Origin of the sequence: Steroidobacter gossypii, from assembly GCF_016801985.1 — a bacterium.
GTDB classification, from domain to species: domain Bacteria; phylum Pseudomonadota; class Gammaproteobacteria; order Steroidobacterales; family Steroidobacteraceae; genus Steroidobacter; species Steroidobacter gossypii.
On sequence record NZ_JAEVLS010000006.1, the window covers coordinates 343665 to 401335 of the forward strand.

Annotated in this window: 52 protein-coding genes, 1 tRNA gene and 1 pseudogene (2 of these 54 cut by a window edge); 32 read left to right on the top strand and 22 right to left on the bottom strand. The window is 62.7% G+C overall.

Annotated elements, in window-relative coordinates:
- On the bottom strand, nt 1-796 hold the 5' portion of the coding sequence (locus JM946_RS25255) for a sensor histidine kinase (RefSeq protein ID WP_203170155.1). The gene continues 323 nt to the left of window position 1, outside the view; 796 of the gene's 1119 nt are visible here — the first part of the coding sequence; the start codon lies at nt 794-796; its stop codon lies beyond the left edge, outside the window.
- 200 nt (nt 797-996) lie between these two features.
- On the opposite strand from JM946_RS25255, the gene JM946_RS25260 reads away from it, so the two are divergent.
- The 3 genes from JM946_RS25260 (at nt 997) to JM946_RS25270 (ending at nt 4835) form a co-directional block, all read left to right on the top strand.
- Nucleotides 997-2763, top strand: coding sequence for a YbhB/YbcL family Raf kinase inhibitor-like protein (locus tag JM946_RS25260; protein WP_203170156.1), 1767 nt, complete (start codon nt 997-999; stop codon nt 2761-2763).
- A 99-nt stretch (nt 2764-2862) separates the two neighbouring features.
- Nucleotides 2863-4221: a cytochrome B6 gene (locus JM946_RS25265; protein WP_407700602.1), complete on the top strand. Its 1359-nt coding sequence runs from the start codon at nt 2863-2865 to the stop codon at nt 4219-4221.
- A gap of 14 nt (nt 4222-4235) precedes the next feature.
- Entirely contained in the window at nt 4236-4835 is a 600-nt protein-coding gene (locus JM946_RS25270) for a DUF4142 domain-containing protein (protein WP_203170158.1), read from the top strand.
- A 43-nt stretch (nt 4836-4878) separates the two neighbouring features.
- Here JM946_RS25270 and JM946_RS31385 read toward each other — a convergent pair whose 3' ends face one another.
- The 8 genes from JM946_RS31385 to JM946_RS25310 form a co-directional block, all read right to left on the bottom strand.
- Nucleotides 4879-5067 carry a DUF2934 domain-containing protein gene (locus JM946_RS31385; protein ID WP_203170159.1) on the bottom strand — a complete coding sequence of 63 codons (189 nt, stop codon included), beginning with the start codon at nt 5065-5067 and terminating at the stop codon, nt 4879-4881.
- 65 nt (nt 5068-5132) lie between these two features.
- On the bottom strand, nt 5133-6158 hold the full coding sequence (locus tag JM946_RS25280; protein ID WP_203170160.1) for a cytochrome c oxidase assembly protein: 1026 nt from the start codon (nt 6156-6158) through the stop codon (nt 5133-5135).
- The gene (locus JM946_RS25285) at nt 6146-6517 is read right to left on the bottom strand and encodes a hypothetical protein (protein ID WP_203170161.1); all 372 of its coding nucleotides are present in this window, start codon (nt 6515-6517) and stop codon (nt 6146-6148) included. Before JM946_RS25285 ends, JM946_RS25280 begins: the two co-directional genes overlap by 13 nt.
- A complete protein-coding gene (locus JM946_RS25290; RefSeq protein WP_203170162.1) occupies nt 6514-7119 on the bottom strand; it encodes a cytochrome c oxidase subunit 3 in 606 nt (201 codons plus the stop codon). The genes JM946_RS25285 and JM946_RS25290 overlap by 4 nt, the downstream gene beginning before the upstream one ends.
- Nucleotides 7116-9029, bottom strand: coding sequence for a cytochrome c oxidase subunit I (gene ctaD / locus JM946_RS25295; RefSeq protein ID WP_203170163.1), 1914 nt, complete (start codon nt 9027-9029; stop codon nt 7116-7118). Before ctaD ends, JM946_RS25290 begins: the two co-directional genes overlap by 4 nt.
- Nucleotides 9026-10042, bottom strand: coding sequence for a cytochrome c oxidase subunit II (gene coxB, locus JM946_RS25300; protein ID WP_203170164.1), 1017 nt, complete (start codon nt 10040-10042; stop codon nt 9026-9028). The genes ctaD and coxB overlap by 4 nt, the downstream gene beginning before the upstream one ends.
- The gene (locus JM946_RS25305) at nt 10039-10584 is read right to left on the bottom strand and encodes a c-type cytochrome (RefSeq protein ID WP_203170165.1); all 546 of its coding nucleotides are present in this window, start codon (nt 10582-10584) and stop codon (nt 10039-10041) included. Before JM946_RS25305 ends, coxB begins: the two co-directional genes overlap by 4 nt.
- On the bottom strand, nt 10562-12475 hold the full coding sequence (locus JM946_RS25310; protein WP_269141105.1) for a PQQ-dependent dehydrogenase, methanol/ethanol family: 1914 nt from the start codon (nt 12473-12475) through the stop codon (nt 10562-10564). The genes JM946_RS25305 and JM946_RS25310 overlap by 23 nt, the downstream gene beginning before the upstream one ends.
- Nucleotides 12476-12586: 111 nt before the next feature.
- Here JM946_RS25310 and JM946_RS25315 point away from each other — a divergent pair, with 111 nt between their 5' ends.
- Together JM946_RS25315 and JM946_RS25320 are read left to right on the top strand one after the other, a co-directional pair.
- Nucleotides 12587-13342, top strand: coding sequence for an OBAP family protein (locus tag JM946_RS25315; protein ID WP_203170167.1), 756 nt, complete (start codon nt 12587-12589; stop codon nt 13340-13342).
- Between the two features lie 52 nt (nt 13343-13394).
- Nucleotides 13395-13667 (top strand): hypothetical protein, encoded by a 273-nt coding sequence (locus JM946_RS25320; RefSeq protein WP_203170168.1) that lies wholly within the window; start codon nt 13395-13397, stop codon nt 13665-13667.
- Nucleotides 13668-13728: 61 nt separating this feature from the next.
- On the opposite strand, the gene JM946_RS25325 is transcribed toward JM946_RS25320, so the two are convergent.
- The 3 genes from JM946_RS25325 to JM946_RS25335 form a co-directional block, all read right to left on the bottom strand.
- Nucleotides 13729-14244: a DUF4142 domain-containing protein gene (locus JM946_RS25325; protein ID WP_203170169.1), complete on the bottom strand. Its 516-nt coding sequence runs from the start codon at nt 14242-14244 to the stop codon at nt 13729-13731.
- A 140-nt stretch (nt 14245-14384) separates the two neighbouring features.
- Complete coding sequence (locus JM946_RS25330; RefSeq protein WP_203170170.1) at nt 14385-14849, bottom strand: SRPBCC family protein; 465 nt, start codon at nt 14847-14849, stop codon at nt 14385-14387.
- A gap of 56 nt (nt 14850-14905) precedes the next feature.
- Complete coding sequence (locus JM946_RS25335) at nt 14906-15328, bottom strand: hypothetical protein (protein WP_203170171.1); 423 nt, start codon at nt 15326-15328, stop codon at nt 14906-14908.
- A gap of 151 nt (nt 15329-15479) precedes the next feature.
- Between JM946_RS25335 and JM946_RS25340 the strand changes: the two genes are divergently transcribed.
- The 7 genes and pseudogenes from JM946_RS25340 (at nt 15480) to JM946_RS31810 (ending at nt 23757) form a co-directional block, all read left to right on the top strand.
- On the top strand, nt 15480-15869 hold the full coding sequence (locus tag JM946_RS25340; RefSeq protein WP_203170172.1) for a hypothetical protein: 390 nt from the start codon (nt 15480-15482) through the stop codon (nt 15867-15869).
- A 204-nt stretch (nt 15870-16073) separates the two neighbouring features.
- Entirely contained in the window at nt 16074-18320 is a 2247-nt protein-coding gene (locus JM946_RS25345) for a TonB-dependent siderophore receptor (RefSeq protein ID WP_203170173.1), read from the top strand.
- A gap of 59 nt (nt 18321-18379) precedes the next feature.
- Nucleotides 18380-19447 (top strand): MBL fold metallo-hydrolase, encoded by a 1068-nt coding sequence (locus tag JM946_RS25350; protein ID WP_203170174.1) that lies wholly within the window; start codon nt 18380-18382, stop codon nt 19445-19447.
- Between the two features lie 182 nt (nt 19448-19629).
- Nucleotides 19630-22413, top strand: a complete 2784-nt coding sequence (locus tag JM946_RS25355; protein ID WP_203170175.1) for a S8 family serine peptidase — start codon at nt 19630-19632, stop codon at nt 22411-22413.
- 11 nt (nt 22414-22424) lie between these two features.
- Complete coding sequence (locus tag JM946_RS25360) at nt 22425-23057, top strand: YybH family protein (protein WP_203170176.1); 633 nt, start codon at nt 22425-22427, stop codon at nt 23055-23057.
- 243 nt (nt 23058-23300) lie between these two features.
- A pseudogene (locus JM946_RS25365) lies at nt 23301-23459 on the top strand (type II toxin-antitoxin system RelE/ParE family toxin); the annotation flags it as partial.
- 16 nt (nt 23460-23475) lie between these two features.
- On the top strand, nt 23476-23757 hold the full coding sequence (locus JM946_RS31810; RefSeq protein WP_269141117.1) for a HigA family addiction module antitoxin: 282 nt from the start codon (nt 23476-23478) through the stop codon (nt 23755-23757).
- A gap of 102 nt (nt 23758-23859) precedes the next feature.
- Here JM946_RS31810 and JM946_RS25375 read toward each other — a convergent pair.
- From JM946_RS25375 to JM946_RS25385, 3 genes are all read right to left on the bottom strand, one after another.
- A tRNA-Thr gene (locus tag JM946_RS25375) sits at nt 23860-23935 on the bottom strand.
- Between the two features lie 73 nt (nt 23936-24008).
- A complete protein-coding gene (locus JM946_RS25380) occupies nt 24009-24932 on the bottom strand; it encodes a TolB family protein (protein WP_203170179.1) in 924 nt (307 codons plus the stop codon).
- Entirely contained in the window at nt 24929-26014 is a 1086-nt protein-coding gene (locus JM946_RS25385; RefSeq protein WP_203170180.1) for a hypothetical protein, read from the bottom strand. The genes JM946_RS25380 and JM946_RS25385 overlap by 4 nt, the downstream gene beginning before the upstream one ends.
- A gap of 96 nt (nt 26015-26110) precedes the next feature.
- Between JM946_RS25385 and JM946_RS25390 the strand changes: the two genes are divergently transcribed.
- The 5 genes from JM946_RS25390 to JM946_RS25410 all read left to right on the top strand — a co-directional run bounded on the left by JM946_RS25390 (nt 26111) and on the right by JM946_RS25410 (nt 33393).
- A complete protein-coding gene (locus JM946_RS25390; protein WP_203170181.1) occupies nt 26111-27043 on the top strand; it encodes a LysR substrate-binding domain-containing protein in 933 nt (310 codons plus the stop codon).
- A 74-nt stretch (nt 27044-27117) separates the two neighbouring features.
- Nucleotides 27118-28437 carry a sugar MFS transporter gene (locus JM946_RS25395; protein ID WP_407700595.1) on the top strand — a complete coding sequence of 440 codons (1320 nt, stop codon included), beginning with the start codon at nt 27118-27120 and terminating at the stop codon, nt 28435-28437.
- Nucleotides 28438-28531: 94 nt separating this feature from the next.
- Nucleotides 28532-29455 (top strand): class I SAM-dependent methyltransferase, encoded by a 924-nt coding sequence (locus JM946_RS25400; RefSeq protein WP_203170183.1) that lies wholly within the window; start codon nt 28532-28534, stop codon nt 29453-29455.
- 119 nt (nt 29456-29574) lie between these two features.
- Complete coding sequence (locus JM946_RS25405) at nt 29575-32832, top strand: LpqB family beta-propeller domain-containing protein (protein WP_203170184.1); 3258 nt, start codon at nt 29575-29577, stop codon at nt 32830-32832.
- Between the two features lie 234 nt (nt 32833-33066).
- A complete protein-coding gene (locus tag JM946_RS25410) occupies nt 33067-33393 on the top strand; it encodes a hypothetical protein (protein WP_203170185.1) in 327 nt (108 codons plus the stop codon).
- A 109-nt stretch (nt 33394-33502) separates the two neighbouring features.
- Here the strand turns inward: JM946_RS25410 and JM946_RS25415 are convergent, their stop codons facing one another.
- Nucleotides 33503-34675, bottom strand: a complete 1173-nt coding sequence (locus JM946_RS25415; RefSeq protein ID WP_203170186.1) for an MFS transporter — start codon at nt 34673-34675, stop codon at nt 33503-33505.
- A gap of 11 nt (nt 34676-34686) precedes the next feature.
- On the bottom strand, nt 34687-35658 hold the full coding sequence (gene ftrA / locus JM946_RS25420) for a transcriptional regulator FtrA (protein WP_203170187.1): 972 nt from the start codon (nt 35656-35658) through the stop codon (nt 34687-34689).
- A gap of 91 nt (nt 35659-35749) precedes the next feature.
- Between ftrA and JM946_RS25425 the strand changes: the two genes are divergently transcribed.
- From JM946_RS25425 to JM946_RS25435, 3 genes are all read left to right on the top strand, one after another.
- Entirely contained in the window at nt 35750-36151 is a 402-nt protein-coding gene (locus JM946_RS25425) for a rhodanese-like domain-containing protein (RefSeq protein WP_203170188.1), read from the top strand.
- Nucleotides 36148-36603: a GNAT family N-acetyltransferase gene (locus JM946_RS25430; protein ID WP_203170189.1), complete on the top strand. Its 456-nt coding sequence runs from the start codon at nt 36148-36150 to the stop codon at nt 36601-36603. The genes JM946_RS25425 and JM946_RS25430 overlap by 4 nt, the downstream gene beginning before the upstream one ends.
- A gap of 61 nt (nt 36604-36664) precedes the next feature.
- The gene (locus JM946_RS25435; protein WP_203170190.1) at nt 36665-37084 is read left to right on the top strand and encodes a hypothetical protein; all 420 of its coding nucleotides are present in this window, start codon (nt 36665-36667) and stop codon (nt 37082-37084) included.
- A 3-nt stretch (nt 37085-37087) separates the two neighbouring features.
- Here JM946_RS25435 and JM946_RS25440 read toward each other — a convergent pair whose 3' ends face one another.
- Both JM946_RS25440 and JM946_RS25445 read right to left on the bottom strand, forming a co-directional pair.
- Complete coding sequence (locus tag JM946_RS25440; RefSeq protein WP_203170191.1) at nt 37088-37471, bottom strand: VOC family protein; 384 nt, start codon at nt 37469-37471, stop codon at nt 37088-37090.
- Nucleotides 37472-37506: 35 nt separating this feature from the next.
- Nucleotides 37507-38427, bottom strand: coding sequence for an alpha/beta hydrolase (locus JM946_RS25445; protein WP_203170192.1), 921 nt, complete (start codon nt 38425-38427; stop codon nt 37507-37509).
- Between the two features lie 134 nt (nt 38428-38561).
- On the opposite strand from JM946_RS25445, the gene JM946_RS25450 reads away from it, so the two are divergent.
- The 12 genes from JM946_RS25450 (at nt 38562) to JM946_RS25505 (ending at nt 55398) form a co-directional block, all read left to right on the top strand.
- On the top strand, nt 38562-40802 hold the full coding sequence (locus JM946_RS25450) for a chondroitinase-B domain-containing protein (protein WP_203170193.1): 2241 nt from the start codon (nt 38562-38564) through the stop codon (nt 40800-40802).
- Nucleotides 40799-42973: an alginate lyase family protein gene (locus tag JM946_RS25455; protein WP_203170194.1), complete on the top strand. Its 2175-nt coding sequence runs from the start codon at nt 40799-40801 to the stop codon at nt 42971-42973. Before JM946_RS25450 ends, JM946_RS25455 begins: the two co-directional genes overlap by 4 nt.
- 11 nt (nt 42974-42984) lie before the next feature.
- Entirely contained in the window at nt 42985-44283 is a 1299-nt protein-coding gene (locus JM946_RS25460) for an MFS transporter (protein WP_203170195.1), read from the top strand.
- Nucleotides 44280-45038: an SDR family NAD(P)-dependent oxidoreductase gene (locus JM946_RS25465; protein WP_203170196.1), complete on the top strand. Its 759-nt coding sequence runs from the start codon at nt 44280-44282 to the stop codon at nt 45036-45038. Before JM946_RS25460 ends, JM946_RS25465 begins: the two co-directional genes overlap by 4 nt.
- A gap of 131 nt (nt 45039-45169) precedes the next feature.
- Nucleotides 45170-48046: a TonB-dependent receptor gene (locus JM946_RS25470; RefSeq protein ID WP_203170197.1), complete on the top strand. Its 2877-nt coding sequence runs from the start codon at nt 45170-45172 to the stop codon at nt 48044-48046.
- A gap of 69 nt (nt 48047-48115) precedes the next feature.
- Nucleotides 48116-48865, top strand: coding sequence for a FadR/GntR family transcriptional regulator (locus tag JM946_RS25475; protein WP_203170198.1), 750 nt, complete (start codon nt 48116-48118; stop codon nt 48863-48865).
- A gap of 121 nt (nt 48866-48986) precedes the next feature.
- Nucleotides 48987-49259, top strand: a complete 273-nt coding sequence (locus JM946_RS25480) for a DUF4242 domain-containing protein (protein ID WP_203170199.1) — start codon at nt 48987-48989, stop codon at nt 49257-49259.
- 120 nt (nt 49260-49379) lie between these two features.
- A complete protein-coding gene (locus JM946_RS25485) occupies nt 49380-51983 on the top strand; it encodes an ATP-binding protein (RefSeq protein ID WP_203170200.1) in 2604 nt (867 codons plus the stop codon).
- A gap of 846 nt (nt 51984-52829) precedes the next feature.
- Complete coding sequence (locus JM946_RS25490) at nt 52830-53045, top strand: hypothetical protein (protein ID WP_203170201.1); 216 nt, start codon at nt 52830-52832, stop codon at nt 53043-53045.
- Complete coding sequence (locus tag JM946_RS25495) at nt 53042-53233, top strand: twin transmembrane helix small protein (RefSeq protein WP_203170202.1); 192 nt, start codon at nt 53042-53044, stop codon at nt 53231-53233. The genes JM946_RS25490 and JM946_RS25495 overlap by 4 nt, the downstream gene beginning before the upstream one ends.
- Before the next feature lie 9 nt (nt 53234-53242).
- The gene (locus JM946_RS25500) at nt 53243-54655 is read left to right on the top strand and encodes an aminotransferase-like domain-containing protein (protein WP_203170203.1); all 1413 of its coding nucleotides are present in this window, start codon (nt 53243-53245) and stop codon (nt 54653-54655) included.
- A gap of 44 nt (nt 54656-54699) precedes the next feature.
- Complete coding sequence (locus JM946_RS25505) at nt 54700-55398, top strand: extensin-like domain-containing protein (protein WP_203170204.1); 699 nt, start codon at nt 54700-54702, stop codon at nt 55396-55398.
- Here the strand turns inward: JM946_RS25505 and JM946_RS25510 are convergent.
- The 3 genes in view from JM946_RS25510 to JM946_RS25520 are tightly spaced (at most 36 nt apart) and all read right to left on the bottom strand, a layout consistent with a single transcriptional unit that may run on beyond the window.
- The gene (locus tag JM946_RS25510; RefSeq protein WP_203170205.1) at nt 55395-55808 is read right to left on the bottom strand and encodes a VOC family protein; all 414 of its coding nucleotides are present in this window, start codon (nt 55806-55808) and stop codon (nt 55395-55397) included. The genes JM946_RS25505 and JM946_RS25510 overlap by 4 nt on opposite strands.
- Nucleotides 55809-55844: 36 nt before the next feature.
- Nucleotides 55845-56612: a helix-turn-helix domain-containing protein gene (locus JM946_RS25515; RefSeq protein WP_203170206.1), complete on the bottom strand. Its 768-nt coding sequence runs from the start codon at nt 56610-56612 to the stop codon at nt 55845-55847.
- A gap of 9 nt (nt 56613-56621) precedes the next feature.
- Nucleotides 56622-57671, bottom strand: partial view of an ATP-dependent DNA helicase gene (locus tag JM946_RS25520; RefSeq protein WP_203170207.1) — the 3' end only. It continues 1182 nt past the right edge of the window; 1050 of the gene's 2232 nt are visible here — the last part of the coding sequence; its start codon lies beyond the right edge, outside the window — the gene reads right to left on this strand; it ends in the stop codon at nt 56622-56624.

Genomic DNA, 57671 nt, shown 5'->3' on the forward strand with positions numbered 1-57671 from the left:
CGGCGGCGCGCGGCGCCAAGCGCAGCGACGGACCGGCGATGACGACTTGATCTTCGCGGACCGCGTTGGCGGCCAGCTCGGCGCGCACCAGATCTTCGAGCTCCGGGCCCTCTTGTTCATGGAACGTGAGCGCGCCTTGAGTGCGTGCCAGAGCGCTGATGCGCGCTTCCAGGTGAGATGCGAAATCTTCCTGCGACTCGGCGGTGTTGCCCGAGCGGCGAATGATGGAGCGAACCACCGCGAGGACGTTACGAGCCCGGTGTTGCAGCTCCGAGATGTGCGCACGATGCTCGGCGCGACATTCCCGCAGTTCGCCTGCATGCTGCTGGGTTCGCAAGGCGAGGCAACTGGTCCAGGCAAGCGCCGGTAACGAGGCCAACTGTTCGGTGCTCGGGTTCGCGCCGTCACGCCAGAAAAACGCCAGTCCCACGAAGCCCGACTCCTCGCCGATGGGCACTGTCAGCAGCGTCTCGGCCAACAGGCGGCGCCGGGAGGGCAGCTCCACTTCCAGATGCGGCCGGTGCTGCACGATGGCTTCACCGCCGTCGGCGGCCGATGCGATCAGGCGTTGCAGGGCTGTGTTGCCGCTAAGCGTGGCGACCCCGTCGGCGGTCGCAATCAGGCAATGAGTCTGATCGTTGGGTACGGCGCACAGTCCAGTTGCGTTGGCGAGTTCCTGCGCGGCCTCGGTGGTCGCGCGCAGAATCGCATCGATGCCGCTGGCAGACGCGATGCGTCGGAGGCCACGATTGAGTCGGCCGGAGGATTCGAGGTCGGGGGGCTCGACTGAGGTCATTAGAAAGAACTCGACCCATGCGCCTGACGTATTCGCCATACGATAGGCGCAGCGCGCGCGTTCCGCCAGTCAATGGCTGAAGTATTAACCCATGTTAATCACCCGGTTCATCGGTGAGCCGGGCGTCCCAGCGCGGCTGAGGAACTTTGTCGCGCTGATTTCACTTGCGTTGTCGCAACCGCAGAAGGATGAGGCGCGTCATGAAGAACACGGCTGGCATCGGTGTTTTGTTAGGAATATTTGCCAGCTCGCTGTCCCCGACCCTCTCGGCGCAACAGGGACAGCCCACCGACGTAGCGATTCAAGGCTTCATCTACGAGCCGCAACGTTTATCGCCCACCGAAGAGAGAATTCAGTCGCTCACCGTGCCGCAGGGATTTCGCGTACAGCGGTTCGCCGAAGGACTCGACAACCCCCGCATGCTGGCCGTCGCCGAGGACGGCACCGTGTACGTTACACAACGTACGCCCGGCAATCTGGTGATGTTACGAGACACGGACGGCGACGGCATTGCAGATATACAAAAGGTCGTGGTCCGCCAGCGGCAACTGCATGGCATCGCCATTCGCGGCCGTGAAATATTTCTAGCGGATATCAAAGCGATCTACGCCGGCGACATCCTTGCCGATGGCCGCATCGGCCCGCGGCGCATCGTGACCGCCGGTCTGCCGGACGGCGGCCAGCATCCGAATCGCACGCTGGCATTCAGTCCCGAGGGCGAGTTGTTCGTAAGTGTCGGCTCGACTTGTAACGAATGCCGGGAGCCGAATCCGCAGCATGCCACCTTGCAGCGAGTGTCGAGCGACGCCATGCGCCTGGCAGGAGCCGACCAAAGATTGCCGCGTGAAATCTTTGCCAGCGGACTGCGCAATGCGCTCGGGTTCGGCTGGCACCCCGAGTCGGGGCGCCTGTACGCCTTCGACAACGGCATCGACTGGCTCGGCAACGACGAGCAGAGCGAGGAGCTGAACGAAGTCCAAAAGGCCGGCCAGCGCTTCGGCTGGCCGTATGTCTATGACGACGACCAGATCAATCCGCATACCGAACCCGTCGAAACCTCTTCGGAGCAATGGGCGGAGATGAGTGAAGAACCCGTGGGCATGTACACCGCGCACGCGGCGCCGATGCAGATGATTTTTTACACGGGCGCGCAATTCCCGACCGAGTATCGCAACGACGCCTTCGTGCCCATGCGGGGCTCGTGGAATCGCAAGCCGCCGAGCGGCTATGAGGTTCTGCGCGTTCGGTTCGACGGCAGCGGCAATTTCACCGCGTTCGAGCCGTTCGTCAGCGGCTTCATCCGGCCGCTGCAGCAGGACCCGGACAACTTCGGATTCTTCGGTCGCCCGGTGGGAGCCAGCGTTGCAAAGGATGGCGCGCTGCTGTTCACCGACGACACCAACAACATGATCTATCGAGTGGCCGCCGGCGGCCCGACGCCGGCCGCCGATCCTCAGGTCCTGGCCAAAGAAATCTTCGACGCGCCCTCGACCATCGCCGTGTCCTCGCCGGCGATCCAGGCGGGCGGCGCGATCGATACCAGGTACAGCGACTACGGCAAGGGAATCTCGCCGCCGCTGCGCTGGTCGGGCCTGCCGGCCGGCACCAAGTCGGTGGTGCTGATGATGGAAGATCCCGATGCCGTATCTCCACTGCCGTTCGTGCACTGGACCATGATCAACCTGCCGCCCAGCTTGCGCGGTCTGCCTGAGAACATTCGCAAGGCGTTCGCTCCGCTACGTGGACAGCCGGCGCGACAGGGAAGCAACTCCAAGAGCGAACGCGGTTATTTCGGACCGCGTCCACCCGTCGGCGATCCGCCCCATCCCTATCACTTCCAGATCTTCGCGCTGGATACCCAGCTCGACCTGCCGGATGGCTTCAACCGCCACGCGCTGTTGCAAGCCATGCGTGGCCACGTGCTCGCCCAGGGCGAGCTCGTCGGAATGTTCCAAGCCCCTCAATAGATAAAAGGAAAACAGCCTATGAACTCGACTCTTGCAGGGAGCCAATGCTTGCATCAGCGAACTGGTCTCAATCGAAAGCTGCTGCTCGGCGTCGCCTTGATGGGATTCACCGCCGGCGGCGGGATCAGCGCCGATCCATTGCCGCCCGACGCCACTTATCGTCCGCTGCCGACGTTGCCGCTCGATGTGGTGCGGCGGAACGATGAGGGCGCCAAGCCCGCGGTCCAGCGCCGTCAACAGAATCTGCTGAACGAGCGTTACGATCTGGCCGATCGTCCCATGCAAGGGGTGAAGATGTCCGGCGGTCGCAAAGGCGTGCAGGAAGGCGTTCGCGTCAAGCTGCGGCCCGGCAGCAGTTGGGAATCGCTGGCCAACATGACGCCAGAGGAGATCAAGGAGCAGGGTTTGTTTCCGGCGGGGTTCATGCCTCTGCCGCATGTCAAGCAGCTGACCGGCGGCCAGGTGTTTCCGCAAAACCAGATCGATGCCATCGGCGACGCCGAGGATCGCAATCTGAAGCGCTTCGACGTGGACTTCGATCTGCCCGATCACCTGACGCCGGAATTTCCCGCACCGATCTTTCTGAGCAATCGTCCGGACCTTGGCGACATCTCGGGCGGCAAGCTGCTGACCATTCGCAACTACTATGCGATGACCGTCGGCATTCTGACCCCGGTGCAGATCGAAGGCTTGCGGCTGCTGCTCACGCCGTTTCCACAGGAAGAGTTCAATCAGACCGAAGATCGCAAGGTGGCCGAGCAAAGCCTGGGGGTTGCGTGCCTGGACTGCCATGCCAACTTCCACACCAATGCGGCGTTTCACCTGACGCCCGACGTGCGCCCGCAAGCGGCGCGCTTCCGTCTCGACACCACCAGCTTGCGCGGCATGTTCAATCAGCAGATCCATGGCTCGAAGCGCTCGTTGCGCTCGGTCGAGGACTTCACTGAATTCGAACAGCGCACCGCGTATTTCAACGGCGACCATGTCAGCGCCACACGCAAGGGCGTGCATCTGCCCGATCGGCCCAATCAAGTGGCGATGATGGCGCAGATGCAGAACATGATCGACTTCCCGCCGGCGCCCAAACTGCTGCCGACCGGCAAGCTCGATCCCACCAAGGCCAGCGCCAGGGAGCTCGCGGGCGAGCAAGTGTTCATGGGAAAGGGGCAGTGCGCCGGATGTCACATCCCGCAGACGTTCTTCCTCGATCACATGATGCACGACCTGAAGACCGAGCGGTTCTACAAGATGGGCCAGGTGTTCAACGATCAGGTGGCGCTGCCGGATGGCCCGATCAAGACGTTCACTCTGCGCGGCATCAAGGATTCGCCGCCGTACCTGCACGACGGCCGACTCATGACGCTGGCCGACACCGTCGAGTTCTTCAACCTGGTGCTGGGCCTGAAGCTCACCGCCGAGGAGAAGGATTCGCTGGTCGCTTACATGCTGACGCTCTGAGCGAGGAGGCATTCATGTCACGCTTCGTATCGACATTCATTCTGGCCGGCAGCTGCGCGCTGCTGGCGTCCACCGGCTTCGCGCAGGAAGGCGCCAATCCCGCGGGCATGTCGCCCGATACACCAGGCAAGGAAGCGGCGATGCCAGCGCCCGAAGGCTCGAACAATCAGGACAAGCTGTTCGTGCGTCAGGCGGCGCTGGGCGGTCGGGCGGAAGTGGAGCTGAGCAAGATCGCGCAGAAAAAGGCGAGCAATGCATCGGTGCGCGAGTTTGCCGACCGCATGGTCGAGGTGCATTCCAAATCCAATCAACAGTTGCTGCGCGCGGGCAAGGGCTTGAATCCGGATCTGCCCAGGGATCTGGATCCCGAGCATCAAAGAGTGCGCGACGAATTGCAGAAGGCCTCGGGTCAAAGCTTCGACATCGCGTATATCTCGGCGCAGATCCAGGATCATCAACGCACCGCCAACCTGCTGCAGTGGCATATCAGCATGGGGCAGAACGAGGCGTTGAGGAAATATTCCATGCAGACGCTGCCCGAGGTGATGGCTCACCTCGAGCACGCCAAACAAAACTACGCGATGCTGACTCAGGGCGCCGGTTCCGCTCGGTGACCCTGTCGACGGGGCAGCCAGGCTCTCTCGCTCGCGAGAGAGCCTAACCCGTGATCTGGTTCTCCGGCGCGCTCTGGCGTTGCTGCTCGGCCTGGTCGATCTCTTTCTCTGCCTGCAGCCAGTCGCTCAGCTCCGCGCCGGGAGCGAAGCCACGTTGCTGCGCCAATTCATACGCGCGGCGCGAGATGCGAGTCCAGCGATTTTGCGGAGCTTCCGGTTCTGTGGGTCGCACGTCCGTGCGGACGACATCCGGTACTAAAGCCTCCGGCACGCTCTCGTCCGCGTTGTCGGGCCGGTTCAGGACCGGATCGATTTTGACGATGTGTTCCGAAGATGATTGTCTTGCCGCGCGCATGGCGTTGCCCCCGAGAAGCGCTGTAGGACTGTCGTATCGAAACGCAGCAGAGCCGCGTCGGGTCCCTCCGATTGTAATGTTTCCGGTGCGCGATCGGCCGAGTCTCGCAACAGCGCACCCAGCAGTATCAGCGCGGCGACTGCGTGCACCAGGCCGCCTGGAATCCACATCAACAACCCAGCCAATTGCTGATCTTCAACGGGCGTCAAGCCAAACGGCGCGAGCCCCATCTGAGCGTAGCGCGGATACCAGGGACTTTGCGATAGCGCCATGAGGGCGCCGAGCGCACCGCTCACCACCGAAGTCGCGAACAGACAAAGCACCGCCAGCGCGCGGCCGCCGTGCGCCTGCTTGTTGTGGAACATCGCCGACCAGAACAGCAAAGCTGAGATCAGGAACGACAGGTGCTGTGTGATGTGCCAGCCATCGGTGGCCAACGCCAGTTCGAACAACGTCGGTGCGTGCCACAACCACAGCACAGCCGCCTGAAGCACCGTGGCGGTGATCCCGCCGCTTAGAAACTTCCATGTACCTCGCATGGGCGCGCTTTGCACCCAGCGCCCGATGATCTTCCGAGCCGGAGCGGGCCACGCCCACAGCATCGTTTCCAGCGGACGCGACAGCACCAGCAGCGGCGCGGCCAACAGCATCAGGAGCTCGTGTTCGACCATGTGCAGCGTGAAAGAGCTTTCGCCCGCTTCATGCAAGGGCGAAACAGCCGCAGCGGCCAGCGTGAACCAACCGACCGCGAACAGAATGCCACGACGGCGCACAGTCGACCGTCCCGAGTTTGAACGCCGAAACAGGCGCTGACCGCCGTACGCGTATAGAAACAACGACAGCGCGAGCGGAACGAGGATCTCGGCCGTAAGCGTCCAGCCCGGTTCCTCGTGCGGCACGGCGCTAGGGTGCGACCAGCACAGCGCCGGCGCGGCCAGGCATATCGCGAGGACGATCAGCCGAAACACGACGGTAGAATGATGTCGGCCAGCATTTGAACCAACACCGTCAATCCGAACAGTGTGGCGGACATTACGCTGAGCAGCGGAATGAAAACCTCCAGCGCATCGGCTTCCTCCGCAGCGAAGCCGCCCGCGCTCCGCCACGAGCGCCACCCGAGCCAGCCGGTGGCCACGATGACCGCCAGCGCGATTGCACCGGCAATCAGCGACACGGCGTTTGGCCCTCGATCGCAGGCGGCAAAACTGTAGTTGGAGCCGAACTGATGATGGAAGCCCCACGCCATGGGCGCGAGCACCAGTCCGGTCCAGGCGCGCCAGCCGGGCAGCCGCAGCCCGAAGCTCATGCGTTCTTTGAAACTGGTCATTTCATCATCCTCGGCACCCAGTACAGCAGCGCGTAGATCGGCAGCCACGCGATGGCGACGAAATGCCAGTACAGACAGTTGTCGGCCACATCGGAAAAGTGGGTGCGCTCCAGGTCGTGCATGTGCGCGAACACGGTGAGCACCAGGGTGTCGACCCAGTCGGTGACCAGGTGCACGGTATGCAGGAACAGCAACGCCCAGACGATGGAGCCGTAGGCATTGTCGTCCCAGCTCACGTTGAGGGTCTGAAACTCGAAGTAGCGGATCACCATCAACGCCAATCCGATGAGCGTCATCAAAGCCAGACCGATTCGAGTCTGCCGCAGGTGCTCGCCGTGCGCCGCCCGGTCGGCCCAGACGTTCGGAATCTCACTCAGCATCATCAGCACCGTGAAACAGGTACCCAGCAACAGCTCGGGAGGCACGCGGTGCGGCGGCCACGGCGTGCTGTGATTCATCAAAAAGAAATAGGCGCCGCCGGCCAGCACGAACACCGTGCCTTCGATCAGGATGAAGCCCAGCACGCCCCACCAGATCAGCGAGCGATGGCTGAACGCGGCGTCCGGCAGGGAAGAAACGTCGCCGACGATTCGAGGTTTCATGGCGCCGTCCTCTGCTGCAGCACACGAGGCGGCGTCGGCCACATCCAGGCGATTAGACACACCGCCACCGGCAGCGAGCCCCAGAGCACCGCGCGGGCATCGAAGATGGAGGCGATGAACCAGATCGCGGTTGCGATCGCTGTCCAGAAGGGCCAGATGGACGGTTCCGCCGAGTGCTGTCGTATGTCGGGCACGGCGGCAAGCGCCGAGGTGCAGAGCACTTCTCGATGGGCGGGCGACAAGCCTTCCAGCACTTGTCTCGGCTCGGGCTGCCACAGCGCCTCGCGCCCGGTGACCACCGGGATGTGCATGAAGTTATAAGGCGGTGGCGGCGAGCTCGTCGCCCATTCCAGAGTCGACGCGCCCCAAGGATTGTCGCCGGCGGGCTCGCCCTGTTTGAGCGAGCGTGCCGCATTCACAATGAACAGCAATACGCTCGCACCGATCATCAGCGCGCCGAGCGTGGACAGCAGATTCAACGATTCCCATCCCAGGCCGTCCGCATAGGTGTAAACGCGGCGGGGCATGCCGGCCAACCCCAGGATGTGCATGGGGAAGAAAGTGACATTGAAACCGATGAAGAACAGCCAGAAGTTCCAACGCCCGAGCCGCTCGCTGAGCTTGCGGCCGGTGAACTTGGGAAACCAGTAATAGAAGGCGGCGAACAGCGGAAACACCGCGCCGCCGATCAGAACGTAATGGAAGTGCGCCACCACGAAATAGGTGTCGTGCAGCTGCAGATCCAACGGCACCGACGCAAGCATGACGCCGGTCAGGCCGCCGAGCACGAAGATCACGATGAAGCCGATGACGAACAGCAGCGGCGTCATGAAGCGCGGCTTGCCGTCCCAGAGCGTGGCGATCCACGCGAAGATCTGCATGCCCGAAGGAATCGCGATCATCATGCTGGCCGCGGTGTAGAAACTGCTGCCGAGGTGGGGCAGGCCGGTGGCGAACATGTGATGCACCCACAGGCCGAAGGCCAGCAAGCCGGTGGTCACCAGCGCCAGCACCATGAGCGTATAAGCGAAGATGGTCCGGCGCGCGAAGGTGATCACGATGGACGACACCATGCCGAGCGCGGGCAGAAAGATGATGTACACCTCGGGATGACCGAAGAACCAGAACAGGTGCTGCCACAGCAGCGCGTCGCCACCTTCCACGGGATTGAAAAAGTGCGTGCCGATCAACCGGTCGGCGATCAGGAAGCTGGAGGCCAGCATGACTGCCGGCATGGCGATGATGACCATGAAAGACGTGACCAGCATGGCCCACAGGAACAGCGGCATGCGCGCCAGGGTCATGCCCGGCGCGCGTTGCTTGAGGATGGTGGCGATCAGCTCCACCGCCACGGCGAGCGCCGCCACTTCCGTGAAAGTGACCATCTGGGCCCAGAAATCGGTGCGCTTGCCCGGAGAATATTCCGGGCCCGCGAGCGGCACATACGAAAACCAGCCAGTCTCCGGGCCTGCGTTCATCAGGAAGGCGATCCAGATCATGACGCCGCCGAACAGAAACACCCAGTAGCTGAAGGCGTTGAGCCGTGGAAAAGAAATATTCCGAGTGCCGCACATCAGCGGCACCAGATACACGGCTATGGCCTCCATGATGGGCACGGCGAACAGAAACATCATGGTCGTGCCGTGCATGGTGAACAGCTGGTTGTAGCGATCCGGATCGATCAAGTGGCTGTCCGGCTGCGCCAGCTGGATGCGCATCAGCAGGGCCAGCACGCCGGCGAGCACGAAGAACACGAACGCCGTGATCACGTAGCGCCTGGCGACGATTTTGTGATCGACCGTCGCCAGGCGCTCGAACAGGCTCTGTCCCGTGCCCCAGGTGCGCGTCAGCTGCGCATGCTGTGCGGTGATCTCGGCGGGATCGGCTTCGCGTGGCAGCGCTGTGGTCATTTCAAGCTGTCCAGATAAGCCGTCAAAGCGTTCAGATCGCTGTCTGAAAGTTGCACCACCGGCATGTGATTGCCGGGCTTCACGGACTGCGGATCACGCAGCCAGTCGCGCAGATCCTCGAACGAATAGGGCCGGGCACCGGCGGCGATGGTGCGGCGACTCGCCAGATGCGTCAGGTTCGGACCGGTTTGGCCGGAGGCGGGTGTGCCTGCGATCTGGTGACATGCCGCGCATGGGCCGCTCATGAAGATTTCGTGACCTCGGATTTGCTCGGGAGTGCTCGGCGCCGGTGCTGGCGTCAACTGTTGCTGGCGCCAGCGGGTGAACGCGTCGGGGTTCATCACCGTCGCATCGAGCGCCATCTTGGCGTGTTGCAAGCCGCAGAACTCGGCGCACTGACCGCGATACTCGCCTTCGCGTCGCGGTGTGAGCAGCAGCGAGTTGATGCGCCCTGGGATCAGGTCTTCCTTGCCGCCGAGGTTGGGAATCCACAGGCTGTGAATCACATCTTCGGCATGCAGTTCGAGCAGCGCCGGCTGGCCGACTGGCAGGCGCAGTTCGTTTGCTGTCACGACGCGCTGATCGGGTGCCATGCCCTCGTATTCGACCTTCCACCACCACTGCGCGGCCGTGACCTTGATCTTCAGCGCGTCGTCCGTTCGCGCCTGCGCCAGGCTGCGATCGATGAAAAAGGTGGCCAGGCTGAGCACGAACAGACCGACGACGATCAGGCCGACCCAGCCACCCAGCGCCATGCGCAGCGGGTGTTCGGCGCGACTGCCACTGCCATGAGTCAGTGGCTCCGCATCGAGCGCATGGCGAGCACGCCAGATTGCGTGGGCCAGAAAGATCAGCACCAGCAGATACATGAATCCACAGACCCAGAGCATCAACGTCCATAGGTCGCCGATGGTCGCTGCTTGATCGCCGGCGGCGTCGAGTGCTGCCTGCTGGCCCGAGCAGCCTGCCAGCAACACGACCAGGGCCGCGCAGATGTGCTTACGGCCGCTCATCGGTTCGATCTCGGCGGCTCGCTGCGCTCCGGTGTCGGCGGAACCTGGGTCAGCGGCTTGGTGGTCTTGATTTCATCGCCACGCGAAGGCACCGCGTCCTTGGCGGCGTTGCCGCTCATCGAACGGACATAGGCGGCAATCTCCCAAACCTGCTGCTCCGGAATGCGCCCCGCGAACGAGGGCATGCCGTTCGGCCGACCTTCGACGATGCTGGAGAAGATCTGCTCGATCTCGCCGCCATAACGCCATTCGTCGTCCATCAAGGGCGGGCCGATGTCGCCGCCGCCGGCCGCGTGGCAGCTATAGCAGTTGTACCACTCGTAATAACGTTTGCCTTCGCTGATGTGAAAGGCGTTGCGCTCGTACTCGGCCGCTTGCGGATTCTTGGCCACCGGTCGCGGCGTGCCGCCGGCGCGAAAGTCGGTAGGCGAGACGTCGTTGATAGCGGGCGCTTCTTCGTGAAACGCGCGCGTCTCGCGTTCGCACCCCGCAAGCAGGGTGCAGCCGAGCAGCAGCAAACTAGCGAGGCAGCGCGAATACATAAAGCATTCCACCGATGCCGCTTTGTTTCTTCAGTTCGCCGACCATGTTGCCGAAGCCCTTGGCCGCGGTCGGATCGCGCTCATCGAGCTCGCCCGATACCATCGCGCCCGCCCAGCCGCCGATGCCTGAAAGGATCGCGACGTACTGGCGACCGTCCGGGCCACGAAACGTGGTCGGCTGACCGATGATTCCGGAGGCGGTCTTGAACTGCCAGAGCACTTCACCGGTTTGCGCGTGCACGGCTTTGAACCAGCCTTCCAGGTTGCCGTAGAACACCACGTCGCCCGCAGTGACCGCCGTGCCACTCCACACCGGCCAGCGTTCGGGCACACCCCACAACTTGCGCCGCGCGACCGGATCCCAGGCCATCAGTTCGCCCACGTTGCCGTCGCCGGGCCCAGGATAGAAACGGGCGTTGACGCCGATGTATCCGGTGCCGGCGATGTATGAAACCGGCTTGACCTCCCAGTCCATGCACATGTTGTTGTGGGGCATGTAGATGAGGCCGGTGCGTTTGCTGAAGGAAGACGGCGTCCAGTCCTTGGCGCCGGGCGAGTTGGGGCAGACCTCGCGCACGACTCTGCCCTGCGAGGGCGTCTTGTCCTCGTTGTAGATCAGTCGGCCGGTTTTCAGATCGACGCCCTTGGAGGCGGTTATGTATGTGTATGCGTCGGCCGCCAGCACCTCGCCGGTGACGCGGTCGATCACATACATGTAGCCATTGCGCTCGGGCCGCACGACGACTTTGCGCATTTGGCCTTGCCACTGCATGTCGAGGATGAGGTTCTCGTTCACCGCGGAGTGATCCCACAAGTCGTGCGGGCTGAATTGATAGAACCAGCGCGCTTTGCCGGTATCTGGATCGCGCGCGAAGATGCCGTTGGTCCAGTGGTTGTCGCCGGGCCGCACCTCGTGATTCCAAGGGCTCGGATTGGACGTGCCGTAATAAATGAGATCGAGTTCGGGATCGTAGGAAATCCAGCCCCACACCGTACCGCCGCCGATTTTCCAGTGCTCGGGCGGCCATTGTGAGACGCCCAGATCTTTGCCGCGGTATTGCGGATAGAAGGGTTTGAACTCGGCGTGATCGATCAGTACGTCACTATCGGGGCCCGTGGTGAACGCGCGCCAGGCGATCGAGCCATCCGAGGCGTCGAGTGCGGCCAACCAGCCTCGCGCGCCAAATTCCGCGCCCGAGTTGCCCACCAGCACTTTGTTCTTCACCACCAGCGGCGCCATGGTGAAGGTGTCGCCGTAGTTGAAATCTCCTACGCGCGTTTTCCATAGCAGCTGCCCGGTTTCAGCATCGAGCGCCACCGTGTGAGCGTCTAGAGTGTTATAAAAGATGCGACCGTTGTAGTACGTCGGACCTCGGTTGACCGGCTGGCAGCACGCCACGCCCTGCGATGCCGCTGCGGGCTTCGGATCGAATTTCCACTTCAGAGCGCCGCCGGGCTGCGTCAGATCCACCGCATATAGAATGTTCGGATAGGGTGTCACGAAGTACAACGTATCGCCGATGACGATGGGCGCCGATTCCTGGCCAAGCAGCGTGCCCGTGGCGAAGGTGAAGGCCACTTGCAGCTTGGCCACATTGTCCGTTGTTATCTCATCGAGCCCGCTGTATCGCGTGTTTGCATAGTCGCGGCTAGGCATGATCCATTGGCCGTCTTCCGGTGGCGAGGCGGCTGCCGGAGCGGTGACATCTGTTGACTCACCTGCCGCCGGAACTGGGACAGGCGCGGCCGCGCTGGCGCTGTTCGAAGGCGAATCAACATGCGCCAAGCCATTCTGATCGGGTTGTTGGCACCCCAGCAGGGCGCAACTCGCCAACGTGATCGTCCACCCGAAAGCACGTGCGAAGCTGGAGCGAGAAAACAACTCTTGCATGCTTCGTACAACAAAGCGGTGCAAGGTAAGTTCCGCACTACCTACGTTGCGTAGCGGAACTTTGCTGGGATGTCCGCATTGGACTCGCATCACGGCGGCCGGAGAGTTGACATGAGCGCGTCTGTGCGAGGACTGCCATTGCTGCTGACCTGCGCCTGTCTGATCGCCGGCTGCGGTGGAGAAAACACCAGTTCGAACGTCACAGCTCCCGGCGCGGAGCAAGCGCCGAAGACCAAGGTGCTGGAGTCGGGTGCGAATCTGCTACAGGACAAAGCGCCGTTGGCTCAGTTGAATGCCTATCTCGACGGCTTCCACTTCTACAACGGCAACATGCAAGGGCAAATGGAAGCGCACCACTACTGCGGGCATGTCAACGAAGACGTGATTCAATGCGTGATCTTCGACGGCAACGACGAGGACGCGAAGATCATGGGCATCGAGTACATCGTGACCGCGAAGCTGTTCGCCGGCTTGCCCACCGAAGAGAAACACCTATGGCATAGCCACGTGCACGAGGTGCGGTCGGGAACGCTGGTGGCGCCAGGCATTCCCGAAGTCGCCGAGCGCGAGCTGATGACCAAGATCGCCGGCACCTATGGCAAGACCTGGCACACCTGGCATACGGATCGGGAACATGTGCTGCCGACTGGCTCGCCAATGCTGATGATGGGCTTCACGGCCGACGGGCAGGCGAATCCGCAGATGATTGCCGATCGCGATGGTCGCATGAATATCTCCAGCGACGAGTTGCGCCGGCGTCGTGCCGATATTCCTTATCCGAGCATCGATCCGGACGCCGACGCCTGGAGCAAGGGCGTCGTCATGCAGTTGCGCACCGAAAGACTGCAACAGGGAACTCCACGCTGACCCCGGGGTTGAAGTCTTGTCAGATGACAGGGGACTCACCACAGGAGGCCAGATGGCAACCCGCAAACGAGCCAAGAAAAAACAGTCGAGCAAGAATAAGACCGCCCGGAGCAAATCCGCTCCGGCCAAATCCACCCGGAAGAAGTCCACCCGCAAGGCAGCCAAGCGCACCTTGATCGCTCCGAAGGGCGACAAACGTTACGTGCGTCGGACCTCGCGCGGTCGATTCAAAGAGAGCGACGACGTGAGTCGGTCGCTGTCGACCGATCGCCGCAAACGGGCCAAACGCAAGGCGCCGCGTGGCCAGGGGGATAAAGGCGACTGAAGCCGCATCTCTGGATTGAAAACGTGGAAGCTAACCGGGCCGGTTAGCTTCCACGCACATGCTACTTCTTGGCGAGCTTCGCTTCGAGTTGCTGCGCTTCGGCCAGATGTTGCTGCAGCGTCGGCAGCGTCTTCTTGGCGAGCGCGCGCATCTCGGGATCGAGCGTCGTGTCGTTGGCCGCGGTCTCGAACAGCTCCACGGTTGCTTTGTGGTCGCGCACCATCTGCTGCATGAAATCGTGGTTGAAGTCCGCGTCCGCGGCTTGCATCTCGAATTTTTCCTTCATGCCCTTGTGCATCATGTCCGGCTCGGTGGGCACCTCGAGGCCCTTCTTCTTGGCGACAGCCATCAACTCCTTGTTGGCCTTGGTGTGATCCGCCACCATTTTCTGCGCGTACGCTTTCACCTCGGCATTGGTCGCCTTCTGCGCGCCCAGCTTGCCCATCTCCACTTCAGTGGCGCCCGATGCGCCGGCCTTCTTGGCGAAATCCGCTGCCGATATCGCATCGTCCGCGCCCAGCGCAGTCGCGCTGGCGGCGCCTAGCGCTGCCATCAGCAGCATGGTCGTGATCTTCATGGCCTACCTCGCTTATAACTTTTTCCGATCAAAAAAAAATATTCCATCTGTCCGTTCGTCGGTTCGGCATGAAGCGAACGCGCCGAGCACGCGTCTGTTCCCTTGACGACGTGCCCGGCGCGGGCAGGGCGTAAGCTATTTCAAACGGGTCGGCTCTTATCGACTTCACCGCGCCAGGCGCCAGTTTCCTGGCCGCGCGACTCGATGAACTTCTTGAAGTCCCGCACCGAGTTCTCCACTCGAGCACTGAATAATCCCATCGCATCGCCCACGTTTTCCATGGCGCCCTCCGGCTCGTAGGCCAGCACCAGACGCACGCGAGTGTGATCGGCGTCGATCGGCTCGAAGCGCACCGTTCCGGCATTCGGGGCGCCGGAAACACTCTTCCAGGAGATGCGCTTGTCGGGCTCCTGCTCGGTGATCTCCGCATCCCATTCCTTGTCCTTGCCCCAGATGTCGGCGCGCCAATGCACGTGCGTGTCGTCGAGTTGACGCACTTCTTTGACGCCGTCCATGAAATGCGGGAAGTCTTCGAACTGGGTCCATTGGTTGTAAACCGTGCGGATCGGGCAATTCACCTCGACCATTTTTTCCACGTGTTCCATGACGTTCTCCGGTTGCTTTGGGTAACCAGCGAACGCCATGCAGCGACATGGGGTTCCTAATTGGTTTCCTGATCGGAGTCATGATCCGGGCGCTCGCCATCTGGATCGCTTTCCGGTGGGCCGCTGTGGGACTGGCCGTTGCCCCTGTACGAGTCTTTCCATGGGTCCTTCCAGGGGCGCAACAACTTGCGGTACTTCATTTGCTCTCGGGCGACGTACTCCTCCATGGCGCGGTCGCGTACGTAGCCGGCGGCATCGGGGAGGGAAGGACTGCTCTCGTAGTTGGAGCGGACGATGCGCAAGCGTGGCAGCAATGCCCGCGCCGCGCGCAGCGCCGCCAGGGATTTGGCGTCGTCCCGGGTCAGCAAGTCGCAATTCAGCGCCACTGCCACGTCCAGATCTTCCAGCCACAATTCAACGAGGTACATCAAATTGTCGATGGTCTGGTCGATCACGACGACGGGGTTGCGGTAGTCCATGGCGGCGCACGGGGAAGGCTGGGATACTGTTGTTATATACAGGTGGTCCAGGCACTTCAATAGGATTTCTCAGACGGATCGCGCCGGCCGGCTCCAGTTCGTGAGACATAACGAATAGACCGGCGGGAAGACTCGTGTATGGAGATTGCAAATGATCGGAGCTAGCAGACTGGCGCTGCTCATCGCAGCGGCGGGCCTGGCGGCAGGAGCAGCGCAGGCCGCGGAAATCTTTCGAGCCCATTACGAGATCAGCGTCGCGACCAACGGCACCGACAGTACGGTGCGCTCGACGTTCGAGACTCGACCTGGCGAGGCGTTCACATTGGACCTGCCGCCGAACCAGGTGGCCATGGAAGTGCGGCGCCTGGCCGGGGAGAACTACGAGCTGCAAGTGACCGTGAAGCCGGCCAAGCAGCCACAGGCACGACCTTTGTTGAGCCGCACTTATCAAGGCATTCTGGGCCGGCCGCTCGAACTGAGCACCGTGGCCGACGCCGTTCAGGTTGAGGGTGCGATTTCAGTGGTGGTATTGAACCGCTGAGCGGGCCACGCGCGGGACTTTGCTTCCCGAATGCGAGCCACTATCATTTCGCCGCCGTGCGCCCCAGCTCCTCGAATTGGGGCGCCGCGGCCGTTAGCCCGCCGCGGTCGAGTCGCTCGACCTCAAAGCCAGCCAGTTCCATCGAACATTTCTAACAGGCTCGGCTTGCCATGAGCATCATGGGCGCCGCGCCCAGGAATTCCCATGGCTCTGAAATGCGCTTTGCTGGGCAGCGCCGTCTTTGTCGTCGCCAACGTCGCTATCGCCGAAACCGCCGCGGATGTTTCCGAACGCAACACCATCGTCGTGACGGGGGTGCGCGATAAAGGCACCGGCTCCGGCACCAAGACCGACACGCCGCTGATGAAAACGCCGCAGACCATCACGGTCATCGACGCCGACGAGCTGGCACGCCGCAATGCCAGGTCGATCAACCAGGCGCTCACCTATGTGGCGGGCGTTTCGCCCAATCAGCGCGGCGGCATGGTCACACGCTATGACCAGATGTATCTGCGCGGCTTTGCACCGGGCTTTTATCTGGACGGCATGCGATTGATCGCCGGTCCGTACTCGACGCCGCAGATCGATTTCAATCGCGTCGATCGTCTCGACGTGGTGAAGGGACCGGCGTCGGTGTTGTACGGCAACTCCACGCCAGGCGGCCTGGTGAATCTCACCAGCAAAGTGCCCGAGGCGAGCGCGTTTCACCGGGTGGAAGTGTCGGCCGGCAATTTCGATTCGCAGCTGGGCAACATCGACATCAATCGTCCGCTCGACGACGACGGTCGCTGGCTGTTCCGGCTGGTGAGTGGCGCCCAGCGCAACGAGGGTTTCACCTCCATGACCGAGAACGAGCGCACCCACCTCAGCCCGATGCTCACGTTTGCGCCTTCGGCGCAGACCATCCTGACGTTGATCGGCGCTTATCAGCACGATCCGAAGGGCGGCGGCTACTCGGGCGTGCCGGCGTTCGGTTCGGTGCTGCCCAATCCGTTGGGCGAATTGCCTGAAGACATCAACACCGGCGATCCCAACTACGAAATCTTCGATCGCTATCAACGCTCGCTGGCGGCGCTGTTCCGGCACGACTTCAACGACGCCGTGTCGCTCCGGAGCAATGTGCGCTTTCAGAACACGGACCTGAGCTACCGTCAGATCTATGTTGCGGGTTTTGCCACCACGGGACCGACTGCCACTCGCAACACCGACTTTTCGACCATCATTCGCGGCGGCGGTGGGGCGGATGAGGATTTCGACACCCTCACTGCCGACACCAGCGTGACCATCCGCTTCAGCACCGGCGCGCTGTCGCATCATGTGTTGACGGGCTTGGACTATCAGAACATCGACGGCGAGAATTTCCAGCACTTCAACACCGGAGTCACTGCCAATCCGTTGACGAGCATTCCGAACCTTAGCTTGTTCGCTCCCAGCTACGGCGGTGTGATGCCGACGTTCGATCTCACGCAGTTATCCAACGGCTATACCAACAATCGAACCGAGCGCGAGCAGATCGGCGTTTATTTGCAGGATCAGATCGAGATCGATCGGTTGCAGCTCATTGCCAGCGGCCGCTATGACACGTACGACCAGGACACGCTCAACAAGCGGACTGGCGTCAGCACGCCGCTGTCACAACATGCTTTGACCATGCGGCTCGGGGCGCTGTATGAGCTGCCTGCCGGGTTCGCGCCGTTCGTGAGCTATTCCGAATCGTTCGAGCCGCAGGCGGGCAGCACCTATCAAGGTGAAGCGTTCGATCCGGTCACGGGGCGGCAGTATGAAGTCGGGTTGAAGTATCAGCCCGCCAACCTCAACGCGCTGTTCACGTTCGCGGCCTACGATCTGCGTCGGCAGAAGGTGCCGGTAGGGCATCCGGAAGCGGGCACCAACGGCATCCCGAACAACGCGCAGATTCAGATCGGCGAGGTCAAAGTGCAAGGCGCGGAGCTCGAGGGTCGAGGTGAAGTGCTGCCTGGCCTGGAGATCGTGGTCACCGGCAGCTACACCGACGCTGAAATCACTCGGGGCGCGCCGGCGAGCGGTGTGACACCTTCGACGACCGGCACGCGGCCGCTCGGTACGCCTGAGTGGATGGGCACGTCGTATGTCACGTATGACTTTGCCGCGAGCCGAGCCGAAGGGCGATTGGGTGGACTGACTGTTGGCGGAGGCATTCGTTACGTCGGTGGCTCGGACGGCACGACCACCTATTTAGTGGTCAACGGCGTTACCCAGTTCACAGCCTTCACGACCGACAGTTTCACACTGGTGGATGCGATGGCCAGCTACGATCTCGGGCGCTGGTCCCCGGTGCTGGACGGCGCGCAGCTGGCGTTGAATGTCGCCAACGTGTTCGACAAAAAGCATGTGACCGCCTGCCCGTTCAGCAACAGCTGCTACTTCGGCGCGTCGCGGACCGTGCTTGGGACGCTGCGCTACGAGTGGTGACGCACTTGAATTGATGTGCTTATGATGCGGGCCATCGCTGTCTCTTTCGCGGAGATGACATGGCCCGCACGCTCTTGCCGCCAAGTTTGAGTTGGCTGTGGCTGCTGTTGCTGGCAGACGCGGCCTCGGCAGCGAATGGATTCTCTGTGACGCGGCTGCGCGATAATGTCTTCGCAGTCATGCGCACCGACCCGCCGGGCTTCGCAGTGGAATCGAACGCCGGCTTCGTCGAGTGCGCCGATCACGTGGTCGTGATCGATGCGCAATCCAACGATGCCACCACCACCTTGGTGCTGAGTGAAATCCGGCTGCGCACCGGCAAGCCGGTGCGTTATCTCGTCAACACGCATTGGCACGACGATCACATCGTCGGCAATCGGATCTATCGCAATGCCTTTCCCTCGATGAAGATCGTCGGGCACGCGGCGTCGCTCGACTATCTGCCCACCCAGGGCAAGAAAAATCGAGATCAGTTTCATCAAGCGATTCCGGACGTGCTGGCGAGCTTTCGCAAGCTGCTGGAGACTGGCAAGACCCGCTCCGGCAAGCCGCTCAGCGAGGAGCAGCGGCGCAGCCTGGAAAGTGACATCCGACTGGGCGAGGGGTATGCGACGGTGCCGAGCGATTTCGTCGCGTTGCTGCCGGACATCGCGGTCAAGGACAAATATTCCATTCGCGACGCGGGCTGCGCCGTCGACGTGCTCGCGTTGGGCAACGCGCATACCACCGGCGATCTGGTGGTCCACTTGCCCAGGCATGGCATCGTGTTCGTCGGCGACATGGTGGGTTGGCCCGTGCCGCTGGTCGGTTTGGACCAGTCGCGCGTTCGAGAATGGGGCGGGACGTTGAGGCGCGTGCGCGATCTCGAAGCATCAGTGGTGATTCCCGGCCACGGACCGGTGATGCGCGACAACTCTCATATCGACCGCATCATCGATCTCATGACCACTATCACCCGACGTGTCGACGAAGCGAGGGCGACGAGCGACTCGCTGGAGGCAGCGCGCGGCCGCATCGATCTAACGGATCTGCGACGCCAGTTCGCCGGTGAAAGTGATGTCAACGGCGCGTTGTTCGATGCCTATGTGACTGGCCCGGCGGTGGGCAACGCCTGGAATCTTCGTTAGCCGCTTGGCCGGCTCATCTCATTTCACACGGCCCGGTATACAAGTTGACTGCCGCTCGAGGCATGTCCGAAAGACGTCGTATATCGGCAGCTATGCGGCTTGAATCGCTTCGACCGACGGCGTAGCGTCGGCCACGACAACAAAAGGCGATCGCACCGTCACAAACAACACGGAGTACGTTCATGAAGAGGCATGAGGGATTGCGTTGGCTGCGATCCGGCGCATCGCGTCTGGCCGCGCCTGGAATTCTCGGCGCTGTCGCGCTGGCATTGTCACCTTTACCCGTTGCTGCAAAGCCCGGCGCGCCGAACCTGGGCGGCGGTCTTGAACAACTTGCACAGCCGGCCGCAGCGCTGCGCACGACGGCGGTTTCTGAAGTGCAGTTGGCGCACCCGGTACAGATGGATGCCGACGGGCGCGCACTGGTTCGCATCTCGCTCGACGGCAGAACGCCCGCCGAGGCGGTGTTACAAAGCCTGCGTAGCACGGCCGGCGTGGAAGTGATGGCTACCGACATGAGCTATCGCGCCGGCGTGATCGAAGCTTACGTTCCCCCCGCTTCGCTATTGAGCATCGCCGGCAAAAAAGGCGTGCTCGCGGTCGTGCCGTCCAGCCCGATGGTGACCAACGTGGGGCTCACCGACAGCCAGGGTGTCGTGCAACATCGTGTCGACAAGATCCCCGGCATCGATGGCGCCGGCATCACGGTGGGCGTGATGTCGGATAGTTACGATACCAATGCCGCACCCAACAGCGCAGCCGCGGACGTCGCCAGCGGAGATCTGCCGGGCGCGGGCAATCCGAGTGGCAATACCGAACCGGTGGTGATTCTGCAGGACTGGCCGAACGCGTCGGATGAAGGGCGCGCGATGTTGCAGATCGTGCATGACATGGCGCCCAAGGCCCGACTCGGCTTCGCTACTGCCAACGGTGGCGAGGTGAACTTCGCCAACAACATTCGGGCGCTCGCGGGCTTCCCGGATGCGCCGAACGCCGTGCCCGGTTTCAAGGCCGACATCATCGTCGATGACATCATCTATCTGGCCGAACCGTTCTTCCAGGACGGCATCGTGGCGCAGGCGGTCGACGAAGTGGCCGCGGCCGGCGTGTCGTACTTCTCGTCCGCCGGCAATCGTCCTGCCACGCAGTCTTATGACTCCAAGCCACGGCTGGTGCCGGGAACCGCCGCCTCCTGGTCGGGCACGAACCTGGATTTCACCGGCGTGGATCCAGCGTTGTATGCAGGTGGCTTCCACGATTTCAACGAAGGCAGCGAGGTCGATATCGCGCAGACCATCGCGTTCAACAGCGGCAGCACCATCGTGTTCCAATGGAACGAACCATACGATCCAGTGCCACCGACGCCGGTGGGGCCGCCGATCGTCTCCGGCGTGGGCACCGTGCCACCGGGCGCAACTTCGTCTTTCACGTTTGCTGGCGCGGTCGGGCAGCTGGTCGAAATTTTCGTCGACGCGGACGACACCACCACGGGCGTGCCCAATCCCGATCTGGTGTTCACGCTGCTCGATCCGAACGGTGCGCAAATCCAGTTCGTGGATACTTCCACCAATCCCGAATCGCTGACCCTGGAGCTGCCGATCGCCGGTACCTACACGGTGGTGGTGGACAGTTTCGCGGCGTCGCAGTTCGGCGATTATTTGTATCGGGTTCAGGAGGTGGAGGTGGTCGAGCAGGTGCTGTCCGACTACAACTTGCTGTTCTTCCTCCCGAACGGCACGTTCGTGGGCGCGTTCGCGGAACAGAACCGCTTCAGCAATCGGCCCGTGGAGATCGGCTCGCTGCCAGGCGCCACGCTGCAGATGGTGATTGCGCGGGCCAACACTCCTGACAACAGGAATCGCAACGTCGCCGATCGCATTCGTTACGTCGGCTTCAGTGGCGTGAACCCGCAGGAGTATTTCAGCTATCTCAGCCCGGTGACGTTCGGCCACAACTCGGCGCAAGGTGCGATGAGTGTTGCGGCTTATGCCTTCTACGCGCCGTTCGTGCCGGAGGCGTTCACGTCGCCCGGGCCATCGACCATTTATTTCGACAAGAACAACAAACGCTATCGCACGCCGCAAATCCGGCAGAAGCCGGACATGGCGGCGATGGATGGCGCCAACACCACGTTCTTCAGCTCGGACTCTAGTGTCGATGACGATACGTTCCCGAACTTCTTCGGCACCAGCGCGGCAGCGCCTCATGCGGCGGCGATTGCCGCCCTGGTGCTCGATGCGGCCGGCGGGCCCGGCAAGGTGAAGCCGGATCGCATGCGCAAGATCCTGCAGGAGAGTGCGTTCCGACACGACCTGGATCCATTCTTCTCTTCGGGCTTTGCGCTGTCGGGCGGCAGCCTGGTGGCGATCAACGCGTCGGCGGATCAGAACACCATCAGTCAGTTCGATCCCAACGTATTCACCCTCACTCAGATCGGCTTGCGCAGGCTGGCGAGCCTGTCGATCAATGGCAGCCAAGCCAATCAGACACAGACTCCTGAGGGCATCGTGTTCGATGAGCGCACTACGCCACTGCCGGCGCCGGGTCAGCCGTTCGTGATCGGTCGCACGGTGGGATTGAGCCCGTCCGACATCACCGCCTCGTTCTCGTTGCCGGCCGATCCTCCGGGCCTGCCGGGGCAATGGAAACAACTCGATCTCGCCTTCGCGCCCGGATCGTTCCGCAGCGGCGATCTGTTGTCCTTCGGCGTCGATCGCGACGAGGCCGATGTCGCCGGCCCGAATGGCGCGGCCGGCGGCAACTCCGCCGACTTGCTGGGTGACGGCGTGCTCATTCCTTCCGGCGAGGTCGTGCGCGGCGGCGCCAGGTTCTTCGGCACCTACGAAGGCGGCGGCTCGTTCCGCGGCGAGTTCTTCAACCTCATCGGCAAGGGCTACAGCCGCCTCGACGGCTACGGCTTCGTCAATGCCGAGGCGGCGGTGAAGGCCGTGCAGAAGAAAAGATAGCGCTTCGCTCATTGTTGCTCATCACCCGGGCCCGCGGCGTTTCTGTCGCGGGCCCTTTGTTTTTTAGACCGTTGGCGGTGGTGGGTGCGTTTACACTGGATCCTGGCACGCTTTTCAGAGGACGCGACATGCATTCTTGTACTCGCTTTCCCACGCGCCTCCTTCTCGCGTTTTGTCTATTACCTGCGCTCGGCGCACCGCCGAGCTTCGTCGTCGCCGACGAAGCCTCTGATCGAAAGTCCATCTCGTCCGCGGCCGTCGAGTGGGCTCGTGCATTCAACTCTCACGATGCCGCCGCCTTCGCTGCGCTTGTCACAGAAGACGTGCTCGTGTTGACCGGCGAAGCACATCGCATCGACAAACCCTCTCTCGCCGCCCAGTCTTGGCTTCGTGCCGCCTCACTCACTCACGGCGAAATCAAAGCCAGCGATCGCGAAATCGTCATCACCGGCGACACCGCCTGGCGCGTCGGCGCCATCGCCTATCAACGCTCCAACGGCTCATGGCACAAAGGCCAAACCCTCGAAATCTGGAAACGCACCCCCGCCGGCTGGAAACTCCACCGCCAAATGTCCTCCCACCTCCTCGAACACACGCTTCGCCCACCACCCTCCGAGCCGGTGCTGGATAAGCCAACGAACTGATTCGCCCTTCTTCTGCCGCCGACCGGAACGCCTGTCGCGCGATAGTTGCTGCGGAAGCCGCCGCGCGAGATTCCGCGGAAACGATTAGCGGCAGTAGGCCGCAGAAGCCCTCACATACATTCAGCGCGTGGGCAGAGAACGAGCTCCGCGCTGTTCTGCTAGATGTAGTGGAAGTGGTCCGTGCAAACGACACCACGGCACATGCGCGCATGAGGTGCTGTCTCTGGGTCAGCTCGACGCCGCCGTCGGCCCGGCGATATGGATCGTCCTGGATGGCGCTTCCATCCATTGAAGGGTGATCTAAAGGGTCACTTCGCCGTGTGGGTCGATGAGAATTGGCGGCTGACCTTCACATTCGCTGGCGAAGACGTCGAGCTCGTTGATTACCAGGACTATCACTGAGGCTGCCATGTCGCAGATGCATGATCCTCCGCATCCCGGAGAAATACTCCAAGACACTGTATTGCGAGAGATGACTGTGACTGAGTTCGCCAAGCGGCTCAGCGTGTCGCGGGTAGCGCTTTCTCGCGTCGTGAACGGTCGAGCAGCTGTAAGCGCGGAACTGGCGATCCGGCTGGCCGCTGCGCTCGGCGGCTCGGCCGAGACTTGGATGCGCATGCAGGTCGCTTACGATCTGTGGCATGCGCAGAAGAAGCGGCGACCAAAGATACGACCTATTGAGTTGCGGCAATCTGCGTAACAACGACCCGATTACGCATGAGCCAACGTCCCAGGGAGGTCGACGATGTAGCGGACCAACCTGGTCACAGGATTTGCTTCGGGAGTCCCGCGGAAGGGGAGGTGGTGCCGGCTGCAGGAGTCGAACCCGCGACCCACGGTTTACAAAACCGTTGCTCTACCAGCTGAGCTAAGCCGGCCCAGAAGAGGGCGGGCATTGTATGCCAGATCGGGGCTGGCGGGAACCTCGATTGGGGAGTGTCCGGAGAGGCGCTACAGTTTTTGCGAGCGAACCGGCGTGAGGCGGTACTTGAAGGTGTAGATATCGGTGCTGCCGGCGCGAGCTTCGGGGCGTTGGCTGGAGAGAGTGAGGCGAGAGGGGTCGGACCAATCGAGCATGGGGCCATAGGTGTTCTGGCCGACGGCGTTGACGCTCGATGGCAGCACGACGCCGGCGTCATAGCCGTCGGAGCGTAGAGATGAGTAGGCGAGGGTGACCCGATCGGTCTGGAGATTCGGCGAGCGGGCGAACACCACCGTGACGTTGTCGGCAAGAAACGTTGCGTCGAATTCGTCGGCGGCGGTGTTGATGGCGCCGGGCAGGGGAACCGCGGTATCGAAGGAATCGTCAGGCCGGCGAGCGGAGACGAACAGGTCGAAGCGTCGAGCGCCGCGGCCGTTGCTGGAGAACAGAAGTTTGTGGCCGTCCGGGGAGAGCATAGGCGCCCATTCGTCAGCCGCGCTGTTGACGTTTGCGCCGAGGTGCTCGACCGCACCAAAGCCGTCGGCCAGCACAGCAACGCGATAAAGATCGTCGCCACCCAATCCACCCGAACGATTGGAGCAGAAATAAATAAAGCGACCATCGGCGGAAAAAGCCGGATCGAAGTCCCGCTGAGGCGAGTTGAACGGCGCAGGCGAGGCGGCGCCCCAACCACCGGGAGTACGCGACGAGATCCAGATGTCATATTCGCCCGGGCCGCCGGCGCGATTGCGCGTAAACCAGGCGGCGGTCCGGCCGTCCGGGCTCAACGTCAATCTCACATCGGACGCTTCGGTGGAAACCACGCCGGGCGCGAACAGCTCGGCAGGGGAAACCACTTCCACATTGGCAGGCACAGCATCCGTCGAGCAGATCACCGGCAGCGACAGCAGGCAACGAGTGGCAAGCTCGGTAACAACGGCGCTCACGGTCACGAGGATTTCCTGGTCAGCTCACTGATCCAGTTGGTCTCCCACGTGCGCCCGCCATCCGCGGACGACGCTTGTTCCCAGTGGGCCGAGCCGGCCGTGATCCTGGACCACTGCGAGCGCACCTTGATCGGCTTGCCATTGGAAACATCGTCGCCCACGAACGTTCCAACGCCATCCTTGAAGCTGCCGCGCAACGGCGCTCCGATCTGCGAAGGATTGCGACCGTCGAGCCACGAGCTGAACCATTCGCGCGTCTCGCTATCGAAGACGCGGAGACTCACGCCGCAGTAAGTGCCACCCGGCGCATTGAATACATTGTCGCCGACATTGCCGAATCCACCGAGCACCGGCCAGTTCACCAGGCTGTTGTCGAACTCTTCCCACTGTGTGCTGCCGGCGAGCCTCTGTTTGAGGCGACGATTGCGCACATGCCAGGAGCCCACCAGAAAATCGAAGTCGCGCGGCGCGCCCTCGATGCGAGGCAAAGGCGAGGGTTTGGCATTGGTGCGCGTGAAGTAATTGCGCCAATTGACCTCCCAGGTTTTGCCGCCATCGGCGGACATCGATTGCTCCCAGTTCGGTCGCGCGCTGTGAATATCCAACCAACGGAAGCGCACGGTCACCGGCCGTCCCTTGAATGTGTCTTCGCCAACGAAAATGCCAGTGTCTCCTTCGAAGCCGCCGAGCACGGGAGGATCGATGCGCGAAGCATTGCGGCCGTCCACCCACCAGATCGACCACTTGCGGCTGGCCGGATCGAAAGCACGCAGCGTGAGCCCGCGATAGGTGCCGGCAGGCAGGTCGACTATGTTGTCGTCGATGGTGCCCAGGCCGTTCAAGCTCAGCCACAACGCGCTCTTGCCAGTGAACTCCTGCCATTCGTTGCTGCCGGCCAGCCGTTCCTTCAGGCGTCGATGCCAGACATCCCAATTGCCGATCAGCCAATCCCAATCGTGCGCGTGATCCGGTCGCCCGCTCGCGAATGCCGGTCTGCATGCGCTCGCGACACCCGCTATCGCCATCGCAATCATCACGTCACGCCGGGTTTGGATAAGCGCGCCGTTGCTCGCCGAAGGACCTTTCATGTGCCGACATCCTCAATGATGTGAACCAGCGAATGTTGGCAAGACGCAGCCGTTGTTGACCACGCGAAGATCGGGCCTATACCCTAAGTCAAACTTATGGTGTGGGATCACCGCTTTCCGTCGCTCGTGTCGATCCGCGCCTTCGAGGCGGCGGCTCGCCATGGCAGTTTCGCCAAGGCGGCCCACGAGCTCGACACGACCGCGGCATCGGTCAGTTATCACGTGCGTCAGCTGGAGAAGCAGGTCGGCGTGACCTTGTTTCACCGCCATCCGCACAAGGTGGAGCTCACCGGGCCGGGCGAGTTGATTGCAAAAGAGGCGATGAGCGCATTCGCGGCTCTGCGCGCGAGTTTCATCAACGCGGTCAATCTCGATCAATCGCGCTTGTCGATCACGGCCTTGCCGACCTTCGGCACCAGTTGGCTCACGCCACGGCTCGGACGCTTTCGCGCCAGGCATCCAGACATTCAGTTCGAGCTGGAGCTATCGGCCGAAGCGCAGGACCTCACCGCCGGCCGCTTCGACGCTGCAGTTCGCAACGGCCACGGTCGTTGGCCGGGACTGCGCGTCAACAGGCTTTTTCCAAGCATCTTCATGCCACTATGTGCGCCGGGCTTGAAGGCGGCTGCCGCGAAGCTGGCCGATCCGCGTGGCGCGATGGATGTGCCGCTGCTCGGCCGCACCGACTGGTGGACGTTGTGGTATCGAAGCTTGGGATTCGAGCAAGTGCCGGCGCTCGACAGCATCAAGACCCATCTGACCGTGGAGTATCTCGACATCACGCAAGCAATGGCGGGCCACGGCGTAGCCATCGGCTCGCCCATCCTGTTCAGGAACGAACTGGACGCGGGCAGGCTGGTGCCTGCGCACGATCTCGTCGCCACCGATGGCCGCGCGTTCTGGTTCACCGTGCCGGTCGCGCGCCAGGACAGTCGCAAGATCGTCCAGTTCCGCGACTGGATCAGCGAAGAGGCGGCCGCGGCCCGCGACGCCGCTGCTGATTACATACGCCGAGCTCGCGCGGACTGATCAGCCGGCGGTTGCTGTCGAGCCGCCGACCTGGGCTATACTCAGACAATTAGCCCGCCCCCTCGGAGCAGTCGATGGCGTCCCCCGTGTCCTCTCTTCCGGCCAGCCACGCTGGCGGGATCACCGCTACGCAGAAGTCCGCGCTCACGCTGCTCGCCAGCCTGTTCTTCATGTGGGGATTCATCACCGTCATCAACAACACGTTGCTGCCGCATCTGCGCTCCGTGTTCGATCTGACGTACACCCAGACCACCTGGATCGAATCGGTATGGTTCATCGCGTACTTTTTCGCTTCGATTCCGTCGGCCAAGCTCATCGAGCGCATTGGCTATAAGTATTCGATGGTGGTGGGCCTGCTGATCATGGCGGTCGGCGCGCTGCTGATGATTCCCGCCGCGCGCATTCCTTCTTATGGCGTGGTCCTGACGGCGCTGTTCATCATCGCGGCTGGCATCACGCTGCTGCAGGTCGCTGCGAATCCGTACGTCGCGGTCATCGGACCGCCGGAGAGCGCGTCGTCGCGACTGAACCTGGTGCAGGCGTTCAACTCGATGGGTACGACGCTCGCGCCGCTGTTCGGTGGCTATCTCATTTTGAGCCGCAGCGCGTCGGGCAATGTGGAAGGCGGCGCCGCCGCGTTGACCATGGAGCAGCGCCTGGCCGATGCGCAGTCGGTGCAGCTGCCTTATCTGATCGTGGCGATGGTGCTGGTGGTGCTGGCGATCGTGATCGCTCGTTACAAACTGCCGGATCTGGACGCCGCCACCCGGCGCGTCGACGCCGAAGAGCGCAAGAAACATTCGCTGTGGCAGCATCGCAATCTGCTGCTGGGCATTCCGGCCATTTTCATTTATCTGATCGCCGAGATCGGCGTCAGCAATCTGTTCATCAACTTCGTGTCCGCGCCCGAGATCGGCAACATGTCGCACGCGCAGGCGTCGAACTATCTGTTCCTGCTTTGGGGCGGCATGATGGTGGGGCGCTTCGTCGGCAGTCATCTGATGCGCAGTTTCTCGGCCGAAAACGTGCTGGCCTGGGCCAGTATCGGCGCCTTCGTGGTGATGATGATCACGGTGCTCGCCAGCGGCAAACTGGCGATGTGGAGCCTGATCTCGGTCGGCCTGTTTCACTCCATCATGTTCCCGACCATCTTCACGCTCGGCATTCGCGGCCTGGGCCCGCTCACCGAAGAAGGCTCCGGCTTGCTGATCATGGCCATCGCCGGCGGCGCGCTGGTGGTGGTGCAGGGTCGGCTGGCCGACATGTTCGGTCTGCAGGCCTCCTTCCTGCTGACCGCGGTGTGCGAGCTCTATGTGCTCTTCTATGCGCTGTGGGGCTGCAAAGTGACCGCAGCGGAGCCCGAGCAACAGCTGACGGCGGCCGCAGAGCGCTGATTCGATTCGAGCCGGCCGCTGGACCCACGTCATGCTTGGCGTTCAGCCCGTGTTTGGCGCATAGTCCCGCGTTCGCTAACGAAGGAGAAAACCAATGAGGCATTCATTGCTAACGTCCTCGCGTCGCGTGGCGCAGGTGTCCGCCCTGGCGATGCTGACCGCACTGTCGGCTTGCTCCAAGCAGGAGCCCGCCACTCAGACGCCGCCCGTGGCCGAGACGCAGCCGGTGGCGGAGGATGCGCTGGTCGCGAGCATCAACGGCGAGTGGCGCAGTGCCGACGACAAGAGCCGCGATGTGTACCGCCATCCCAAGGAAGCGCTGGAGTTCTGGGGGCTCGCGCCGGGCATGACGATTCTCGAAGTGCAGCCGGGCGGCGGCTGGTGGAGCGACATTCTGGCTGCGTATGCCAAGGCGACCGGTGGCCAGTACTACGCCACTGCGGCGGATCTGGACAACCCGGAGCTGTCCGAGGCCGCACGCCAGGGCCGCAAGGATTTCGAAGCGCGCTTCGCGGCGAAGCCGGACGTCTATGGCACCGTGCAGTTCGTGAACTTCGGACCCAAGTCGGCCCCGCTGCCGGAGAACACGTTCGATTTCGCGCTGACCGCACGTTCGTTCCATGGCTGGATGGGCAACGGACTCACTGACAAATACCTCAAGGATCTGTACGGCGCGCTCAAGCCCGGTGGCATTCTCGCGATCGAGCAGCATCGCGCCAATCCGGGCGAGCAGGACCCGAAGGCTCCGAGCGGCTACGTGACCGAAGCCTACGTGATCGAGCAGGCGCAGAAGGCCGGCTTCGAACTGGTGGAGCGCTCGGAGATCAACGCCAATGCCAAGGACACCAAGGATCATCCGTTCGGCGTCTGGACGCTGCCGCCCACCAAGCGCACGCGGCCCTACAGTGAAGGCGCGGACGCGCACGATCCCAACTTCGATCGCGCCAAGTACGATGCGATCGGCGAGTCGGATCGCATGACCTTGAAGTTCCGCAAGCCCCCAACGTCGACGACTTGATGCGACGAGTGTCTCGGAGCGGCCGGTGACCGTCAGTCACCGAGCCGCTCCGAGAACGCGCCGGCCCGGATAACCGGGTTGGATAAGATCGCCCGCGACTACAACAGTGGGGATCATCGATGAGTGGACGTTGCAACGGGCCACCCTCGTCCGCGGTATGCGCGGTGTTGTGCGCCGTCTTTGCCGCTCAGGGACTCTCGGCCGCGGAGCGGGATCGCGGATATCGAGACATCGCCTTCACCGCGACCGAAGGGACGTGGATGAGCCTGGACGTGAGTCCCGACGGCAACACCATCGCCTTCGATCTGCTCAACGATATCTATGTGATGCCCGCAGCCGGCGGCCCCGCCACTGCCATCCACTCCGGTCCCGCTGCACAGCGCAGCCCCCAATTCAGCCCCGACGGCCAATCGCTGGTGTATCTCAGCGACGAAACCGGCGCCGACAACCTCTGGATCTCGGCGCTCGATGGCTCGAACCCGCGTCAGATCAGCGAAGAAACATTGGCGATGATCACCGGACCGGCGTGGGCGCACGACGGCCGTTCCATCGTGGCGGTGAAGACCACTGCCAGCACGTACGAGATGAAAACATCAGAGCTGCGCCGTTTCTTCCTGGACGGCGCGCCCGAGCAGGTCGTGGTGCCCAAGCCTGCCAGCGGCAGAGATGTACAGGAGCCGCGCCTGTCCCCCGATGGCCGCCATGTTTATTACACCGAACGCAAGGGCGGCGATCATTACGTGTATCTCAACACGGGCCTGAGCAACTTCGTGATTCGTCGTCACGATCTGCAGACTGGCGCAAGCATCGATCTCATCGGCGGATTTGGCAGCGCCACCACGCCCGAAGTCTCGCCCGATGGCAACAGCGTCGCATTCATTCGCCGTGTGGGCGCCAAGACCGTTTTGTTTCGTTATGACGTCACCGCTGGCACACAGCATCCGGTGTATCAGGAGCTGGATCGCGATCTGCAGGGCGACTACATCCCTCAGGAACACTATTACCCGGCATTCGGCTGGTTCCCGGACAATCGGCATGTCGCCATCTGGGGCAAAGGGCGGTTGCTCAAAATCGATGTGCAAACCGGCAGCGCGACGCAGATTCCGTTTCAGGCGCTGGCGCGCCATCGCATCCACGATGCGCTGCGCACGCAGCTCGATGCCGCTCCTGGTCAGGTCGACGTGCGCATCTTCCGGCATCTCGCCGTGTCGCCGAATGGTGAACTACTGTTTCGTGCTCTCGGAAAACTGTGGCGGCAGGATCTGGTCGGCCGACGTGCTCCACAGCGACTCACCAAGTCCGCGCAGTCCGAGAACGATCCCGCGTGGTCGACAGACGGGCGGCAGATTGCTTTTGTCGAATGGAATGACGAGACGGGTTCGTCTCTCAAGCTGCGTGCTGCCAATGGCGGCAAAGAACGGATCCTCGCCACCAGCCGCGGCGTGATTCGCCAGCCGACGTTCTCTCATGACGGCAAGCGCATCGCTTATCGCATCATGGAGGAAGACAGGGCGATGGGCGGTGCAGCCGACCGGGTGGGCATCTACATCGTGAATGTCGATGGCAGCGGCGAGCGCTTTCTCACCGAAGCCGCTGGGCTCGCGCAGTTCTCACCTGACGACAAGCGCGTCTATTTCTTCGGTGCGCCGGACTACGTCGGGCGTAGAGTCGTCCAGCTCCGCAGTATCGGCGTCGATGGCCAGGGTGCTCGCGAACACGCGTACGCCGAAACAGCGGACACCGGTGATTTCACCTTGAGTCCCAACGGCCAGTGGCTGGCGTTCAAAGAGTTCAACCAGCTCTATGTGATGCCCTACAAAGAGCACGACGAGCCGTTCGCCGTCACCGCAGTAGGGAACGAAGCCGCGCGTCGCCTGACCACTGTCGGCGGATTCGAGATGGTCTGGACGCCGGACTCTGCCAGGTTGCTTTGGACCCTGGGCCGAGATCTGTTCGTGACTGCGCCGGGCGATCACGGCTTGGTTGAGAATCCGCAGCGTGCAATCACGTTGACGGCGCCAGCCGATGTGCCCGAAGGAACGATCGCATTCGTCAACGCGCGCATCATCCCGATGACCGACGCGAATGTGATCGAGCGTGGCGCCGTGGTCGTCGAGCGAAATCGAATCAAAGCCGTCGGCTCAATGGACAGCGTCACTGTTCCGAAAGGCGCGAAAGTGATCGATCTCGGTGGCAAGACGATCATGCCAGGCATGTTCGATGCGCACGGCCACATCGACTGCTGTTACATGACCGGCATCACGCCGGTGAAGCGGCCGACACACTACGCCGCGCTCGCTTACGGTGTCACCACCAACTTCGATCCATACGCGAGCGAGCTGACGAGTTACGAGGCCACCGAGATGACTCTGGCAGGCGAGCTGGTGGGGCCGCGCTGGTTGAGCACGGGCGCTGTGATCTACGGGCGTTCCGGTAAGCCGGACCGCATCTATGACCCCATCTTCAGCCTGGAAGACGCGCGCAACATCGTGCGTCGGAAGGCCGCGATCGGTGGAAACATTCTCAAGAGCTATAAGCTGACCACGCGCGAGCAAAAGCAGTGGCTGCTGCAAGCAGCGGCCGAAGGGGGCTTGATGGTGGACGCCGAGGGTGCGGGGCACTTCTACGATAACGTCAGCATGATCCTCGATGGCCATACCAATCTCGAGCACAACCTGCCAGTGGCGACGTACTACGACGATCTGCTCCAGCTGTTCAAGCATTCGACCGTCTCGAGCACGCCGACGCTCATCGTCACGTTCGGCGAACTGTTCGGCGAAAACTACATCTATCAGCATCAGGAGCCATGGAAGGAGAGCAAAGTCCGCAGCTACATCCCGGGCGTGAACAACGCTTACAACCCTATTCTGGGGGCAGTCGAGGCGCCGTTGTATGTGCGTGGCATGCAGACCATCCATTATGCGGACGAGCTTTACGACATCGGTTTCCGTTCGGTGGGACGCTCGATCAAGCGACTCGACGATGCCGGTGTAACCATCAACGTAGGATCGCATGGGCAGGCGTCGGGCATCGCCATTCATTGGGAGATGCAGTTGCTTGCTGAAGGCGGCATGTCGCCGATGCGAAGCCTGCGTGCGGCGACCATCAACGGCGCGCGAACCTATGGGCTGGATCATCAGCTCGGATCCATCGAGCCCGGTAAGCTCGCCGACCTGATCGTGCTGGAGCGTGACCCGCTCGCCGATATCCAGAATACCAACAGTGTTCGCTACACGATGGTGAACGGCCGGTTGTACGACGCCGAAAGCATGAATGAGATCGGTAATTACGACCGGCCGCGGACGCGGTTTTATTGGGAGCTCGGCGAGCGTCACGGTATCGACTGGAGCCCGGCGTGGGCCGGACACAAACATTGAGTCGGTTGAATCGTGGATAGTCGCACGCCGGGCCGTACATCGCGCGACAGCTTATAACTTACGGTTTCGTCTCGGAGTAGCCACGCATAAATCGGCAGATTCGGATGCAACTCCGCATCGCGTCTCGGCGTTTAGCACCGCGATGTGAGGCGCGGCATCGATGAGGGAAATTTCCTTTCGCGATTCTCGCGGGGGACCTCATAGATCAGTCAACAGGCGTCGAGGAGACGACACATGTCGAACGAGCGTAATAATCCGCAGGACAAGGATCGCAATCAGCAATTGGGCGACGAAGCCAATCGCAATCAGCAGCAACAGAACTCACCGGGTGGCCGACAGCAGGGCCAGAGCCCCTCGCGGCAGGATCAGCAGGTCCGCCAGGACCAGCAGGGCGGCGGCTCCCGCTCTGGCCAGCAAAGCCAGCAAAGCGGGCAGCGCGGCCAGCCGGGTCAGCAGTCCGGTCAAGGCCAGATGCGCTCACCGCAGCAAGGTGGGCAGCAGGGCAGTCGCGAGCACCAGCAGGACATCCGTCAGCCGGGAGACCGGGACCGTAACCGCTGATGGGTTGAAGCTCGTCGTCCCGATGGGGCCGTTTGGCAAAGGCACAATGCGCGGTCCCATCTCGACGGCGGGTCACCAGGAAAGCCAGCCGGAGGTCCGGCTGGCTTTTTTACTTGGGTGCCACTGCGAGCTCGACCCGGCGAAGCGCCCAGTACGCAACGACTAGCACCGACCAGCAGATCGTCAGCACGATCGGAATCAGTTCCAGTCCCCTGTGTTGCGCGATCAAGCCGCAAATGGCCGGCAAAGCAGCCAGCCCGACCGCAGCGATCGAGATCTGCAAGCCGACGGTGTTGGCCGTGTGCTGTGGGCCGACACGCGCCGGCGTGGTTGCAATCAATGACGGAAAGATCGGGCCGGACGCAAAGCCCACCAGCATGATCGCTGCTGTGTCGACCAGCGGATGAACGTTCGATGCCAGCGCGAGCATGCCGCCCAGCGCGGTCACGATGCAGAGCTTGATGACTGCATCGGGGCTGACATCCGCCGGCAGGAGCGCATAGCTCAGACGACTGGCGAACAAGCCTCCCCAGTAGAGCGAGACCGCGGTGCCGGCCGACGCGGTGGCGATGTCACGCGCTTCGTACAACAGTGAAAAGACCCAGGCGCCCGCAGCGGCTTCACATCCCGTATAGAAAAAGAACACCAGCAATGACAGCTGTACCTTGCCGAGTCGCAATGTTTCCAACAGGTGCGCCGGACGATGATGCTCTTGATGGGCTGGCGTAGGCGGCGGCCAGTGCTTGCGCGACAACGCGAAGGCGACCGCGAGCGCGACTTCGATGCCTACGATGATGCGATAGCCGAGTTGCCATTCGCGATCCGCCGTGAGCACGGCAGTCATCAAAGCGGGGCCGGCGGCGGCGCCCACTCCATAGAACGCGTGCAGAACATTCACTACGCGTGCCGAATAGCGTGTAGCCGCGTGCGTATTGATCGCGGCGTCGATCGAGCCTGCGCCGAAGCCGGTCAGTAGTCCCAGCGCCACCAGCACGATCCAGCTTGGCGCGATCGTGTAACTGAACAGGCTGATCGCCGTGAGCGCGCACGAGAGCGCGAGCAGATCGCCGATGCTCAGGCGGCGCAAGATTGCGCCCGTCGCGGTGCTCGCAATCACCGATCCCACTGTCACAGTGACGAACAACGGCCCCAGTGCATCCTGCGGCAGCTGAAAATAGCGACGAATCGCCGGCCAGGCGACGCCGATGACCGCATCGGGCAGACCCAGAGCAATAAAGCCCACGAAGCTCAGGACGAGCAGCAGCGTATTGCGTCGTGACATGCGGGATGGATTCAGCGCGCGGCGAACTGCCGACGATACGTGGCCGGACTGGTCCCGGCAACACGTCGGAAATGCCGTCGAAACGTTTCCTGCGATTTGAATCCCACTGCTTCCGCGACATGCGGCAGCGAATGTCGGCCCGCCTGCAGCAGATCTTTCGCCAGCGCGACGCGCTCACGAATCAACCATTCGTAGGGGCCGAAACCCACCGTATCCTGAAATTGGCGTTGCAACGTCCGCGGACTCATGGCAGCCCGGCGCGCCAATGTTTTCAATGTGTGGGCCTGCGCCGGGTGCGACCGGACCCAATCGATCAGCTTGGACAAACGGTTGCGCTCGTCTTGCGGCATGGGGCGCGGCAGGTACTGGGCCTGACCACCCTCACGATGCGGCGGAATCACCAATCGTTGTGCCACCTGGTTGGCGATCCTGGCGCCATAGTCCCGCCGCACGAGGTGTAACAACATGTCCAGTCCAGCGGCGGAGCCAGCCGAGGTGAGCACCTGCCCGGAATCGATGTAGAGCGAGTTGGGTTCGACGGTGACGCCAGGGTAGCGTCTGCTCAGGCGCTCGGCGTAGCGCCAGTGGGTGGTGACCGTTCGCCCCTCGAGCACGCCCGCGGCAGCGAGCACGAACACGCCCGAACAGATCGTGCAAAGGCGCGCTCCGCGCTCGTAAGCAGCGCGAATCTTTCGCAATAGGGCAGGCGGAGGCAGTTCGTCCGCATTCCGCCAACCTGGAATCACGATCGTATCCGCCTGGTCGAGCAGCGCCAGCGAGTTGGGCACTCGCACTTCGATTCCACCGGCGGCGCGCAGCGGCCCGCGCTCGGCCGAGCACACCGAGAACTCGTACCACTCGACCGCCAGCTCGGGCCGCTCCAGTGCGAACAACTCGACCACGCAACCGAATTCGAACGTGCACAGCCCGTCGTAGGCCACAGCCACCACCCGATGACGTTGCGGTCGCGATCTTTTGCTCATGGCGCGATGTTACCGATCTATGGCGTCAGCGCCAGTGCGGGCGTGAGCTGTGTTTGCGCACAATGTCTTTACCGATCCACTGGAGGCGTTTATGACGACCGCTGTGACCGCTGTTCCGCCCGCTGCCAGCGACCGCGCGCTTAGGCATTTCGAGTCGGCGCTGGAATTCGAAACCGATTGCTGGGACGTACACGACGCCATGTCCAGCGGCAAGGCCGATTTCGTGCTGCTCGACGTGCGCAGTCACGTCCTCTATGAGAAAGGGCACGTGCCCGGCGCGGTGAGCCTGCCGCATGCGAAGATCATCGAGGGCACGCTGCGCGACTATCCGCCGCAAACGGTATTCGTGGTGTACTGCGCCGGCCCTCATTGCAACGGCGCTCATCGTGGCGCGATCCGACTGGCGCGACTCGGCCGGCCCGTGAAATTGATGATCGGCGGCGTCACGGGCTGGCTGGACGAAGGCTTCACTTTGGAGACAGGCAAAACATGATCCGCCCTGCTCTGGCGTCGGACGCGCCGCAATTGTTGTCGCTGATGCGAGGCCTGGCTCGTTTCGAAGGCTATGACGATCGGTTCGCGGTGACGGTGGAGGCGCTGCTCGAGCGCGGCTTCGCCGCAGAGCGTCCGCCGGAGTTCACTGCATGGGTGGCTGAGCTCGACGGATCGTTGGTGGGCTACGCTGTGATCTACGTCATCCCCTATACGTTCGATCTCCGTCCGACCGTCGTGCTGAAGGAGCTGTTCATCGACGAAGCGGCGCGGGGCCGAAACTTCGGACACGGGTTGATGAACGCCGTGGTCGAGCACGCGCGCTCGCTGAATGCGCGATTGCTCCGGTGGCAGGTGCTGCCGGACAATACCGCCGCCAGAAATTTCTATCGACAGCACGGCGGCGCCGTGGACTCCGATTGGGAAAATTGGTGCATCGATCTCGATCGATGACGGCGCGGCTGCGAGCGGCGGGGCGCTGGCCAAAAGCCGCGCATGCTCCTACTCTTACTGCATGTCCAGCATCAGTATCAGAGCGGTCATTCTCGCCAGTCTCGCGGTTCTTGGGGTGGACATCGTTTCCAGCCTGTTGCTCACCACAATGTTCGGCGGCCCTGGCTTCGGTTCCGGCCTGTCGGAGGAGGAGATCCGGCGCGCTTACCAGGTGCTGCTCCAGGACGTGCGTTATCTCACCTTCGGCCTGATCCTGGGCACCGCTTCGACCGTGCTCGGCGGCTATCTCGCCGCGCGCCTGGCGCGCACCATGCCGTACTTCAACGCGCTGGCGTTCGGGGTGCTCGCGCTGCTGATCAGCGCGATCGGCTCGGGCGATGTGCCCACCTGGTTCAAACTCATCGGCCTGCTGTTGACCTTGCCGGCCGCGTTGCTCGGCGGCCATCTCGCCAAGCAGCAGATGAGTCGGCCAGTGGCTTGATCTTCAAGCACCGCTGCCGTACGGGCGTGTGATGATTTCCAGGTAGTGCCCGTTCGGGTCGTTCCAATACAGGCCGCGACCGCCGTCGTTGCGATTGATTTCGAATGGCCGCGAGTGCATGGGGTCGGCCCAATATTCCAGCGCGCGCTGCTTGATGCGCGTGAAGATGCTGTCGAACTCGGCTTCGCTCACCAGGAAGGCGTAGTGCTCGATGGGCATGGCCTCATCCGAGTCCTGGTAGTCCAGCGTCACGCCGTTGTCGAGCGTGACCGTCCAGAACGGCCCGAAGCGCACCGGCTCGCTCAGCCCCAGAATCTCGCTAAGGAAAATCGCCGACGCCCGCGCGTCACGAGCTGGCACGATGGTGTGGTTGAGCTGAATGGCCATGAACTGCTCCGTCCCTGCGGTGCGATGATTCTATGTCACTCTTCGATCACGCCGTGCTGTCGCAGGAAACTCAGCACGTCTTGCTCAATGGCGCGTCGGCGCTCGGCGTCAAACTTGCCGTGTACTCCGCCGGGCACCACGTGCAAAGCACTGCGAGCGCCGGCCGCGTCCAGCTTTTGTTTCAAGCTGAGCGACTCCTGCAGCGGCACGACCGGATCGGCGTCGCCGTGCACGATGAAAATCGGCGGCAAGTCGGCACGCACATGAGAAACAGGTGACATTCTCTTGCGCATGGCCGAGTCGCCCGCGTTTGCGCCAAGCCACCGGGCGATCGAACCGTGCGGCGCTTGTTTGAATCCGCCGTCCGGGTCCGGCGCCGGCCAGGTGTCCAGATCGGTGGGGCCGTAGAAATCCACGATGGCCGCGGCCAGCGGCGATTCCCGGCACTCGGGCAGGTCCACGTCGTTGCCATTCGTGAGCATGCCGCCCATCAACGCCAGATGTCCGCCGGCCGACGTGCCGGTGACGACGATGCGCTGGGTATCGAAGCCGTAGCGCTCCGCGTTCTTGCCGACCCACGACATCGCACAGCGTACATCCTGCACTGCTGCCGGAGCGCTCGCGACCCCGGCCAATCGATATTGCACGGTCACGACGGAAAAGCCGGCTTCAAGATAGGCCGAAAAACCTGTCCAGCTGTGGGGGCGCGCGCCTTTCCACCAAGCCCCGCCGTGAATATGAATCCAGACGGGTGTTGGTCTCCGGCCTGACTCAACGCTGTAGACGTCGAGCTGCAGGTCATGACCGCCGGGCGACAGATAGATGATGTCGCGATGTTCGACGATGGTGGGCTGGGCTTCGCTAGCCAGGACGGACGCGCTGGTGAGGACTGCGCCAACCCCTAAGACCACCACAGCGGCCCAGGTCCCAGCCCTCCGGTTGAATTCATCGGCCATCACTGCTCTCCGTAGGTTCCCAGGCTAGTACATACCAGAGGCCGGATAACAGGTATAGTTGTTTTATCGTGAGAGGACTACTACAGTGTCAGTCCAGCGCCGCTGACGGCCGCTAACGACGTTCGGGGGGATGAGTGACAGGCATTCGTGAATGCAGGCTAGCGCTGCTGGTCGTCGCCGCGGTCATCGGCTGCACCTCGGCGGCTGCGAAGGAAATTCGGGTCAGCGACCAGGCGGCTTACGCGCGAGCGGTGAAGCAGGTGAAGCCCGGTGACGTCATCGAACTCGCCGACGGCGAATGGCGCGATTTCAAGATCCTGTTCGAAGGGCAGGGCACGGCCGCACAACCCATCACGCTCACCGCGCAGACCAAGGGCAAGGTGTTCGTCACCGGCCAGTCGAATCTGCGGCTCGCAGGTGAGTATCTCGTGGTCTCGGGGCTGGTGTTCCGGGATGGGCACACGCCAACTGACGAGGTGATTTCTTTTCGGCGCGATTCGAAGCGAGTCGCCCGTCATTCGCGCGTCACTGAAGTCGTGATCGATGCGTTCAATCCGTCGGACCGGCGGCGGCAGGACCATTGGGTTTCCCTGTATGGCCAGGCCAACCGCGTCGATCATTCGCAGTTCGTCGGCAAGACCAACGCGGGCGTGACGTTGGCGGTGATCCGCGATGCGCCGGTCGAAGATCGGCATCGCATCGATCATAACTACTTCGGCTTTCGGCCGCCGCTCGGTTCCAACGGCGGCGAAACGCTTCGGATTGGCACCAGCGAGCAGTCGCTGAGCGCTTCCCGCAGTGTGGTCGAGCGCAACTATTTCGAGCATTGCGACGGCGAGGTGGAAATCGTTTCCAACAAGTCCGGCGGCAATTCCTTCCTCGGCAATACGTTTTTCGAGTCGCAGGGCTCGCTGGTGCTTCGGCACGGCAACGACAACCTGGTCGAAGGCAATGTTTTCTTTGGCAATGGCCGGCCCCATACCGGCGGTATTCGTGTGATCAATGCCCGGCAGACGATTCGCGGCAACTACATGGAAGGTGTGGCGGGGACGGGGTTCGCCAGCGCATTTGCCGTGATGAATGGCGTGCCGAACTCCGTGATCAATCGTTATCACCAGGTGGCCGGTGCACGGATCGAGAACAATACGATTGTCGACGCGGCGCGCATCACGCTGGGCGCTGGCGCAGATGCCGAGCGGTCGGCGCCGCCAGTCGATAGCAAGTTCGAACGCAATCTGATCGTGGGACGGACGGAGCAGGACCCGTTTCTGGTCGAGACGGAGCTGAGCGGCGTTTCATTTGCTGGCAATGTTCAGAGTGAAGTCGCCAAACCCGCATTGTCTGCCGGTTTCACTCGGCGCGCGATTGAATTGGCACGCGGCGAGAATGGGCTACTGTATCCAAAGGATCCTGCATTGGCGCAGGTCGGCGCGCCGCGCTCGCTCGTCCCGGTTCGGAAAGAAGAGACTGGTGTTGCGTGGTATTCGAAGCCGTCGAAGGGCGGGGTTGATTTCAGCGTTGAGGAAACGCATCGCGTGACCTCCAGCGCCGAGCTTACCGGCGCGCTTGCCGCCGCCATGAATGGCGACACGATTCAACTCGCTGCCGGCGAGTACGTCGTCGACGCGCCGCTGATGGTGGACCGCGCGCTGACCATCGCCGGCTCACAGCGAGCGACGACCATCCGTTTCAAGCAAGCATCTTTGTTTGTTCTGAGGCGGGGTGGGGCGCTGCGGTTGCAGGGGCTGAGGATATCGGGGGCGGCGGCGCCTGCGCAGCCCGGTAACGTCGTCATCAAACTCGACGAGAAGAACGCACCGGCGCACTACGCGGTCGAGATCCTCGACAGCGAGTTCGTCGATCTGAATCGAGCGGCGGGTTTCGATGTGATCGCCGTCAGCCCACGGTTTTTCGGGCAACGTCTGGCAATCCGCGACAGTGCATTTACCGATGTTTCGGGCGCTGTGCTCGCCGTGACGGTGCGAGAGGGAGGCGACCCTCTCTACGCCCTGGAAACCATCGAGATCTCCAACACCAGCTTCAATCGCGTAGGCCGCGTCGCTGATGTATTCCGCGGCGGGCGAGATGAAAGCACATTCGGTCCTCGCTTTACGCTAACGAACTCGACCATCGCCGACAGCGGCAAGGATGAAGGCAACTCGCTCCGCCTGTCAGGCGTGTTATTCACACACATCGCCGGTAACCGATTCAGCGACAGTGGCCGCATCGAAATCACGCACGGTGTCGGCGCGCCGCAAACCGCAATCGTCGACAACAGATTTGCCGACACGCCCGCTCCAGTGATACGTGAGCTATACGCGAAAGGCCCACCACGGGTCGCGTTAGAGCGCAACGTAACGGGAGGCGCGAAGTGAGCGTGCGAGCCCGAATCATTCTCGGCGCGGTAATCTCGCTGGCTCTGGCGAATGCGCACGGCGCCGAAAGCACCTCCGGTCCAGTTCTGATCTCGGCCCGGGACGCAACACAGAGCGGCGCTCAAGCCCAGCAATACCTGCTGTTTCAACAGGAACTGGATCGGGCGCGTAAAGAAGTCGAGGCCGCCATCCAAGCCGGCATCCAGGTGCCGACGCCGAAAGATCCCGGCGGCGGCGACACGCACGAGCAACACAAGCGCAATTACAAATCGATTTACCAGGCCGGCTTGCTGTACCGAATCACCGGCGAACAGCAATACTCTGACTGGGTACGAAGCCTGTTGCTCGCGTATGCGGACCTGTGTCCGAAGCTCGGCCCACATCCGGCCGCCGCAAATCAAACAGCCGGCCGACTGTTCTGGCAGAGCCTCAACGACAGCGTATGGCTCGTACACGCCGCCCAAGGTTACGACGCCGTTCGAGATGCGCTTTCCGCGCAGGACAGGGGCCGTATCGATCGCCAGGTCTTCCGAGTCATGGCGAAGTTCCTGTCCGACGACTCGCCGCAGGTATTCAACCGCATTCACAACCATGCCACCTGGGCGAACGCCGCGGTTGGCATGACGGGCTATGTGCTGCGAGACACCGAGCTGGTCGACAAAGCGCTGCTCGGCCTGGACAAAACCGGCAAGGCTGGCTTCCTGAAACAGCTGGACGTGCTGTTCTCGCCCGACGGCTATTACGCGGAAGGACCGTACTACCAGCGCTATGCCTTGCTGCCGTTCGTGATCTTCGCGCAGGCCATTCAGAACAATCAGCCCGAGCGCAAGATCTTCGAGTACCGCGACGGCATCGTGCTCGAGGCCATCCGCACCACCATCCAGCTCACCTACGACGGATATTTCTTCCCCATCAACGACGCGATGCCGGACAAGAGCTTGCGGACCGACGAGCTCTATCAGGCGGTCGCGACGGCGTATCAGGTGACGGGCGACACAGCTCTGTTATCGATCGCGCAGTGGCAGGGCCGTGTGGTACTTGCGCCCGAAGGCTTCGCGGTCGCGCGAGACATCGCGGCAGGCAAGGCGCAGCCGTTCCCGTTCGCGTCACGGCTGTTGCGCGACGGGCCGCGAGGTGACCAGGGGGCGCTCGCCATCCTGCGCACGCCCTCGCAGACGCTGGTGATGAAAAACACGGCGCAAGGCATGGGCCATGGCCATTTCGACAAGCTCAACTGGCTGCTGTACGACAACGGCAACTCCATCGTAACCGACTACGGCTCGGCGCGATTCCTGAACATCCAGGCCAAGCAGGGCGGTCGCTACCTGCGTGAAAACGACAGCTGGGCCAAGCAGACCATCGCCCACAACACGCTGGTGGTGAACGAGCGGAGCCATTTCAATGGCGATCTGAAAACGGCGGAAAAGAACGCGCCCGAACAATTGTTCTTCGCCGGCGGGGGTGCGACTCAGCTGAGCACGGCGGAAATATCGAGCGCGTATCCCGGTGTCACGTTCCGCCGCACGATCGCGCAACTCACAATCTCCGGCTACGAATCTCCGCTCGTCGTCGACGTGTTGCGAGCCACCAGCGCAACGCCTGCGCAGTTCGATCTGCCGCTTCATTATAGCGGCCATCTGATCAACCTGGCCGTTCCTCACAAATCGAACGTCGCGGCGCGACCGGTGCTCGGGCGCGCGAATGGCTACCAGCACCTGTGGGTCGATGCTGTCGGCGCGCCCAGCAGTGACAAGAACTTCGTCACCTGGTTGAACGACGGCCGCTTCTATACATACCGCGTCGTGCCGCCATCGGGTGCACAGATGATCTTCGCCGAAAGCGGCGCGAACGATCCGAATTTCAACCTGCGACGCGAGCCGGTGCTGATTCAGCGCGTGACCAACGCGGCGAACGTCACATTCGTCAGCCTGCTCGAGCCGCACGGGCGACACGATGGCGCGAATGAAACAACAGTAGGTAGTCAGAGCGGCGTGCGAGCGTTGCGTTACACGCGCACGGCGGATGCTGATGTCGTGCAGATCGAGCTGGCGGACGGCAGGAACACCATTCTTACCATCGCCGATGCGGTCGATGGCGACGCCACTCACAGCGTGAACATCGCAGGCCGGCCCCGATCCTGGCAGGGTCATTTCGGCCGCTTCGATCAGTGACGAGGACGAGCATGAAAATCTCCGGCATGCGCTGGCTGGTCATCGGACTCATCGCACTCGCGACGGTCATCAACTACATCGACCGCAATGCGCTGGCAGTGATGTGGCCCGCCGTCTCCGAAGACATCGGCGCCGACAAGACCGACTACGCGCTGTTCGTCACCGTGTTCATGATCGCGTACGCCATCGGACAGTCCTTGTTCGGGCGAGTCTTCGACGTGATCGGCACGCGCCTGGGCTTCGCGGTGTCGATCGTCGTGTGGTCGGCATCGATCGCCTTGCACATGCTGGTTCGTTCCAGCGGTCTGCTGACGGTGCTGAGGTTCACGCTCGGCATCAGCGAAGCGGGCAACTGGCCGGGCGCGACCAAAGCGAGCGCGACCTGGTTTCCGGCGCGTGAACGAGCGCTGGCGCAAGGCATCTTCAATTCAGGCGCAGCGCTCGGAGCGATCGTTTCGGCGCCTCTGGTCGCCGGTTTGTATGCTCAGTTTGGCTGGCGCACCACGTTCCTGTTGATCGGCCTGCTAGGCATTCTCTGGTTGTTGCCGTGGATGTGGTTCTATCGCGCCGATCCGAAAGAACATCCCTGGCTGTCCGAAGCGGAACGTCGCCACATTCTCGGTGACGAGCATGCGCGCGGCGGCGTGCCGACGCCGAGCCCGAGTTGGGGTGAGCTGCTAAAACATCGGCAGAGCTGGGCGGTCATTCTGAGCCGCTTCTTTCTGGATCCGATCTGGTGGTTGTTCGTTTCCTGGCTGCCCATCTATCTGGCCGAAACATTCGGCTTCGACGTCAAACAGATCGGCGCGTTCGCCTGGGTGCCGTTCGTCGGCGCGATGCTCGGCAGCTTGAGCGGCGGTTGGCTCGCAGGCGTGCTGATCCGTCGCGGCTGGTCCATCAACGCGACACGTAAGACCGTGATCTCGGCGGGGGGCATCATCATGATGCCGCCGCTGTTGCTGACCATGAGCGCCGCCGATCCCATGAATGCGGTGCTGCTCATCGCCGTGATCCTGTTCGGCTTCCAGGTCGCGATCAACAACATTCAAACATTGCCCAGTGATTTCTTCGGCGGTGGCGCCGTCGGCTCGCTGGCGGGAATCAGCGGCACGGCCGCGGTCGCCGGCACGCTCATCACGACGTGGCTGGTGCCCGCGATGACCGCGGAATCCTATGCACCGATCTTTGCGTTGGCAGCGGCGCTGGTGCCGATGTCACTGGTTTGTCTCTGGCTGTGCGGCGGCGTGATCGGGCCGGTGGACGCCAGACGTTCTGTTTCAAGCACCGTGGTGCAAGAGGATAAGGCATGACTACGAGGTTGAAGGACAAGGTGGCCATCGTGACGGGTGGTGGTCGCGACATTGGCCGGTCCGTATCGCTGCGACTGGCCAGTGAAGGCGCCAAGGTCGTGGTGAACTACTGCAATGACGAGGCGAACGCGCGCCGCACGGTGGACGACATCCTGGCTCGAGGCGGGACCGCGATCCTGCATCGAGCCGATGTGAGTCGCTCGGCCGACGTCGCCGGCTTGATTGCGGCCAGCCGTCAGGCGTTCGGCGATCGCATCGACATCCTGGTGAACCTGGCCGGCGGCATGGTCGCCCGCAAGTCGCTCGACGACATGGACGAGGCCTTTCTGGACCAGGTCATGAACCTGAATTTCAAATCGGCCTTTCTGGTCACCAAGGCGGCTCGGCCGTGGCTCGGCAGCGGCGCGTCGATCATCAACTTTTCCTCACAAGCGGGCCGCGATGGCGGCGGGCCTGGCGCCAGCGCCTATGCATCTTCTAAAGGCGCATTGATGACCTTCACGCGCGCTCTGGCGAAGGAGCTCGGTCCGCAGGGCATTCGCGTGAATGCGCTTTGCCCGGGCCTGATCGGCACCACCTTCCACGACATTTTCTCCAAGCCCGAAGGTCGCAAGGCCACGGCCGGCAACACGCCGCTGCGGCGCGAAGGCAATGCCGATGAAGTGGCGGCGGCGGTCGCCTTTCTGGCGTCCAACGACGCCTCGTTCCTGACGGGCGTGAACCTGGATGTGAACGGCGGCCTGTATTTCTCTTGATGTGCATACCAGTTTGATGCCGATAACCAGACCAGTTTGGTATTAACAAATGGTCTGAACGCTGGTATATATAGCGACAAGCCGGCGTCGCGGCCGACGCCGGCAACACTCAACAAGATTCGGGGGATGCTATGTACAAGCGTCAGCGCACTGTGCGCGTCGGGGGCTGCAAAGTTCGTTATCTGCTGCTGATGGCCGCCGCGCCTTGCGTCGTGCAGGCTCAGAGCACGACCCCCGATTCCGCAGTCGAAGAAGTGGTGGTCACCGGCATCCGCGCTTCGATTCAGTCTTCCATCGAAGCAAAGCGTGAAGCGAGCGTCGTCTCCGACGTGCTTTCCGCCGAGGACATCGGCGATCTGCCGGCGCTGTCCATCGGCGAAGCCATCGAGACCATCACGGGCGCCGCGACTCATCGCGAGAAGGGCGGCGCTTCGGAAATCGCCGTGCGCGGTCTCGGCCCGTTCCTGGGCGCGACAACGTTCAATGGCCGTGAAGCCACCAACGGCAGCGGCGATCGCTCGGTGAACTTCAGCATGTTTCCTTCCGAGCTGATCAACGGCGTGGCGATTTACAAATCGCAGCAGGCCGACTTCGTCGAAGGCGGCGTGGCGGGCATCATCGACATGCAGACGGTGCGGCCGCTCTCCTTCGGCCGTCAGCGCTTGCAGGGCGAAGTGCGCGGCATCTACCAGGGCTATGACGATCGCCTGGTGGACGACAACGGTCTCGGCTGGCGCGGCACGCTCAATTACATCGATCAGTTCGAACTCGGCTCACTGGGCGAGATCGGTGTTTCCGTCGGCGTGCAGCGCGGCCAGAGCAGCAATCCGGAAGAGATGTACTCGACGAGCTCCACCTGGGTGGCGTGTCGCGGCGATACGCCGGCGCCGCTGAATGGTAATTGCGCCCAGGTCACACCGGATGACTACGCGAGCGGGGCAGTCCCTGCCGGCACACCGTATTACCTCACGACGGGTAGCCGTGCGTTCACGCAATTCAACGAGACCGACGATCGTGAAGCGGCGTTCGTCGCTGTCGAATGGCAGCCCCTGGATAACGTCGTGGTGAATCTCGACTATCAGAACTCCACGAATGAATTCACCGAGCGCCGGAACACGCTGAACCTTTCCGAGACCATGCGCGGCTACGGCGACTCGGCCGTGTTCGACGAGCGCGGCGTGCTGCTCTCGTACAGCGGCGAAAGCCCACTGGAGAGCACACCGCTGTATCGCAATCAGATCGAGGAATACGAAGGCGGCGGCTTGAATGTCGCATGGGATGTGACCGATCGCATCAGCGTCGCACTCGACTACGGCGTCTCCGATACTTACCGCTCGCGCATGGATCGTGAGGTTCGCCTGCGCACCAGCAATCGCGACATCTATGGCCAGCCCGTCGCTGGCATCAGGGGGCAACGTTGGGTTGGCTATACCTACGATGCCACCTCCGGATATTTCCCGAGCATCACGCTCGATCCGGACTTCGACGTGAACGACGCCGATAACTTCAGCGCCGACGCGCGGCTGCGCCGCACGGAACAAGTGCGCAACGACGAGATCGAAGCCGGCCGACTGGATTTCACGTTCCAGGTCGCGGATAGCGGCATCACCCAGCTGCAAGTCGGCGCGCGACTTGCCGAGCACAAGTTCTGGGACATCAATCAGGATCGTCGCGAGATCAGCATCAGCGACCGCGCGGAGATCGCGGCGGCGAACCTCGCATGCCGCAACTCGCGCTTCCCGCAGGATGATTTCCTGTCGGACACCGATGGCGGTCAGCCGATCTCCTCGTGGGCCACGTTCGACGCGCTGTGCCTGTTCAACAATTTCCTCGGCACGCAGGACCCGGGCCGCACCGACGATACTCGTGATATCGCCAACCGGGATGTCACCGAAGACAGCAAGGCCGCGTATGTGATGGCGACCTTCGCGACCGACTTCGGCTCGATTCCGTTGAGCGGCAACTTCGGCGTGCGCTATGTCGACACCGATGTGACGTCGCTCGGCCTGCGCAGCGCGCTCAACGTCATCAACAATCCGGATGGCACGATTCGTCTGGAGGAAACCGGCGACTTCCTGACCCTGCGTCAGAAGGGCGGCTCGGAGAAATGGCTGCCCAGCTTCAACCTGGCGGCGGACATGTCGGATCGCATGAGGCTGCGCCTGGGTCTGTTCCGCGCCATGTCACGGCCCGATCCGGAAGATCTCGGCGCCGGCCGCATTTTCACTTTCGACGACAGCGTTTCGTATGGCTCGGTGGCCGAAGCCGTCCGGGAAATCCGTTCGACCGGCAACCCGGCGCTGCAGCCGCTGATGTCCTGGAACGTGGATCTGTCGGCCGAGTACTATCTGAATCGCGACTCGCTGTTCAGCGCCGGTCTGTTCTACAAGCAATTCCAGGGCGGGTTCGAAAACATCGTCGTCAACGAGACCTATGACATCGGCGGCGAGAGCATCACCGTGCCGGTGACGTTGACGCGCACCTCCGACGACGAGAGCGAGATCTACGGCATCGAGCTGACCGGCTCGTATCGCTTCTCGATGCTGCCGGCGCCGTTCGACGGGTTCGGTGTGAAGGCGAGCTACAGCTACGCCGAGTCGACCTTCGAAACCGAGGACCTGCGCCTCGGCGATCAGCAGGACGCGGCCACCGGCGCGATCGCTCCGGGCCTGATCGATCCGGTCGACATCTTCGGCCTGTCCAAGCACGTCGCGTCGGGCTCGCTGTACTACGAGATCGGCCCGGTGGAGCTGCAGCTGATCGGCAAGTACCGCTCCAGCTACTACCAGCAGTTCGTCGGCGCGGCCTCGCAGAATCGCGTGGTCCGGGATGCGACCGTCATCGATTTCCGCGCCAGCTATCGCCTGACCGACGGCCTCAGCCTGTCGTTCCAGGGCTCGAACTTGAACAACGAGGAGCGCGTCGAGGACATGCCGATCCCGGGCAGCGTGCGCGAGGTGCACGTTTATGGTCCGCGTTACTACCTGGGAGCTCGCTATCGCTTCTAATGCGACGCCGGTCGTGGGTTTTGCTAAAGTTGGTATACATAGAGGTATAGACCACCGGACAAGGTGCCCATGGCTGACCACCGTCTGTTCCAGGACATTGCTGACCAGATCACCGCGCTGATTCGCGAGGGGGTGTTTCCGCCCGGCTCGCGTCTGCCCGGCGAGCGTGAGCTGGGCGAGCGCTTCGGTGTCAGCCGCGTCACCATCCGGGAGGCGGAGATTGCCCTGCAGGCGCAGGGCAAGGTGAAGATTCGCGCCGGCGCCGGTGTGTATGTCACGGACGACGCCGCCAATCAGGGTCAGAAATTGCCCGAGGTCAGCGCCTTCGAGCTGACCGAGGCGCGCTCGCTGTTCGAGCCCGAGGCGGCCGCGCTGGCCGCTTCGATCATCACCGAGCCCACCCTGACCAAGCTCGACGAGCTGTTGCAGGCCATGGCCAAGGACGGGCCGGGCGACGACGAAAAATCCACCGAGGCCGATCGCGAATTTCATATGACGATCGCGGCGGCTTCGGGCAATCGCGCCATCATCCACGTCATCGAGACGCTGTGGCGCCTGCGGCTGGAGCTGCCCGAAGTGCGCAAAGTGCACGAATCGGTTTGCAAACACGACGGCAAGTCGCGGCACGGCGAGCACGCTCGCATCGTCGAAGCGCTGCGCAAGCGCGATCCTCAGGCGGCTCGCAAGTCCATGCGCGAGCATTTCCATCGCCTGCTCGAAGAGATGCTGGACGCGAACGAGAAGCGCGAAATCATGGAGCTGCGGCAAAAGTCCGCCGCCAGCCGGGCGCGTTTCCTGGTGAGCGCGCGCATCGGCTGACCGATCTGGCGGCCCGAAGCTGACGGGAGTCAGGCTCGATATAGGTAGAACAGCCGTAGTTTCCGTGAGGCTGGATTCTTATCGTGACCATCGATCCTTCGAACAATCCGAGGAGATGGCCATGCCCCGATATCTGGTTGAACGTACCTTTCCCGACGGCTTGGGTCTGCCCACCAATGCGGAGGGCGCCAAGGGAGCCGCGGGCATCGTGTCCAACAATGCGCAGGAAGGCGTGACCTGGATCCATTCCTACGTCACCCCGGATCGCAAAAAAACTTACTGTATCTACGACGGGCCTACGCCGGAGGCGATCCGCAGCGTGGCGGCTCGCAACGGCGTGCCTGTCGATCGAATCACCGAAGTGCGGGTGCTCGATCCATATTTCCTGTACTGACAAGACATCCGTGGCGATCCATGGGGGCGTGCGGCGGCCCCCCGATGATCGCACCAGCCCGCCGGCGCGCTATGATCCTCGAGCTCGAGTGGGGACGGCGTCGGCGTGGCGGGACCTGGCATGAAGCTGTTGGAGCGGGAAGAGCTGCTGACCTCGCTACAGGTGCTGCTGCGCAATGCCGCCGCGGGCCAGGGCGCCTTGTTGTTTCTGGAGGGCGAGGCGGGCATCGGCAAGACCTCGCTGTTGCAAACATTCGCCGAAGCTCAACGCGCACACCATCCTGTTTACTGGGGCGCCTGCGATGCATTGCAGACGCCGCGCCCGCTCGGCCCGTTGTTCGATATCGCCGCGCAGATCCAAGGCGAGTTGCAAGCTGCGCTCGCCAACAGTCGCGAGCGATTGCATATCTTCAGCACCTTCCTCCACGAGCTGGCGCGGCCGCCGACGCTGATCGTGCTCGAAGATCTGCATTGGGCGGACGAGGCGACTCTCGATTTCCTGCGTTACGTGGGTCGGCGCATCGGGCGCACGCATTCGTTGTTGATTGTGAGTTTTCGTAGCGACGAGGTCGGCCCTGCGCATCCGCTGCGCCTGGTCTTGGGCGATCTTGCCACCAGTGGCGCGAAGCGAGCTTCGCTTGCCCCGCTGTCGCTCACTGCGGTCCGTGAGCTCATCGGCGCTGGTGACATCGATCCAGAAGAGCTGCTGCGCAGGTCGGGTGGCAATCCCTTTTTTGTGACCGAAGTGATCGCGACGGGCGGAGCTCGCATGCCTGCGACCGTGCGGGATGCAGTGCTTGCGCGTGCGGCTCGCTTGCGGCCCTCGGCCCGGGCCGTGCTGGATGCCGCGGCCGTCGCAGGGCCTCGGATCGAGCCGTGGTTGTTGGAAGAAATGACTGCGGCCGAGAGTGGCTGGATCGATGAATGTCTCGCCACCGGAGTGCTGTGTGCGCAGAACGGCGTATTCACGTTTCGGCACGAGCTGGCGCGCGAGGCGGTGCTTGAAGCTCTGACGCCGACGCAGGCGATGAGCCTGCATCGAATGGCGTTACAGGCGCTTCAATCGCATTCGGCGACTGCTCACGATCTCGCGCGTCTTGCGCATCATGCTGAAGGCGCCGCTTCAGACGATGATGTGCTGAAGCTCGCGCCGGCCGCCGCTCGCGAGGCGGCAGCCAAGGGCGCCCATCGACAGGCCGCTCAGCAGTTCGCACGAGCGTTGCGCTTCGCCCCGTCGTCGAGCGCGTTGCGGGCGATGTTGCTGGATGACTACGCTTCCGAATGTCAGCTCAGCGGCATGGTCAGCGAAGCGATTCAGGCGCGGCAGAATGCGGCGAAGCTGTGGCACGAGCTCGGCGATAGAGACAAACAAGCGATGTCGCTGGCCAGGTTGGCGCATGCACTGGTCGTCTCCGGGAAGAATGCAGAAGGCGAGGCGACGATGCGTGAAGCCGTCGCGCTGGTGCCCAACGATACGGCCGCGGCTGCCGCGGTGGTGAGGCGCTGGGCCGCACACTTGCGAATGTTGGACCGTGACGTCGACCAGGCCATCCAGGAAGGCGAGTTGGCGATGGCGGCGGCTGAGCGTCGTGGCGATCAGGAGTCCCTCGTGCATTGTCTCAACACCATCGGCTCGTCGCTGATCGTGTCGGGGCGGGTCGAAGAGGGCTGCGAGCGATTGGAGCGCAGCCGCGAGGTGGCCGAGCAGATGCGCTCGGATTCCTGGATTGCCAATGCTTATGTGAATCTCGGTTCTGCGTGCGGTGAGGTTTATCGTTTCGATCTGGCCGACAACTATCTGCGCCGGGGCATCGAGTTCTGCAACGAGCGCGACATCGATTTTTCACGGTTGTATCAGTTGTCCTGGCAGGCGTTGGTGTGGATGTATCGGGGGCGTTGGACCGAAGCGTCGGGCGTCGCGCATGTCGTACTTGCAGATAGCCGGTCGCCTGTCATTGCTCGCATCACTGCCTTGGTTGCGCTGGGTCGCGTGCGTGCGCGCCGGGGAGATCCTGCGGTGTGGGAGGCGCTGCATGAGGCACAAGGGTTGGCGGGGAATACAGGCACCTTGCAACGAGTCGCGCTGATGCAGGCTGCTCGAGCCGAGGCTGCGTGGTTCGAGGGGCGGCCCGCGGAGGCGGCAAGTGAGGCGGCGGCGGGACTCGAGCTTGCGCTTCGCAAGCGGCATCGGTGGTTTGCGTCGGAGCTGTTGTTCTGGTGTTGGCAGGGCGACGGTTCTCTTCCCGGCGGCATTCCGGAGTTTTGTGCGAATCAGCCGTTCGCGATGGAGATTTCCGGTCGTTGGCAGGAGGCTGCGGCGGCCTGGCGCGAGTTGCGATGTCCCTTCGAGGCGGCCCGCGCCATGACGGAAGGCGATGAATGTTCCCAACGCGAGGCCCTTGCGGTTTTCGAGTCATTCAGCGCACGGCCCATGATCGAGCGCGTGCGTTACAAGTTGCGCTCCTCGGGCGTGCGAGGATTACAGCGCGGACCGCGGGAGAGCACGCAGAACAATCTGGCTGGGTTGACTACGAGGGAGGTAGAAGTGCTCGGCTTGCTCGCCCAAGGCCTGCGCAATAAGGAAATCGGCCAGCGCTTGCATCGCTCATCCCGGACGGTCGACCACCACCTGGCGGCGATTTTTACCAAGCTCGATGTGTCGACTCGCGCCGAAGCCGTGAGTGCGGCATACCGCCTCGGCATCATCTCGGCGAAAACGCCGTAGCTCGGCGGCACTGCTTCGGCACATCGCAGCGGAGGTGTCCACTGCGCGGCGCAGCCGCAGCTCGCGATCTTCTACTCTTGCGGGCGCTCCGGCTGCGTTGTGGTCACGCCGGCGGGGAGGTCGTCTCGTGACGTGTCGCGGCGTTCGCATTCCGCTTTCTCAATGCCGCGCAGCTTCGTGCAATCCGGTCGACTGCCCGTCGTGCCGACGCCGCGCATCGCCGGCGGCACGCGGCTCTGGTTCTGACGAGCCGCGTTGTTGGCATTGTCGTCGTCGTTCGTTCTCCTGTTCGCGTCGGTTCGCGCTGAATCAGGCGGCCGCACAGTTTGCTGCGTATTCGAGTTCGGCTGCGCCTGCTGCGTCGTTTGCCTCGGCTGTGCTGGTGGCGAGGTTTGCGAAGACTGCGCCGGTTGCGTCGTTTGAGTCGGCTGCGCAGGCGTGGTCGCTTGCGACGACGGCTGCGTCGGCTGCGAGGGTGTGGGCGAGTTTCGCGGTGCCGGCGTTGGCGCAGAGGGCGGTGCCGACGTACGAGGTTGCTGAACAGGCGTCTGAGTGCCAGGCGGATTGGCTGGGTTGCCAGCGTTCTGGGCCGAGGCGGTCGTCAGACCCGCGGCGGCAAGCGCCGCCAACACATAAACCGAAGTCCGCATCGCACGTTCTCCATACGCGTCGAATGCACAGTTAACGGTCCGCATCCAAGCCAGTTCCGACCGCCGACGCTGACAGAAAACGCCGCACTCGAACCACCGCGGCGGGGACCTTCTGTGCCACTTTTTTTACCGCGATCTGCATCTGTTATGCAGCACAGACCGCCCCTACCATGCACCCGTACCAAGGAGAAAAGCGATGCGGATTGCCAAACCCCTGCTGCTGGTCACGACGCCCCTGGGCGTGGCGGGCGCAATTTACGAAGCGTACCGGCTGGCCGGCGGACTGGTGTTCCTGATGGTGGCGCTGATCTCCCTGATCGCTGTCGCGGTCGGCACACTGGTCATGACCATCCGTCGCGAGGCCGCGGCGGAAGCGCAGCGGGCGCAAACACACGCATCGGAGCAATCATGAAAGCACTCATCATCCTCACGCTGGTCGGCATCGTGCTCAGTCTGGGCCACGCATTGTTCTCCATGACCAGCGGTCCCACCGATAACAAGCGCATGGTGCGCGCGTTGAGCGTGCGCGTCGGGCTGTCCGTGGCGTTGTTTGCCTTCCTGATGATTGGCTGGTACTTAGGCTTGGTCGAACCCCACTAACGCGGGCGCATGAAGCTGTATCAGGAGCTGGCCGCCGATCTCACATCGCTGATCCGCCAGGGCACGCTGCAAGCGGGCGAACGGATTCCATCGGTGCGCGAGCTGTGTCGTGAGCGAGGAGTGAGTCCCGCTACGGCGATGCGAGCTTACGATGTGCTCGAAGCGAACGGCTTGGTTGAGAGTCGGCAGCGCTCCGGTTATTACGTCAGCAATCGCTGGCAACAAACGCCGCACGAGCCGCGCGCGTCGCGGCCGCCGTCGCGCTCTACGCAGGTCGACGTCAGCGATCTGGTCTTCGATATTCTCGAAGCCTCTCGTGACCGTGACGTCGTGCCTTTGGGCTCGGCCTTCCCGAGTCCGACGCTGTTTCCTTGGGCGAAGCTGGCGAGACATCTAGGCAGCAGCGCGCGCAATGTGGATCCGTGGAGCACGGTGCAGAGTCTGCCGCCGGGCAGTCCAGAACTGAGACGGCAGATCGCGCGTCGATACCTGCAATTTGGCTCACGTGTTCCGGCCGACGAAATCGTGATCACCTCCGGCGCGCTGGAGGCATTGAATCTTTGTCTGCAAACCGTCACGCGGCCGGGCGATACCGTCGCTATCGAAGCGCCTGCGTTCTACGCCTGCTTGCAAGCGATCGAAATGTGGGGCTTGCGAGCGGTGGAGATTCCCACTCATCCGCGCGAAGGCGTCGATCTCGGCGCGCTCGAGCAAGCGATCGGCAAGCACGACATTCGCGCCTGCTGGTTCATGACGACGTTCCAGAATCCGTTGGGCGCCTCGCTGCCCGAGGAAAAGAAACGTGACCTGGTGCAGCTGCTCGCCGACCACGAGATCCCGTTGATCGAAGACGACGTGTACGCGGAGCTGCACTTCGAGCAGCACCGGCCGAAGCCGGCCAAGGCGTTCGATCGCAAGGGGCTGGTGTTGAACTGTGGCTCGTTCTCCAAGAGCCTGGCGCCGGGCTATCGATTGGGCTGGACGGCCGCGGGCCGATTTGCGTCGGCGGTACAGCGCCGCAAGATCGCGACGTCGCTGGCCACCAGCGTGCCGATCCAGAACGGCATTGCGCAGATGCTGAGGAACGAAGGCTACGACCGGCATCTCGACAAGTTGCGCCAAGCGCTCAAGTCGCAGCAGGCTGCGGCGTTGGCGTGCATCAAGAAACATTTTCCGGCGGGGTACAGGGTGGCTACGCCGGAGGGCGGTTATTTCCTCTGGATCGAATTGCCGCAGCAGGTCGACGCACTGGAAGTGCATCGTCGCGCCATTGAAGCTCACATCAGTATCGCTCCGGGCCCGATGTTTTCGGCGCGCCGGCAGTTCAGGCACTGCGTGCGGCTGAACTACGGGCATCCGTGGAGCGATCAGGTCGAGGATGCAGTTGCGGAGCTGGGAAGGATCATCGTCGCGCTCGTATAGTTCGTCTGGAACGCCGCCGGCAGTCGCCGAGTTATCGATCGATCATGCGACTGTTCATCATCCTCCTGGTAATTGTGTTGGCCGTCGCCGGCGCCTTGTATGGCGTGCGCAGTGGGATGATCGCGGTGCCGCCCGATTGGAATCCGTGGGCGACCTTGGACGTGAATGCCGAGCCCAACTTCCTCACGCGGCACAAGCTGGCGCGCTTGTCCAAAAGCTCCGAGCTTTGCCAGCAGGTGCTGGCGACCACCAACCTGAAATACGCCCGCGTGGACGACCGCACGACCGGACCGGCGTGCGGTTTCTTCAATGCCGTGCGCATAGAGAAAACGTCCGCCGCCGTGGGCAAGCCGTTTTCGCTGAGCTGTCGCGCGGCGGTGTCGCTGGCGATGTGGGAGCGGCATGTGCTGGCGCCGGCGGCGCAAGCGCATTTCGGGAAGAGGGTGGCGAGCCTCGAGCACTTCGGCAGTTATTCCTGTCGCAACGTTTATGGCCGGGCCAACGCGACTCGAAGTCAGCATGCAACCGCGGAGGCGCTGGACCTCGCCGGGTTCGTGCTCGAAGATGGCGAACGAATTCGCGTATTGAAAGACTGGAACGAGGGCGGAGCGCGAGCGGCGTTTCTGCGCGACGTGCGAACCGGGGCATGCCGTTTCTTTGACGGTGTGCTGAGCCCCGACTACAACGCGGCCCACCGCGATCACTTCCATTTCGATCGCGGTCCCTACCGCGTCTGTCGCTAGCTCATGTAAGGATCCCAGAAGCCCGCCGCCGGCTCGATCTGTTGCACCACATCGACCCAGGTGCCCGACGGATCGAGCAGGCCGAAGCGACGCTGACCCCAGGGCTCATCCCGAAGCTCATAAGCGATGCGCGCGCCTGACTGCTGCACCTTCTCGAACTCCGCCGCCGCATCGGCGACCTGCAAAGTGAAAAACATGCCCTGGCCGTTGAACGTGGCGGGGCCGGGCGGGCTGGAGGGATGGTCCGGCGACATGAAGGCAATGGCCAGCACGGGGTTGGCCTTGGACGCCAGGTAAATGAACCACGACGACTCGAACACCACCTCGAAGCCGAAGTGGCGCACATAGAAATCGCGGCAGTCGCCGATGGCGGGGGTGACGATCACCGGATAGGCGGACTCCAATTGCATGCGAGCTCCTCGATGGGGGAAAGCCCCAGGATGCGCTCAGCGCGGCGAGTGGTATTGAAAAAATGCGTCGTCGTGGCGTAGTTGGCCGGGTGAGACGCCGGCCAGGCGAGTGAAGTCGCGAGTCATGTGCGCCTGGTCGGAATAGCCGGCGTCGTTCGCGACTGCGGTCAAGGAGCGCGCAGGCGGGTGAGCAATGAGATCGGCTGCATGCCGCAGCCGAGAGATCATGCAAAACAACTTCAACGGCACGCCCACCGTTTGCAGAAACGCGCGTTCCATTTGTCGGCGGCTCTTGCCGAACCAGGAGGCGACGTCATCCACGCGCACCAAGCCATGTCGAACATCGACGTGCTCGATGACGCCATCGATGTAGCTCGCCACGGGCGGTGCGTGGGCCAGCAATCCACCCAGGATCACATCGAGTTCGTCGAACAACGCCTCACTGGCGATGCGCATGGCGATTCGATCTGCAGGAAACTCCATCAGCGCACGCAAGTCCGCGCTCGAGTCGGTGATCTCGGCGGCAGCGGCGCGGATGAAGTGGCGGCTTTGCCCCGGATGAAAGCGAATACCGAGGTAATGATATCCGGGAGCGCAGGCGATAGCAGTCGGCGAGGTCGTAGTCCCATACACCCACGAGCGGTAACCACTGGCGCTCACCTCCAGCACCAGATCGACGCAGCCATCCGGCAATGCCGTGTAAAGCGGCGCCGAGTTGTTCAAGCTAAGCCAGTACTGACGGACGAAACGCGCCAGCCCGCGGCCGGGTCGTCGAACGCTGAAGCTGCTGGATGTACGCGCCATGCGGGCACTCTAAACCGGCATCGTCTGCAGCCGCCACCACTTCGGCAGCAATTCCCGCACTTCGCGACGCGCGAAGCGATCGTCGATGAGATAGACCACGCCGCGGTCGTGGCGCGTCCGAATGACCCGTCCCGCCGCCTGAATCACCTTTTGCAGGCCAGGGTAGAGATACGTGTACGCATAGCCGTCTTCGAACAACTGATCGAGCCGCAACCGCATCTGCTCGCTCACATCGTTGAGCTGCGGCAGGCCCAGGGTCGCGATGAATGCGCCGATCATCCGTTCGCCGGGCAGATCGACGCCCTCGCCGAAGGCGCCTCCCAGCACCGCCAGCGCGATACCGCGTCCGTGCGCCTCGAAGCCATCGAGAAATTGCTGGCGCTCGCTCTCCGACATGTTGCGACGTTGCAGCCGGTTGGGAATGTGCGGAGCGAGCCGATCCAGCCCCTCGGCGATACGCGCCAGGTAATCGAAGCTGCTCGCAAACATGAAGTAGTTGCCGGGGCGGCGTTCGAACTGCCGCACGATGAGCTCGACCATGGGGGTGATGGAATCGTCGCGATGTCGATAGCGCGTGGAAATATGTCGCGCGACGCGCACTTCGAGCTGATCCGCCGAAAACGGCGAGTCGACGTCCAGCCAGCGCGTCGTCTCGGGGAGTCCCAGCAGGTCGAGATAGAAATCCCGCGGTGTCAGCGTGGCGGAGAACAGCACCACGCTGCGCGTGTTGTCGAAGCGTGGTCTCAGAAACGGCGCCGGCACCACATTGCGGATGGAAAAGGTCGCGTGCTCAGGGTGGGCGATTTCGAACAGCGAATGTTCCGCCAGCTCCATCGCCAGAGTGTTGAACGCCAGCGCGTCGAAAAACAGCTGCTGCACCGGTTCGGGCAACGCCATTGCCTGGTCGGCGAGCGCGCTCTGCTCCGTGATATAGGTATCGAGCGCCTTCAATAAGGTCTTCGGCACATTGTCATAAACCCGATACGGGGCCTCCTGCGAGTCCGCGATGCGTTGGAATTCGGTGCTCAGCCGCTGGATCACGCCTCGGAGCATGGGCGG

Bases quoted from the DNA above. Each gene is read 5' to 3' on its own strand.
- JM946_RS25265 (WP_407700602.1), top strand. From the start codon at position 2,863: ATGGGATTCACCGCCGGCGGCGGGATCAGCGCCGATCCATTGCCGCCC.
- JM946_RS25310 (WP_269141105.1), bottom strand. From the start codon at position 12,475: ATGCAAGAGTTGTTTTCTCGCTCCAGCTTCGCACGTGCTTTCGGGTGG.
- JM946_RS25510 (WP_203170205.1), bottom strand. From the start codon at position 55,808: ATGCAATTGGAGTCCGCCTATCCGGTGATCGTCACCCCCGCCATCGGC.
- JM946_RS25430 (WP_203170189.1), top strand. From the start codon at position 36,148: ATGATCCGCCCTGCTCTGGCGTCGGACGCGCCGCAATTGTTGTCGCTG.
- JM946_RS25345 (WP_203170173.1), top strand. From the start codon at position 16,074: ATGGCTCTGAAATGCGCTTTGCTGGGCAGCGCCGTCTTTGTCGTCGCC.
- JM946_RS25350 (WP_203170174.1), top strand. From the start codon at position 18,380: ATGGCCCGCACGCTCTTGCCGCCAAGTTTGAGTTGGCTGTGGCTGCTG.
- JM946_RS25480 (WP_203170199.1), top strand. From the start codon at position 48,987: ATGCCCCGATATCTGGTTGAACGTACCTTTCCCGACGGCTTGGGTCTG.
- JM946_RS25325 (WP_203170169.1), bottom strand. From the start codon at position 14,244: ATGAAGATCACGACCATGCTGCTGATGGCAGCGCTAGGCGCCGCCAGC.
- JM946_RS25260 (WP_203170156.1), top strand. From the start codon at position 997: ATGAAGAACACGGCTGGCATCGGTGTTTTGTTAGGAATATTTGCCAGC.
- JM946_RS25485 (WP_203170200.1), top strand. From the start codon at position 49,380: ATGAAGCTGTTGGAGCGGGAAGAGCTGCTGACCTCGCTACAGGTGCTG.
- JM946_RS25465 (WP_203170196.1), top strand. From the start codon at position 44,280: ATGACTACGAGGTTGAAGGACAAGGTGGCCATCGTGACGGGTGGTGGT.
- JM946_RS25415 (WP_203170186.1), bottom strand. From the start codon at position 34,675: ATGTCACGACGCAATACGCTGCTGCTCGTCCTGAGCTTCGTGGGCTTT.
- ftrA (WP_203170187.1), bottom strand. From the start codon at position 35,658: ATGAGCAAAAGATCGCGACCGCAACGTCATCGGGTGGTGGCTGTGGCC.
- JM946_RS25490 (WP_203170201.1), top strand. From the start codon at position 52,830: ATGCGGATTGCCAAACCCCTGCTGCTGGTCACGACGCCCCTGGGCGTG.
- JM946_RS31810 (WP_269141117.1), top strand. From the start codon at position 23,476: ATGCATGATCCTCCGCATCCCGGAGAAATACTCCAAGACACTGTATTG.
- JM946_RS25435 (WP_203170190.1), top strand. From the start codon at position 36,665: ATGTCCAGCATCAGTATCAGAGCGGTCATTCTCGCCAGTCTCGCGGTT.
- JM946_RS25440 (WP_203170191.1), bottom strand. From the start codon at position 37,471: ATGGCCATTCAGCTCAACCACACCATCGTGCCAGCTCGTGACGCGCGG.
- JM946_RS25335 (WP_203170171.1), bottom strand. From the start codon at position 15,328: ATGGACTACCGCAACCCCGTCGTCGTGATCGACCAGACCATCGACAAT.
- coxB (WP_203170164.1), bottom strand. From the start codon at position 10,042: ATGAGCGGCCGTAAGCACATCTGCGCGGCCCTGGTCGTGTTGCTGGCA.
- JM946_RS25425 (WP_203170188.1), top strand. From the start codon at position 35,750: ATGACGACCGCTGTGACCGCTGTTCCGCCCGCTGCCAGCGACCGCGCG.
- JM946_RS25330 (WP_203170170.1), bottom strand. From the start codon at position 14,849: ATGGAACACGTGGAAAAAATGGTCGAGGTGAATTGCCCGATCCGCACG.
- JM946_RS25505 (WP_203170204.1), top strand. From the start codon at position 54,700: ATGCGACTGTTCATCATCCTCCTGGTAATTGTGTTGGCCGTCGCCGGC.
- JM946_RS25290 (WP_203170162.1), bottom strand. From the start codon at position 7,119: ATGAAACCTCGAATCGTCGGCGACGTTTCTTCCCTGCCGGACGCCGCG.
- JM946_RS25305 (WP_203170165.1), bottom strand. From the start codon at position 10,584: ATGTATTCGCGCTGCCTCGCTAGTTTGCTGCTGCTCGGCTGCACCCTG.
- JM946_RS25320 (WP_203170168.1), top strand. From the start codon at position 13,395: ATGGCAACCCGCAAACGAGCCAAGAAAAAACAGTCGAGCAAGAATAAG.
- JM946_RS25470 (WP_203170197.1), top strand. From the start codon at position 45,170: ATGTACAAGCGTCAGCGCACTGTGCGCGTCGGGGGCTGCAAAGTTCGT.
- JM946_RS25400 (WP_203170183.1), top strand. From the start codon at position 28,532: ATGAGGCATTCATTGCTAACGTCCTCGCGTCGCGTGGCGCAGGTGTCC.
- ctaD (WP_203170163.1), bottom strand. From the start codon at position 9,029: ATGACCACAGCGCTGCCACGCGAAGCCGATCCCGCCGAGATCACCGCA.
- JM946_RS25355 (WP_203170175.1), top strand. From the start codon at position 19,630: ATGAAGAGGCATGAGGGATTGCGTTGGCTGCGATCCGGCGCATCGCGT.
- JM946_RS25495 (WP_203170202.1), top strand. From the start codon at position 53,042: ATGAAAGCACTCATCATCCTCACGCTGGTCGGCATCGTGCTCAGTCTG.
- JM946_RS25515 (WP_203170206.1), bottom strand. From the start codon at position 56,612: ATGGCGCGTACATCCAGCAGCTTCAGCGTTCGACGACCCGGCCGCGGG.
- JM946_RS25475 (WP_203170198.1), top strand. From the start codon at position 48,116: ATGGCTGACCACCGTCTGTTCCAGGACATTGCTGACCAGATCACCGCG.
- JM946_RS25315 (WP_203170167.1), top strand. From the start codon at position 12,587: ATGAGCGCGTCTGTGCGAGGACTGCCATTGCTGCTGACCTGCGCCTGT.
- JM946_RS25405 (WP_203170184.1), top strand. From the start codon at position 29,575: ATGAGTGGACGTTGCAACGGGCCACCCTCGTCCGCGGTATGCGCGGTG.
- JM946_RS25390 (WP_203170181.1), top strand. From the start codon at position 26,111: ATGGTGTGGGATCACCGCTTTCCGTCGCTCGTGTCGATCCGCGCCTTC.
- JM946_RS25285 (WP_203170161.1), bottom strand. From the start codon at position 6,517: ATGACCAGTTTCAAAGAACGCATGAGCTTCGGGCTGCGGCTGCCCGGC.
- JM946_RS25410 (WP_203170185.1), top strand. From the start codon at position 33,067: ATGTCGAACGAGCGTAATAATCCGCAGGACAAGGATCGCAATCAGCAA.
- JM946_RS25460 (WP_203170195.1), top strand. From the start codon at position 42,985: ATGAAAATCTCCGGCATGCGCTGGCTGGTCATCGGACTCATCGCACTC.
- JM946_RS25340 (WP_203170172.1), top strand. From the start codon at position 15,480: ATGATCGGAGCTAGCAGACTGGCGCTGCTCATCGCAGCGGCGGGCCTG.
- JM946_RS25270 (WP_203170158.1), top strand. From the start codon at position 4,236: ATGTCACGCTTCGTATCGACATTCATTCTGGCCGGCAGCTGCGCGCTG.
- JM946_RS25500 (WP_203170203.1), top strand. From the start codon at position 53,243: ATGAAGCTGTATCAGGAGCTGGCCGCCGATCTCACATCGCTGATCCGC.
- JM946_RS25395 (WP_407700595.1), top strand. From the start codon at position 27,118: ATGGCGTCCCCCGTGTCCTCTCTTCCGGCCAGCCACGCTGGCGGGATC.
- JM946_RS25445 (WP_203170192.1), bottom strand. From the start codon at position 38,427: ATGGCCGATGAATTCAACCGGAGGGCTGGGACCTGGGCCGCTGTGGTG.
- JM946_RS25385 (WP_203170180.1), bottom strand. From the start codon at position 26,014: ATGAAAGGTCCTTCGGCGAGCAACGGCGCGCTTATCCAAACCCGGCGT.